Genomic DNA, 57,671 nt, shown 5'->3' on the forward strand with positions numbered 1-57,671 from the left:
TTGATTTCACATTCTGCACGGCATCGTAAATCGTAAAGTTGTACGTGCCCAAGTATTTCACCAGATAGTTACGGTCAAATGAGCGTGTCAAAAGCTCGGGACGGTCGGATTCCGCGACGGCGAGGTTGATCAGGAACATAAGCACGGCGGAAGCCAAAACGATTCTGAATGATTTCTTCGCCGGTTTTTCAGCCGGTTTTCTCATCTTAAGGGCCAAAATAATCAAAATGACGGTATCCAGGAAGTAGAAGGCGTCTGTCCATCTCATTAACGAGAACGCGCTGTCTCCGAGCTGGCCGCCGTTTGTCTTTGCCTGCATCATGACCGGGATGGTAATGAAATCATTAAAGAATCTATAATAGACGATGTTTGCAAAAAGCAAAAAAGACAATAAAAAATGAATCACAATAATGGCTGTCTGCTGTAATTTTTTCTTGAAAAGAAGCCCAAGTCCAAGAAAGAACAAGCTGGAGCTCAGCGGATTCACAAAAAGCAATATTTTCTGGATCGTGTTGTCTATGCCGAGGTTAAAGTTTAAAATATAAGCGACATATGTTTTCACCCACAATAACACGACCGCTATCAAGAAGAAGGCAAGTCCTCTTTCTTTTATAAATGTTTTCATTGTTACACTCCTTTTTTCCGATCACGGTTTAAACGGAACGATAGAAAAAACGAACGTAATCAATATACCATGAAACCAGCAAATAGAAAAGGTGGAAAAGGCTCATCGGAAAAAGGGCGAAAAACGCTGTCGCAACGGCGGTTAATCTGTTGAATGACAGCTTTAAAACATATAAATGGAACAAACTGGGATTTGTGTTTCCGTATGATCATACCCGGTTCTATTGAAAAAAGAGGTGAACAGTGATGGATATTGCCCATATCGTGGCTGAAGATAAAATCAAGCGCGCCATTAAGGACGGAGAGTTCGCCGGCATCAAAGGAATGGGAAAGCCCCTGCCGAAAGACGATGCCGCACATCTTCCGGAGTCGCTCAGAATGGGCTACCGCATATTAAAAAACGCCGGGATCGCCGAGGATGAGGGCGCGCTGAAGAAAGAGCTGATGACGCTCGATTATTTGATCGCCAAGTGCCGCAATGAACAGGAGCGGGATCACTTGCGGAACAAACGGACGGAAAAACAAGTCAGACTCGACAAACTGACGGAGGAGAAAGCCATGTTCTCAAAACCCGCATCTTCTCATTATAAGGAGAAAGTGTACAGACGGCTGGGCCGCCCGTAAGCCGGCTCTTTAGATTTTTTTCTGAAAAGGAATGTGCTCCATAAGGCGCGGGTAGGAAATGTGGAGCAGGCCGTTTACGCACTGCGCCTGTAACAGGTGGGGCTCAGCCGGTTCAGGAAGCTCAATCGTCTCATCGATTTCCCCGTAATACCGGTTTTGGCAGACGCCCATGTTCTTTGGAAAAAGGGGTGTGATGTTTCCTCTGATATGCAGCCGTGTTCTTGACAGCAGCCTCAATGTCAATTCTTCTTCGTAAACGCCGGGCATTTCCACAATGACGAATGTGTGCTGTTCATCCTGATAAATATCATAAGTCAGGGTGTTTTTTTGTAAGGAGAAAAAATCTTCGGGAGATTTCCGTTTCAGGACATTGGTCCAAAAGTCGCTGGGCTTGTGCTCGTTCGTAATCTCAAGCCACTTTCTCATTTTTTCGATATCCACTTCGGCAGAACCTCCCTATATTTGATTTGCGATCGGCATTGACGGGTTGGCGATCTGATCCTGATCGCTCACGTCAGGGTCAAGATGGCCCGAATTCAAACATCCGGCGGCCGGCGAAAAATCCCCTAAAGAAAAGTTCGCGCCGACAAATTTGCTGTTGGCGGTGTGGCTGTTTTGCACGGTCTGACCGATATCGACGTTTCCGTTTTGCGTTGCTCCGTTTACTTTTATATTGACGACGTTAATTTGGTAAGGCATTCATAAAAACCCCTTTAATCTATAATGGGCGGCACCGGCGTAATATTTGCGGTATCTGCGGTTCCGATGGCTGTCTGGTCGTTGACATCAGGATCATTTAACAAGTTCTCCATCATCGATTCTATAGGTGACGTATCGCCGAATGAAGAGTTCAGTCCTTGTGATTTGTTATTTGTGGTGGGACTGTTGTATGCCGCTTCCCCAATCGTAATAGATCCGTTGCCAGAAATACTGTTAATCTTCAAATAGTACAGGTTGATAACAGTGGATGGCATCTCTTCACACCTCTTTAACTTAGTTGTACAGTACTGTATGCTTTTTGTGCTCCTGTTGTGAATTCCGCCCGGACATGTTCCCGATAAACAAGAAGTCAAGGCCCGGTTCCGGCGGGGCCTTTTTTGTTTCAGGGTCTTTCGCAGTATATTTGTGATGAAAGCGCTATAAAAATAGATTGACGACATGTATATACATCATTACAATAGAGTCATAAACATGTATATACAAGTTTGTAAGACAAAATGAAAACGGTTACGGAGGGGATGGCATGGGTGAGTTTAACCGGGCTGCGCGGCAGATCGCTGAAGCTGTCGGCGGAATCGAAAATATTGAGGCGGCGACTCATTGTGTGACGCGTTTGCGGTTTGCATTAATAGATGAAACCAAAGTAAACCAAAAAATGCTTGATGCAATAGACATTGTCAAAGGATCTTTTGCGGTAAACGGGCAGTTTCAAGTCGTGATCGGGCAGGGGACGGTCAACAAAGTATATGCGGAATTAGTGAAGGAAACGGGGATGGGTGAAGCGTCCAAGGATGACGTGAAGAAGGCGGCGGCGCAAAAAATGAATCCTTTACAGCGTGCTGTGAAAACGCTTGCGGACATCTTTATTCCGCTCTTGCCGGCGATCGTCACGGCCGGGCTGTTAATGGGTCTGAACAACATCTTAACGGCGGAAGGCATTTTCTACAGCGCCAAATCGATTGTCCAAGTGTATCCGCAATGGGCGGATCTCGCCAATATGATTAATCTGATCGCGGGGACGGCCTTCGCTTTTCTGCCGGCTTTAATCGGCTGGTCGGCAGTGAAGCGGTTCGGAGGAAGCCCGCTCTTGGGCATCGTGCTCGGGCTGATGCTGGTGCATCCTGATCTGTTAAACGCATGGGGCTACGGGGCCGCCGAGCAGAGCGGCGATATTCCGGTGTGGAACCTGTTCGGCCTTGAGGTGCAGAAAGTCGGATATCAAGGTCAGGTGCTCCCGATTCTGCTGGCGTCTTATTTACTTGCCAGGCTTGAGCTCTTTTTGACGAAACGGACGCCGGAGGGCATTCAGCTGTTGGTCGTCGCGCCGGTGACGCTTTTGGTCATCGGTTTTCTATCCTTTGTCATCATCGGTCCGATTACCTTTGCGATCGGTAACGCGCTGACGGCGGGATTGATTGCCGTTTTCGGCCAATTCTCCGCCATCGGAGGCCTGCTGTACGGAGGGCTGTATTCGGCGCTTGTAATCACGGGGATGCATCATACGTTTCTGGCGGTCGATCTTCAATTAATCGGATCAAAGCTCGGCGGCACATTTTTATGGCCGATGCTCGCATTGTCAAATATCGCTCAAGGGTCGGCGGCTTTGGCCATGATGCTGATTACAAAAGATAAAAAACAGCGGGGGCTTTCACTGACGGCCGGCATTTCCGCATATTTGGGCATTACCGAGCCGGCGATTTTCGGAGTGAATCTGCGTTACAAATTTCCGTTTGTGATCGCCATGATCAGTTCGGGAATCGCGGGGATGTTCATCTCCGTCAAAGGCGTTCTCGCAAGCTCGGTCGGAGTCGGCGGCGTGCCGGGGATCTTCTCCATTATGAGTCGGTACTGGGGTCCGTTTGCGATCGGAATGCTGATCGTGCTGATTCTCCCGTTTGCGGGAACATACGGGTATGCGCGGCTGAAACGGCAAAAATAATAAACCTGCGGGGCGCCTTCTATCAGGCTGTCCCTTTTCCCTTTCAATTCAAAACATTACAGGCGGTGAAGAAAAATGAAAACAGACAGCACACCATGGTGGAAAAAGGCAGCGGTATATCAAATTTATCCGAAGAGCTTTAATGATACGACGGGAAACGGGATCGGTGATCTGAACGGTATTATCGAGAAGCTTGATTATTTGCAGAAGCTTTTGATTGATGTCATTTGGCTTACGCCGATTTACGATTCGCCGCAGAATGACAACGGTTATGACATTCGCGATTACTGCACCGTTTATGAAGAATACGGAACGATGGAGGATTTTGAACGCCTTCTCGATGAAGCGCACAAAAGAGGAATCAAGGTCGTTATGGATCTTGTCGTCAACCATACATCAGTCGAGCATCGGTGGTTCAAAGAAGCGGTCTCGTCACCCGACAGTCCGTATCGGGATTTTTACATTTGGAAAGATGGAAAGGAAGACGGCCGGGCGCCGAACAACTGGGAATCAAAATTCGGCGGTTCCGCTTGGGAGCTCGACCCGGCGTCAGGCCAGCACTATCTGCATTTATTTGATGTGTCGCAGGCCGATTTGAACTGGGAAAATGAAGAGATGAGAAAACAGGTTTACGACATGATGCATTTTTGGTTCCGAAAAGGAATCGACGGTTTCCGGCTGGATGTGATCAACCTCATTTCTAAAGACCAATCGTTTCCTGATGCCGAGGATGGGCGTGACGGGCGCCCTTATTATACGGACGGGCCGCGCGTGCACGAATTTCTCCATGAGATGAACCGGGAAGTGTTTTCGAAATATGACAGTATGACGGTCGGTGAAATGTCCTCGACAACGGCTGACCACTGCATCCGGTACACAAACCCTGAGAATAAAGAACTCGATATGACTTTTAACTTTCACCATTTAAAAGTGGATTATCCGAATGGTGAAAAATGGGCGCTCGCTCCGTTTGATTTTCTGAAGCTGAAACGGATTTTAGCGTTTTGGCAGACGGAGATGCAAAAAGGCGGAGGCTGGAACGCATTATTCTGGTGCAACCATGACCAGCCGCGGGCCGTATCCAGATACGGAGACGACGGCGTATACCGGACGAAATCAGCCAAAATGCTGGCGGCGGCCATTCATATGATGCAGGGCACGCCTTACATTTATCAAGGTGAAGAGATCGGCATGGGCAATCCGAAATTCGATGACATCGGCTCATACCGCGATGTCGAATCATTGAACATTTACAAAAAGATGAAGGAAGAAGGTGTGCCCGAAAAAGACATTATCGCCATTTTAAAAGAGAAATCAAGAGACAATGCAAGAACCCCCATTCAGTGGAACAGCGGGCCGCACGGCGGTTTCACGACAGGAACGCCTTGGATTCCGGCGGCGGATGATTATCGGGACGTTAACGCGGAAGCGGCTTTGCGGGACCCGGATTCAATTTTCTATCATTATCAGAAGCTCATCATGCTCAGAAAGGAATATGACATCGTGACGGAAGGAACGTTTGAGCTGCTAGCTGAAGACGATCCGGCGGTTCTGGCGTACGTCAGACACGGCAAGGATGAAAAACTGCTGTGCATCAACAACTTCTACGGGAAAGAAGCGGACTTTACGGTTCCGTTTAAAGACACGGACGGCTGGCGGTTTACGGTGCTGCTGACGAATGATGAACCGAGGGAAGGGCGGCCGGAACGATTGACGCTCCGTCCGTATGAATCGATCGTTTATCATCTGACAAAAGCGTGATACACTAATCTGGGTGGTCAAATGAAAGTGAATAAATACATCACAATCTATAAAGATATGGTGCGGCAGATCGAAAGCGGCCAGCGGCAGGCTGAAGACGTTCTTCCGTCTGAAAATGATTTGTGCGATCAATACGGCACATCACGAGAAACCGTCCGCAAAGCGCTCAATATGCTGGCGCAAAACGGCTACATCCAGAAAATCAAAGGCAAAGGCTCCGTCATATTAGACAGAGAAAAAATGCGTTTTCCCGTCTCAGGCCTGATCAGCTTCAAAGAGCTTTCGGAAACGCTCGGAAAAGAGACGAGAACGACGGTTCACCGTCTCGGGCTGATCCTGCCTCCCTCAGAAGCCGCAAAAGAGCTTGGTACAGAAGCGGATGAAAAGGTGTGGGAAGTCGTCAGATCAAGACGGATTGACGGAGAACAAATTATTTTGGACAAGGATTACTTTGTAAAAAAACATGTGCCTCTATTGACGAAGGCGATTTGTGAAGATTCGATCTATGAGTATCTCGAAGGAGAGCTCGGCCTGTCCATCAGCTACGCGCAAAAGGAAATTGTCGTGGAGCCGGCGGGGGCAGAGGACCGGAAGTATTTGGATCTCGGCGGATTCAGCCATATGGCGGTCGTGAAAAACCGCGTCTTTTTGGAGGATACCAGCCTCTTTCAGTACACGGAAAGCCGGCACAGGCTCGATAAATTCCGTTTCGTCGACTTTGCGAGAAGAGAAAAATAAAAACGGACTGCCGCGGCAGCCCGTTTTTTTTGTCAGTATCAAAATGAATACTATCCAACAAAAATGTGCGTACTGGTACTTTCAAAAATAATGGCTACAATAGTACATAACGATTGAAAAGGAGAGATCATGAATGTCAGATAAAAAACAGCAGATCATCGAAGCGTATCAATTCAGACACGCCACAAAGGAATTTGATCCTGAGAAAAAAATTTCAGAAAGCGATTTTGAATTCATTTTAGAAACGGGAAGATTATCCCCAAGCTCACTCGGTTTGGAGCCTTGGAAATTTGTCGTCGTTCAAAATCCGGAGCTTCGTGAAAAACTCCGCGAGTTCACTTGGGGCGCGCAAAAGCAGCTGCCGACCGCAAGCCATTTCGTACTTCTGCTTGCCCGGACGGCAAAGGATATCCGTTTTGACGCCGACTATGTCAAAAATCACTTGCGGGAAGTCAAAAAAATGCCGGAAGACATGTATGAAGGCTATATCAGCAAAACGGAAGACTTCCAGAAAAATGATTTCAATCTGCTTGAATCAGATCGCGCGCTGTTTGACTGGGCATCCAAACAGACATACATCGCCCTCGGCAATATGATGACAGCCGCTGCGCAGATCGGAATCGACTCCTGCCCTGTAGAAGGCTTCAACTACAAAGAAATTCACCGGATTCTTGAAGAAGAAGGGCTTCTGGAAAACGGAAGTTTCGACATCTCTGTCATGGCCGCATTCGGCTACCGTGTCAGAGAACCGCGCCCGAAAACAAGATCTGCCTCAAAAGACGTTGTAAAGTGGGTATAAGATAAAAAAAGCTGCCGGGCGTGTCCCGGCAGCTTTTAACGTTTATTTGGTTTTGCTAAAAAACAGGCGGTGATCCAGGACGTAACGGGAATGATGATGCCGATCCCGATTCCGGCACAAAGAATGGTGACGGCTTCCGCACTGAATACTTTTGAGTTCACTATTTTTTCAGCTGAGTATGATAAGTCTTTAAACCAGATAATTAAAGCCAAATAGCTGCCGAAAAAAGCAAAGAATAACGTATTCGTATTCGTTCCTAAAATATCTCTCCCGATGCTTAATCCGAATGTGTACAGATCTTTTCTGCTCATGGACGGATTATGACTGTAAATTTCCCGCATGGGTGAAGTAATGGAAATCGCGACATCGGTAATCGCCCCTATCGTGCCCATGATGATCATGGCTGCGGTAACCTTCACAAAATCCACCCCGACAAACAGTGTGAATATGCCGATATCACCCAATTCTTCTTCACCGAATCCCTGAATCGAAGTATGTTTTGTTACAGACATAATAAAAAACAGCAGCAGTACAATCGTCAGCATTGCAGAAATAAAGGCGGTTACGGTTTTGACGTTTCCTCCATTAATATAAAAAAGAGTAATGCTGCAAATCACGGCGGAAGAGAGCAATGTTAAAACAATCGGATTGATGTGCGGGTCTGTCATTAAAATGATGGTGAGAAAGAGAACGCCGAAATTTAAAAATAGCGCAATAAAAGACCTCGCTCCTTTTTTTCCGCCGATGATGACCATCAATAGAAATAAAATCGCCGCGAGAATTACGATGACATTCATGAGCTTGCCTTCTTTCGTTTAATAAAAAAGATAGAAGCATACAGACTGGCGGGTATGGCTAATACGATTCCGATCCCTCCGGCCAATGCTCTGGCTATTTCCAAGGAAATGTTCATAGAAAGAGTGAATCCTATCGGGGAATCATTTTTCAAATACAACAGCATCATCGGAATAGAGCCGCTTATATAAGCAAAAAACAGAATGTTGGTCATCGCCCCCATGATGTCTTTTCCGATCTCCATCCCGGAACGTCTGAGAGCTTGTAATGAGATACCCTTGTTTTCTTCATATAATCCGAAGACAGATGACGTCATGGTAATGGCTACATCCATGACCGCTCCCAGTGATCCGATAAATACCCCGGCCATGAACACCGTGTGATAAGGGCGGGTTAAATACTGCATTTCCTCATATCTGAGACCTTTCTCTCCGGTTGCCAGCATCACCAGATACGTAATCAGCAGGGAAACGAAAGTGCCTGCGAGCGTCGCGGCAATGGCAGCGTATGTTTTCGCGTGAAAACCGCTGACAAGCAGCAATGAGATGACAGTAAAGATGAGAATACAGATACCGCAGATGAAAATTAACCCTATATTAGGATGCTTCCTGTACAAATCTAATGCAAACGACAGTAAAACGGCGTTAAATATCAGGCTGACGATCGAAAAGAAGCCTTGTTTTTTGCCGACGATAAGCAAGGTGAAGATGAAAACCCAAGCGATCAGCAAAAGCTGCTTATCCCGTTTTTTATCTATAATGCTTCCCGATATATCCTTGTTTGATGGTTTCCCTTTATCAATAGAAACGAATACTTCATCGCCAATCGAATATTTCTGATCATTCGCTCCGGATGATGAATACTGATTGGACAAATGAATGAGCTGTCCTTTCTGACTGCCGTTTTCAAGTCTGGCTGTGATCGTCTGATTGAAAATCTTATCTTTGTTTTTATGCTTGTCCTGTACGTCAGACTGATGTTCCAATGTTGTTTTCGTCACTTTGGCAATCGGCCGCTCATAAAAAGAAGCATTGTGAGTGACGAAAATGAGCGAGCTGATAAAACAGAGCGCTGTTATCACGTAAAACAGCTTTTTCTTGTAAGACATGCGGTTTCGTTTGTGTCCTGTTATCTTCAAAAAAAGTCCTCCAAACAGGCGGCGCCGTATGAAAGAGAGGCCCTGCCGTGAAGTGTTAAACGATGCGGATGCAGTCTTTCGCGAATAACGGTCATATTTTATCACTCGGCCGTACGGCTGTCGACTCAGAGGGGGACCGAGAGAAAAAGCTCCCCTGAAATCAGATCAGGAGAGCTCTTGGGATGAACCGCCCGATAAAAGCGGTCTTTTTATGCTTCGTTCACTTTTTTTGCTTTTCTTCTTTGATACAGATACAGTGCGGTTCCGAGCGCGCTGATGAGAAACCCGGCAAGAAGGATGGAATACATCGTTGTGGCCGTATCAGGAAGCAGGCCGCCCGGCGATACTCCGTCCTGTGCAGGGCCGGATGACGGTTTTTGTCCGTTTGGCTGCTTTCCGGAGCCGTGGTCTCCGCTTGTCGGCGGCGCGCTCTTCGTGTTTGCGTTTAATATGGTGTATTCACTGAAATGATTTGTATAGCCCGTGACGAGATCGTGTGAAACCGAACCGTTGTCTGTTTTTGTATAGACGTTCTTTTTCCGGTCTACATGGTAAATGCCCGGCTGTTTCGCCTTTTTCGTATTCTCAATGCGCAGGGTGAGCTTTACCGGCGCTTTGAATGTTTTGATGTCTTTGTTTTTCTGCTTCATTGTAAAGTCGTATACATTTGAAAGCGCCCCGCTTACTTTTCCTTTCGGCGTCACGCCGAATCGTGTATCAGCTGAAGCAGCGTTTGCCATCGGCATTTTCATGCTGAACTTGTCATGCAGGATCGTAAGGGAAGAATCCGATGTTCTGTCCTTTAACAGGCCGATTTGTTTTTTGGTCACGCTGAGATCAATCGGCTTTTTGGCGCCGTCATTCTTATCGTAATACACGATCGGCGTGTTGGCGTTTTTGGCATAAACGGCAAATGCGCTGTCATCTTCAAGCGTCCACGAACCGTTTTTTTGTTTCGTCGGCAGATACACTTCCTGCGCGCGGCCGTCAACTTTCGGTTCCACCGCTTTTCCCGCTTTTTCAAGCTGCTCGGTGAAGACCTCATAGTCGACAAAGCCAAGGTCTTCTTTATGGGACGCTTCGTTAAAGACGGAATATCCGTCTCCGCCTTCACCGACAAAGTTACTGGTGGCGACTCTGTATGTCTTCTTATCAGAAATCGGCTTTACGCTGCCGTCATCCTGTACGGCCGCAGCTTGAAGAACGCGGTGTCCCGGCTTTTTATTCAGTGTAAACGTGTATGTTAAACCGGCAACTTGAGGGAAGGCGCCGCCTTGAGTCTCAATTCCGCTTAACCCTTGTTCCAAGGCTTGTTTGATCTGTTTTCCGGTTAAATCCGCGACGTAAAGCGTGTTGCCGAACGGCATCACATTCAGCACATCGCCGAGTGTGATGTCTCCTTTATCAATGCCCGCGCGGATGCCGCCCCCGTTTGTGATCGCGATTTGGGCGCCGGCCGCTTCCTTCGCTTTTTGCAGCATGCCGTCTGCGATGAAGTTTCCGAGATTGGTTTCTTTGGAGCGGACATGCTCGCGCTGGCCGTCAAGTGCGACCTTTGTTGAGCCGACTTTTTCATTTTTGACTGAGACGAGCTCTTTTTTAAACGGATCAAGCTCTTTTTTCAGATCCGGGTCTTCTTTCGTCTGCTCGTTCACCGGCAGCGCCTGAAGAGAGGATTGTTCCGGCAGGACGATGCCGTTTTTGTCAAATGCGACATCGACACGGCCTAAATATTCGCCATATTCTTTTGCCTGGGCGACGATGGTCGGCTCTTCGTTTTTGACAACTTCCATTTTATCTACAAGCGTATGCGTATGTCCGCCGACGATCAAGTCGATGCCTTTTACCTTTTTGGCAAGATCGAGATCACGCTGATGCCCGATATGGGTCAGGGCAATAATTTTATTGACATGTTCCTTGTTCTGTATTTCTTTTACCGTATCTTGTGCGGATTGGAAGGCATCATGAAAGACAATGCTTTTTCCCGGGCTTGATGTGACGGACGTATCTTCTGTCGTTAAGCCGAATACGGCGACTTTTTCTCCGTTTACATCAAGCAGAATGTATGGATAGATGCCTGCTTTTTTCTTTTTCCCTGCCGTAAATGTGTCTGCTTTTTTCATGAATGGTCTGAGTTTTGACTCTTTGGACACATCGACATTTGAGCTGACGAGCGGAAAGTCAGGCGCTTGAAAATTGTATTTTCCGGACGGGTCAGCCGCGCTTCCGTTCCCGCTCAGGAAGCTGGCGAGAGCACCCGGGCCTTTATCAAACTCATGATTTCCGAAAGTCATTGCGTCGTAACCCATGCTGTTCATCAATTTTAAATCAGCCAGCCCCTGCCACTTTGTGAAATAGAGATCGCCTGAGAAAACGTCTCCCGCATCCAGCAAAATGCTGCGGTCGGTTTCGCTTCTGATTTCTTTGATTTTCGTCATCCGCCTCGCCGCGTTATCAAGGTGGGCGTGCGTGTCGTTTGTATGCATAACGGTGAGTTTCCATGCGTCATCTTTCGGCGGATCTGTGCCCGGTTCATCATCTTTGAATTGGAGCTTGTACTGTCCGTAGCCCGCGTTTTGTGATTCACCGATATAGGCGACGTCATCTGCGCGGTCGGCAAACGGCTTTGCGGCCAAGGAAGATTCAAATGTCAGGTTTGTCCCTTTGACCGGAAGGATGGACCAGTTATGATCAGCCTGCGGATTAATCGTTTTCTGCTGGATGATGTAATCCATTAAGACCTGCCTGTTCTCATCGGCAGAAGAGTATACGATTTTATCATTGCTTAAGTGAGGGAATCCTCCGCCGCCTGAAGCGCGGTAATTATTTGTGACGATCAGAAATTCCTGCTTGGCGCTGACGGGCTTTCCTTGATAAGAAAGGTTGACGATCCGGCTTGCATCGGGATGAATGACTGTTCCGTTTTCGTTGTATTTCGCCGGTTTTGTGACATCGACCTGATAGGTGACACCGTCAATGACATCAAAATTGTATGAGCGGTAGGCGTCATTTAAAAGCGCTTGGCTGCCGCCTTTTGCCTGATCGATCTGATTAAATTGCCCCGCGGACATTTCGAGCCAGTCCTTCACTTCGCTTCCGTTCAGCTTGACGATCTGAACCGTGTTGTCATACAGGTACAAATCGCCGATATTTTTGATGGCGAGGTCGCCAGCGGAAATGTTTGTATAGTAGTTTGAGCCGTTCCGCCCGCCGGCTTTAAACGGGGCGCCCGCCGAGAGGATAGGCAGATCTTTGTATTCCGTATCCTTCATCTTATTTTCGGCGTACCATTTTTGCGCATCCGTTACGATTTGAATGGACGGATCATCTTTGACTTGGGCGAAGAAACTGTTGATATCGGCTTTTGTCTGGCCGACGGGTTCTCTGATGTATTTCAATGTGCCTTCGTGCGCTTTTTTGACGGTATTGACGACGGTTTCGTTTTCCGACGTCACATTGCCGGCAATCGGCTCGATGCTGCCTTTTGCATCTTCCACATGCCACGCGCTGTCTGTTTTTTCAAGCCGGAGGTCGATGACGCCCGCATATTTGCCCCAGCTGCTTGACATGACAACGGGGATGCCGTTAATCGTGCCTTTATCGACGTCAAATTGATCAGCGCCTTTGTATTCGGCATCAGGGAAAAGCCCGTGCTGATGGCCGGATACGATCGCATCAATTCCGCTGACTTTCGTTGCCAGGTCAAAAACGGCGTTTTCCGCTCCGGAAGACTGCGCTTTTTTTTCGATGCCGCTGTGGGCGAGGGCGATGACGATATCGGCTCCTTCAGCTTTCATTTTCGGAACGGTTTTCTTTGCGGATTCCACAATGTCTTCGACCTGAAGGCGGCCTTCGAGATTTTTCTTATCCCACGTCATGATCTGGGGAGGAACAAATCCGATGTAGCCGACTTTTATCTGATGCTTGCCGCCGTTTTCATCCGTGACGGTTTTGTCTTTTATGACATAAGGCGTATAACGGTTTTCGCCGCTTAATGTTTTCACATTGGCGTTAACGATCGGATAATCAGCGCCTTTGATTGTCCCGTCCAGAAATTCAAGCCCGTAATTAAATTCATGATTGCCGAGTGTTCCTGCGTCATAATGCAGACTGTTCATCACTTCAATGATCGGATGGGTCTTTGCGCCTGAAATAATATCATTTTTCTCATATTTTACGGCGTATTCTCCGAGGGGATTCCCCTGAATCAGGTCTCCGTTATCGACAAGCAGCGTATTCGGGTTTTCGCGCCTGTGCTTCTCAATAAGCTGAGCCGTTCGGGCCAGCCCGAATTCCGTTGTCGGTTTGTCGCTGTAGTAATCGTAGTCCATCATGTTAGCGTGAACGTCAGTTGTGGCTAAAATGCTGAGATTCACACTGGAGGATTTGTTTTCTTCTGCTTTAATGGGTGATGTTGGGAGGATTAGACTAAGTATCATAACTAGGGGCAGCAGAATACGGAGTGTCATATTGACGCTGCATCGTCTTTTCTGTATTCTCACCTGTTCTCCACCTTTCAACAAATTTTGTCATGCAGTACCATTGTAAGAATATTTTGTGAAAGTTCATATAGATTTCATGATGATTCTTGTAAAAAGATGAAAAATGAGGATAATGACCTATGTGAAACGGATGAGCGGCAAACGCGTTACCTATGTTTGATGTTAGTGTGGCTGGGGTACATGGATTTATGTAGACTTCATCAAGCAGGAGGTAGTAACTATGGGTAAAAAAATTGCAGTTGTATTAACCGATTATTTTGAGGATGTCGAGTATACTGAACCTGCGAAAGCTTTTAAAGATGCGGGTCATGAATTAACCGTAATTGAACAGGAAAAAGGAAAAACAGTCAAAGGCAAACAAGGGGAAGCGGAAGTGAAAGTAGACGCGTCCATCGATGATGTAAATCCGAAAGACTTTGACGCATTGCTGATCCCGGGCGGATTCTCTCCTGACATGCTGCGTGCGGATGACCGTTTCGTCCAATTTGCCAAAGCGTTTATGGATGATAAAAAACCGGTGTTCGCCATCTGCCACGGACCTCAGCTTCTCATCAACGCGAAAGCATTGGACGGGCGCAAAGCGACAGGGTTTACATCAATCCGAATCGACATGGAAAACGCGGGCGCGAATGTTGTGGATGAAGAAGTCGTCGTCTGCCAGAACCAGCTGGTCACAAGCCGCACACCGGATGACATACCGGCATTCAACCGCGAATCATTAAAACTGCTTGCGTAATATAAAAGCGGAGCGCCGTATCAGGCGTTCCGCTTTTTTTGTGAAGATTCCCGGATAACCAGCTCAGGCGCCAGAATAATGCGTTGTTTTTTGTGCTGGGAACTGGTGATTTTATGATGCAGCAATTGAGCCGCTTCTTTTCCCGACTGCCGCGGAAAGGAAGAAACGGTTGTAAGCGGGGGATAAGAAATTTCAGCTTCCGGCACGTTATCAAAGCCGACAATGTCAATATCTTCGCCCGGAATGAGCCCGGCTTTTCTGATCCCTTGCATGACGCCGAACGCGACCAAATCACTGAAGCAGAAAATCGCGGTCGGGCGCTCAGACCGGCGGAGGAGCTCCGTCACGGCTTCACAGCCTGCTTCGCGGGTCGGCGCGCTGTCAATGACATATTCATTTTTCACTTCCAGATCCGCTTCACGGAGCGCTTTTTTAAACCCTTTCATGCGCTTCGTCCATGTTGACGAGTGCTTCACGCCGCCCAGAAACGCAATCTCCTGATGGCCTTTCTCAATGAAATGACGCACTGCCTTATAGGTGCCTTCCTCATAATCGGCTCCGACAAAATCACAGTCGGCATCGGCAATCTCCCTGACGGCGAGCACGACCGGAATGTCAAGCTGCTCAAGGCGGGAAAGGGTTTCCTCAGCCGTACCTGAAACCGGACATAAAATCAATCCGCCGACCCTGTGCTCCAGCATGGTCGAGATCAGCTGCTCCTGCTTCGCGACGGAATCAAATGTCGTGCCTAACAGCACCGTTAATCCGACTTCCTCAAGCGTATTCTGAACGCCGATCAGAAACTCTGAGAAAAACGTATTGGAAATGTCAGTAATAATCAATCCTACCGTTGTGGACGTCTGTGATCGCAAATTCGCGGCGACCCGATCATATACGTACCCCAGCTCCCGCATGGATTGCAGCACTTTCTCACGGGTCGCTTCGGAAATTCGCGGGTTATTGCGGACGATTAATGAAGCGGTGGATGTTGAGACGCCGGCATGTTCAGCGACCTGCTGCAATGTCACCCGGCGTTTTTTTTGCTGTTTCATACGTCGCATTCCTCACTTGGTTTTATTCGTTACATCCATTATAAGCGTTTTGGCGGCTGAGAAGAAAGAGAGAGGGGAGAAAATGATAAAGCGCCGGAAGACGGATTGTCCTTCGGCGCTTCTGTCACAATAGGTTATTCAAACATTTGCTCTTTAATATACTGAACCGGCATTTCACGGCCTGTCCAATATTCAAACGCCATGGCGCCCTGCCAAAGCATCATGCCGAGGCCGTTAATGGTGTTGCAGCCGGCCGCTTGAGCTTGTTCAAGCAATTTCGACGTAACGGGGTTGTAAACGACGTCTGTCACAATCAAATCAGGACGGAGCATGGATGTATCTTCAATGACGCTCAAGCCTTCAAGCGGTTTCATGCCGACACCCGTTCCGTTTGTGAAAATATCGCTTGAAGCGATTTCAGCACGCAGCGCATCTTGATCTTCGAGCGGGAAGACTTTCGCTTTGCACGAAGATCCCTTCATTTCTTCATTGATGATGCGGACGTTTTCTTCCGCTTTTTCGAAAAACGCGTCATTGCGGGCGAAAATAGAGATTTCTCCGAGGCCTTCCAATGCGGATTGAATCGCTATCGGAGTGGCAGCCCCGCCGGAACCGATCAGCGTCATTTTTTTGCCCGTGATATCGATGCCGTGTTCTTTTAAGTTGCGGACGTATCCCATACCGTCAGTGGAGTGTCCGATCAGTCTGCCGTTTTCATTAACGACTGTATTCACCGCGCCGGTGAATTTCGCTGAATCCGCGAGTTCATCGAGGTAAGGGAGAATGTTCATCTTGTTCGGCATCGAGACATTGAAGCCTCTGACGTTTAAGGCGCGCATTCCCGTTACCACATCTTCCAGCTGTTCATTGCCGACTTCAAACGCGAGGTACGCGTAGTTCAATCCTAATTTTTTAAACGCCAGGTTGTGCATCGCCGGAGATAAAGAGTGTCCGATCGGTGTTGCGAATAATCCGATAAGCTGAGTTTTTCCGTTAATCCGTCCTAAATCTTTCTTCATGATGTATTCCTCCGTTAGTCCATTCATTTGTTTTTCAACCCGCTTTGAGGGCAGAAAAACGCTGATTACATATGTTTATTTAAAATGCTGAGTACGCTGCGCAATTCTTCAACGGGAATCTGTCCGGGCGCTGATGCTTCTTTGCCCGCTCCGAACGTGCACGCTGAACCGAAGACTTCGCCGGCCAGGCGGCTGATCAGACCTGTTCCCGCCATTGACATCGTGATGATCGGCCGGTCTGCGTATTGTGTTTTCATCGTGTGAGTGGCATCCAATAATACGAAAACATCTTCAGTGCTTTGCGGCATCACCGCGATTTTCGGAATGTGCGCGCCGTACGCCTGCATGTTCCGCAGCCGAGAAATGATTTCTTCTTTTTTCGGTGTCTGATGAAAATCATGATTGGACATGACGACATATACGCCGTTGTCTTCAGCGGTTTTCACAATTGATTTGACTTCCGCTTCTCCCGTAAACAACTCAACGTCTGCAAGGTCAATGTGTTTTGTTTCGATGGCGGTTTTAAGCAATTCAATGTAAAAGCGGTCATCAATAACTTTATTTCCGCCTTCTTTATGAGTTCTGAATGTGAAAAGCAGCGGTGTTGCGCCTGCGGCTTTCCGCAGCTTTTCAAGCATGCCTTTTACGGCGTCCAGGCTGTCAACGTGCTCGTACACATCCGCCCGCCACTCAATGATATCCGGGCGAAGCCTGTTGACGGCTTCAATTTCTTCGAGCAGTTCTTTCTCTCCGGCCGCCATCAGCGGCACAATGATCTTCGGAAGCCCTTCGCCGATGACCGTGTTTCTGATCGTGATAGATTGCATGATAAATCCTCTCCCTTAAAAAATAGTCAGGCTTTCATCACTTGCTTAAAGCGGATTCCGATAAACAATGCGAGAAGGGCGCTGACGGCCGCAATTCCGATATCAAGCAGAAAAACAGGCGTCAGGCCGGCCGCTTTGGAGATCGCTCCCGTTACAAGCGGAATGACAATAAAAGATAAGCTTGATGCTATATTAACAAAAGATGTGATCGTACCTTTATTTTTAGGGAATAAAACAGCCATAACCGTCATCGCCAATTGCAGAATGCCCGCAGTTGAAAGTCCGATGACAAAGGAGCTGATGACTGATACGGCCGGCTGATGAATGAAAATCAGAGCAAGCAGCGCGATTGCCGCGATCACAGGGTACAGCACCATTACCGTAATCGGCTGAATCACTCTGTTTAACAGCACGGCCAGCAATAATACGGACACAAGCGCACCGATGCTGTAATAGCTCAGCAATTTGACAGCCTGCACCTCAGGCATGCCCAAAACGGTTTGCCCGAACTTAGGAAGCCATACTTGAACGAGCATAAACAGCGCCGTAGATGAAAAGCCTAACAGAATGATCGCAAGACCTTCGCGCCATATCGACGGCTGTGATGTGAACGCGTCATCAGACGGAGAGGCTTCCGTCCGGCCGCCGTCTTCTTTTTGCTTATGATTCGGAAACGGAACTTTTAACAGGAAAAAGCCGTTCAGGAAGAAAATAATGCCCGGTACGAAAAACGTCCAGCCGTAAAACAAATGCCTGTCCGCAATAAACGCGATGAAAAACGGAAGCACCGTCGCGCCGATGGATACAAACGCTTTGATTAACACGGTTGCAGAGCTTGCGTTTTTCGGAAATCCTTCAATAAGCGCCGGATATGTCCCGGAATCCAAGAAGGAATTGGCGATCCCTGCGAAAATGGCGAAGATAAACGCGGCCGTATAGTTTGTCGAAAGCGGAATTCCGATTAGGAAAATCAGATACAGAAAGGCGCCCGACACGATAAACGGCCGTCTCCCGAATGTATCCGAAAGCTTCCCGGCAAACAGAAGCGAAATCAGCTTCCCGATCCCGATGGCGGAGACCAAATAGCTGACCCCGGCTGCGGATGTATGAAGCTGTTTTGATAATGCCTCCATATTGGATGCGATAATAATATTGATCATGCCCAGCAGGAAATAATTAATATAAAGACCCGCTGCCATTTTGGTGTATATGTTTTTCATGATGACATCCCCTAATGCGGTTAATAAAGAATTAAATTAATTTTTAAATTAACAAAAGCACAGAACCATTCCCCTTTATTGAACCACTGCCTTTCTTTGAAAACTGGTTTGATAAAACGGTTGCAGATACAAAACTTGAATAACGCTGATATCACAACGAGTATATCGTTCTACTAAATAAAAAAAGATAAGCGGCCCGCTCATTTAGTATATCGTTCTACCAAGTTCACAGTTACTATACTCCTTCTTTTTATATGTGTCAAACCGATGAACTTTTATTTTTTACTTTTTTAAATCAAAAAAAGACCCGCCGTTTTTCGGCAGGTCTGACACGGGTTTATTTTCTGAGAGAGGCGAGCTCCTCGGCAATGGCCTGCATTTCACTCGGGCTGAATGATGCTTTTTTCATGACCATTTGATGAAGGTATGTAAGATCTTCTATTTTTTCATCACTGAAATCTTCCGCTCTGATGACGCCGACATTGAGCATGTTGAGCTTTTGCGAAATGTCTTCAATCATTTTGTTTAACGTTTCTGTTTGTTGGCTCGGCAAATTCATGCATCCTTTCATGACCGTTTTCGTACCCTTTATTCTAACAGAATTCATTTAGAATAAAAGCTTATTTCCACAGCAGCAGAAAAGTTGCTAAGATGATGATAAGGTTTTTGATCCTCAAAATGCGGGGAAAGAATAGGGAGGTTATCGATATGATACATGTGCTGTTTGTCTGTCTGGGAAATATTTGCCGGTCGCCTATGGCAGAGGCGGTATTTTCTGATATGGTGAAGAAAAACGGGCTGAACGGGCAGATTAACATTGATTCAGCGGGAATCGGCGCCTGGCATGCGGGAAATCCGCCGCATGAAGGGACAAAGGAGATCCTAAAGAAGAAAGGGATCAGCTCAAGCGGCATCACGGCGAGGCAGGTGCGTGAGTCTGATCTGACCGATTTTGATTACGTCATTGCGATGGATGCAGAAAATATCGGACATCTGCGCAGCATGGCCGGTTATAAAAAAGCGGCGCCGCGTATTGCAAGGCTGCTTGATTATGTACCGGAGTCGGACCTTGCGGACGTGCCCGATCCGTATTATACCGGGAATTTCAGCGAGGTGTACGCTTTGGTCGAGTCCGGGTGCCGTCATTTGCTGGAGACAATAAAGAAAGACCATCATTTATAAGGGGGATTGACCGATGAAGCAGACACGCATCATGGCAAAAGCGATTCTGATCGGCGCTGCCGCCGGCGGAGCACTGTCCTTATTACATAAGCCGACAAGAGAGGCATGTTTCCGGAACATGGACGCGTGCAGGCAGCGTGCGGCATTCTACCGAAAACATCCTGAAGTGCTGAAACAGCAGGCATCTGCAAAACTTGATCAAGTGAAGACCATCGCCAATACCGTATCGGATGATCTGAGTTTTTTAAACGGCCAGATCACTAAGCTGAAGCAGACGACACCGCAGGTCATTGACCTGTTAAAAGAAACGAAGGAGCATTTTTCGAAAAACGATCATTGAGGTGGGATGTCATGAGTTTTATAAAGGAGCTGTTTGCAAGGTTTTCTCTCCATGAAGGACAAAGTAAATCGGCGGAGCTGGCGTATTTTTTCCTGCTGTCATTGTTTCCGTTAATGATTTTCATGCTGACGCTCACCGCCTATCTTCCCATATCGGCAGAAGACGTGCTCGGGGCGGTCGATCAATACGCGCCCGACAGCGCCATGTCTATGGTGAAATCCATAACGGAGCAAACGCTGAACAAGCGCAGCGGCGGGCTTTTGTCATTCGGGATTATCGCCGTCATCTGGTCGGCTTCGAATGGTATGAACGCGATTGTCAGAGCATTTAACCATGCCTACGAAGTCGAGGAAAACCGCTCATTTATCATCATTCGCCTGACCTCAATTTTTTTAACCATCGCGATGGTGGTTACGATTTTAATCGCATTGCTTCTGCCGGTGTTCGGCAGAGAAATCGGAATGCTGGCCGCAGATTTCATCGGCGCCTCCGGCCTGTTTTTGCAGGTGTGGTCGGTTGTCCGCTGGGGTATCAGTCCGCTTATCCTTTTAATCGTGTTTACCGCGCTTTACATTTTCGCGCCGAATAAAAGGCTTTCCCTCCGTTTTGTACTGCCGGGAGCCGTATTTGCGGCAGCCGGCTGGATTATCGTCAGTATGCTGTTCTCATTTTACGTTGGCACCTTTGCCAACTACAGCGCCACATACGGGAGCATCGGGGGAATTATCGTCCTTATGATCTGGTTTTACCTTACGGGAACACTGCTGATTTTAGGAGGAGAAATCAACGCGCTTTTACATAAACGTAAAAAGCTTCCTGATGAAAATCCGTACCGCGGGAGCAAGCTATAGAGGAACGGATGACGTTCAAGCTGAATAACGGAGGGAAATCGATTATGACCAAGCATACGAAAAAAGGCGGAAGCCATAATAAACAAAACTCCAAAAACGGCCCGAAGAATAAAACAAGCGGAAGCGCTAACGGGCAGAACGGATACCACTAGAAAGAAGCCGCCTGACTTAGATCAGGCGGCTTTTTTATGAGGCCGGAAAAGAATGGGATTCGGATGCGGGATTGTGCTTTGTTTTCCCGAAGACGAGCGCAAGCCAAATACAGACCAGAATCACCGTAATAAAGTAAAACAGATTGGCGTTTTCAAACCGCTGCATATACCATCCGCCCGCCACCGGGCCGATCATGCTGCCGAGGCTGAAGGAAATGCCGCAGAGCAGATTGCCCGCCGGCAGCAGATGGGACGGCAGCAGGTCGCTCATATAGCTGATGCCGAGGGAAAACATACTGCCGACCGCCATTCCCGCCGTAAAAAAGCAGCAGCCGATGACAGAAGGCGACGGAAACAGTCCGGCCGTCAAAAAGCAAAGGGCACCCGTTAATAAGATGACGAGCAGGACACGTTTTCTCCCGAATCGATCGCTTAATAAACCGAGAGGGAACTGGAATACAATACTTCCGATGGCAAAAGCGGGCAATATCAGCGCGACGGCATCAACGGATATGCCTAAGCGCAGGGCGTACACGGGAAAGCTTCCGTTCAGCGCTGTTTCTAAAAAACCGTACCCGAAAGCCGGGAGAAAAGCGACCCAGCCGAAAAGAAGGGCGCGGTAAAACCGTTTTGCGCTGTTATCCCCGGATGTTTCATCCGGACCTTGCGCCGGGTACTCGTTACGTAAGACAAATACAAACAGCCAGGCGGCAAGACTGATACAGCCGGATACGATAAACGGAAGGGACGGACTTGTTTTCACAAGAGGGACCATGAACGGGCCGACAGCGAATCCGAGCCCGAAGGACAGTCCGTACAGCGAAATGTTTCTTCCTCTGTTTCGGGGCGTTGACTTTGACGTCACCCACGTTTGGGTTGAAAAATGCAGCATATGATCCCCGATTCCGATAAGCAGCCGAAGAAAAAACCATAACCATATGGATTGAAGCCAAATAAAACTGAATAAGCTGATGATAACAAGAAATCCGCCCATGACCATCAGAGGTTTGAATCCGAGCTTGCGCAGCGGGGCCTCCATAAACGGCGACGCCAGAAGCACGCCGATATAAAGGCCGGTTGCGTGAAGTCCGTTTATAGCGGCTGATTCCCCGTTCGTTTCAAAAATGACGGAGATCACCGGCAGAAGCATGCCTTGGGAAAATCCGGAGATGGAAACAAGCAGAACCAAAATAAAGAAGTACAGTCGTGACATCGCGTATTTTCTCCTTCGTCAGTATCTTTCTTGATCGTACACGGATTTGTCGCGTCCGGCAACCTGAAAATGCCAATTCGGGCTGCCGCGGAAGTGTAATTGAGGGAGTTTTTGAGAAGGATATAAAAAGACTCATTCGAAAAAAGGAGCCAGGCAGATATGAATCGGATTTTTTTCTTTACGGCTGCGGCGGGAGTGCCGCTTTCAGTCATCGGCGGCCTGATGCACTGGCCGTCAGCGGTTTTGTTTATTATTTATTGCTTGACGATTATTGCGCTTGCAAGTTATATGGGGAGAGCGACTGAATCTCTTGCCATTATCGCGGGACCGCGGATCGGCGGTCTGCTGAATGCCACGTTCGGCAATGCGGTAGAGCTGATTATATCGCTTTTCGCCTTAAAAGAAGGGCTGACGGGCATCGTGCTTGCTTCACTGACCGGTTCGGTGCTCGGCAATCTTTTGCTCGTCGCGGGACTGTCGTTTTTTATCGGCGGTTTGAAATACAAGCGGCAGGAATTCAATATTCATGATGCACGGCATAATTCAGGCCTGCTGATTTTTGCCATTATCGTTGCTTTTGTCATTCCCGAAGTGTTTTCCATGGATATGGGGGAAAAAAACAAGCTTGATTTGAGTGTCGGCATCAGCATCATCATGATCCTTTTGTACGTGGCAGCTCTTTATTTCAAGCTCGTCACCCACCGCGGTGTTTATCAGCCGAATCAGCCGGAGGCAAAGGAAGAAGAGGAGCAGCCTGAGTGGTCGGGGAAAAGAGCGACAGCCGTCTTATTTATTTCAACCATTATCGTCGCCTACATATCTGAAAACCTTGTCCATACGTTTCATGCGGTGGCTGAACAGTTCGGCTGGAGCGAGCTGTTTATCGGAGTGATTATCGTCGCAATCGTCGGAAATGCCGCAGAGCATGCGTCGGCGATTATTATGGCGTACAAAGACAAGATGGATGTCGCCGTTGAAATCGCGGTAGGCTCGACTTTGCAGATCGCCATGTTTGTGGCTCCGGTTCTTGTGATCTGTTCCATCTTTTTTCCGGTCAATATGCCGCTTGTATTCACATTGCCCGAGCTTGTCGCGATGATCTCATCCGTCCTTTTGATGACGATGATTTCAAATGACGGTGATTCGAACTGGTTTGAAGGGGCTACGCTCCTTGCCGCTTATGTCATTATGGCGATCGGTTTTTTCCTGCTTTAACCTGTAAAAAATGCGGATAACAACGATTGCAGAGGAAAAGACTAAAGGAAAATGCTATAGAAAGAGTGATATGATGAGAAAGCTGTTTCATGCCACACTGATTCTGCTGTTATCCTTTAGTTTTTTCGCAACGCCGTCTGCCGGTGCAAAAAAACCGTTTAAAGTTCCCAACTCTGTCGTAAGCATTTCAAAGGAAAATACGTATCCGAATGCTTCACAGGACCAGCCGATGCTTCAGCCGAGCAAACTGGCGAAGGAATTGTTAGACACATCAGAGATCAACATCGAAAATCCGCATCTGATAAAGATGCTGAATGAATCCTCGGTGTCCGGTTCACCGCTTGCCATCGGATACCGGGCGACAATATTTCTCGGGAAATGGGCGCTCGGCTATCAGTCAAACGAAACGGTCGCCAACTGGGAATATAAAAAAATCAACACAAACAGAGCGGATAACCGGGGCGGACAGCAAACCGCGGTTATCTCATACGCCCAAGAACAGCAATACAAAATCAAAGGCGGGCTCACAGCGAAGGTGCCGAACGCAGAAGACGTAAAAAGCATGATGATGCAAAAAGCGATGAAGAAAACAAAACTGCCGCTCGCGTTTGAAACGGTTATCGGCGCAGGCACAAAACGCGATCAAACCTACAAAATTTCTCCGCAGCGGCTCGGCTACCTGCATGCCTACGCTCCGGCCGTTAATGAAAAAGGAAAAGTAACATACGGTGAAGTGTATTTGGTGCTGAAAGGCAGCAAGCGGAAACTTGTCGTCAAAAATGTGACTTCGCAAGGAATCGGGGCTTGGATTCCGGTGCAGGATCACGTCACATTCGGTTTTCAAATGACAGCGCAGCCGAGATAAATAAAAAAAGCTGATTCCGGTTCGGGAATCAGCTTTTTTGTGTGTGATACATTTCCTCGAGCAATTGCACATTGTTGTTGTACAGCTCCCGGGCAAGAACGCGTCTCACCGCAAGGCTCGCCGAGAAGTATTCTGTGTCTTGAACCATGCCTTTCACTGTAAATTCAATGCCTCTGGTTAATTTGTTCAGACTCATAATTCCATGCACTTGAAACGGCTCCGTCGCATTGAGAAATTCATCCCGCTTCAGTGAATCGCGAAGCTCATCATTGAGCATGTCGCAGGCTTTTTCTAACACGGCATAGACCCGCTCGGGATCTTCCTTGTAACTGATCACGACGGACTCGGTAATCCGCATAAAATCAATGTTATAGTTTTGAAGCTGTCTGACCTCACCGTTAGATATGGTAAGCAGCTTGCCGGTCCACTCACGGATCTGGAGGGAACGGAGTCCGATTTCTTCGACTGTGCCGTTGAACAGATTGTTAATCGTCACGTAATCACCTTTATGAAGCTGGCGTTCGTATATTAAAAAGACACCGGCCAATATGTCCTTGATTAACGACTGGGCGCCGAAACCGATGACGATACCGGCAACACCCGCCCCGGCTAAAATTCGGCCGAAATCATGAACGAATAAAGAAATGACGTAAAAGATAAAACCGATCGTCGCCGTATACTGGGTGATGGACCGGACGAGGCTTTCAATCGTTTTCCCTTTCCGTTCCTCCAAGAAATCCGTGCGTTTAAATAACACCTGGACAAAGCGGTTGATCAGAAAAACACCGGCGTAAAGCACGAGAGCGACGATGATGATCTCAACCACTTTGCTTTTCAAAATGTCTGTAATTGTCGTTTCCATCTTTTGTTAACCTCTGGCTTTTCGTAATGAAAAATCTGTGTCCTGATAATAACTGTTTTTGACAAGGACGTTCGGGCCGAGGCACCGGACGTTTGTGCAGCGGCAGTTCAGCTCTTTGCTCAGCTTCGTCTGTCTCCACTTGTCATATGCTTCGGGAAGGCTGTCTGTTTTAATATTGCCGAGCGGCGGTGTATCGCCGAAATCCGTGACAATGATATTTCCGTCAAAAATGTTGACATTCAGGCGGGAGCGGCCGTCAGGGTCGTTTCGCACCGTAACGTTTTTTGCTTCCCGCAGGCGGCGGAGGAGCTTCTGGTCTTCTTCATCAGGGCTGCATGCGTAAAACGGGAGCGTACCGAACAGCATCCATGTCTCTTCATCGCGAATGTCGAGCAGATGATGAATGGCCTGTCTCATGTCCTTCAGGCTGAGTGATTCAAGCGCGCTGGCGAAATCACTCGGATACATCGGATGGACTTCGTGCCGCTGGCATTTCATTTCTTCGGTAATTTGCCGGTGAATATGTTCAATATGCGGCAGCGTCCGTTTGTTCAGCATCGTTTCCGCTGAAACCATTACGCCTGCTTCGACAAGCGTGCGGCTGTTTTCAATCATTTTGTCAAAATAGCGCGCCCGCTGTTCAAATGTCGGTTTCTTCTCCATCATCGCAAATCCGATGTCGGCAAAGTCCTCGACCGTTCCCCAGTTGTGAGAAATGTGAAGAACGTCCAAATAAGGAATAATCCGTTCGTAGCGCCCGATATCAAGCGTCAGGTTTGAATTGATCTGTGTGCGCACCCCGCGTTCATGCGCATATTTTAAAAGCGGGACGACGTATTCCTTTACCGATTTCAGCGAAAGCATCGGTTCGCCGCCCGTAATGCTGATAGAGCGTAACAGAGGAATTTCATCAAGCCGCTTTAATAAAAGGTCGATCGGCAGCGCATCCGGGTCTTTCGGCTGGAGCGTGTACCCGACGGCGCAGTGCTCGCATCTCATATTGCACAAAGTCGTTGTTGTGAATTCAACGTTCGTCAGTTTCATATCTCCATACTGGTCGACATCCATGTACGCTTCCCAAGGATCGTACTCCGGTGTGATCGGACGCAGTGTTGTGTTTTGTGTCATGACTATCTAACTCCTTTATAAATGGGGCATACTAACGTCTGCCAACTGTTAATTTTAGACCTGATCTGCCAAGATCGCAAGTAGCGGAACCATTGAAAAACGGCAAAAAATACGCTACCATTATAAAAAATGAATGGAGTGGAAGTATGGGGAATGCAGTAAACAGCAAAGATCAGCAGCTCGATTACCTGAAGAACAGACTCGATATGTTTATGAATGTCATTGATTCATTAGACCCTGAATCAACGGACGTTGAAGATATAGACCGGCTCATCGGCATGCTTGATGATCTGGAAGCAAAATACGAACGCTTTAAAAAGGATTGGGAATAAACCCCGGCGGATGCCGGGGTTTTTCTTTTTCCATAATGCGGCTGTATAAAAGGGCAGAGCCTACTGCAAAATAAGGAAAAATGCAGAAGGAGTGCTGGTCATGAAATGGTTTTGTTCAATTTGCTGCATGGCCGTTTTACTTGCGGGAGGCATCAACAGCGCAGAAGCCGTGCCGAATGAACGGATAAACTGGGGATTTAAACGCAGCGTCAATCATCAGCCGCCGGATGCCGGCAGACAGCTAAACAATCTGGTCAAAAAATATGATGCCTTTTATTTGGGCAATACGAAAGAAAAGACCATCTATTTAACGTTTGATAATGGATATGAAAATGGGTACACCCCGAAAGTGCTTGATGTGTTAAAAAAACATCACGTCACGGGCACTTTTTTTGTCACGGGTCATTTTGTGAAAGAGCAGCCTGATTTGATTAAACGGATGTCAAAGGAAGGCCATATCATCGGCAATCATTCTTTTCATCATCCTGATCTGACGACAAAAACGGGCGATCAGATTCAAGACGAACTCGATTCCGTCACGGAAGCTGTGTACAACATTACCGGAAAACGGGACAACCTGTATCTCCGTCCGCCGCGCGGCGTATTCAGCGAATATGTCCTCAAAGAAACGAAGCGCCTCGGCTACCAAACCGTTTTCTGGTCCGTCGCATTTGTCGACTGGAAGGTTAACGAGCAAAAAGGGAAACAATACGCCTATGATCACATGATAAAGCAGGCTCATCCCGGCGCGATCTACCTTCTCCACACCGTTTCAAAGGACAATTCAGAAGCTCTGGACGATGCCATTACCGATTTGAAAAAAGAAGGCTACACGTTTAAAAGCATAGATGACCTGATGTTTGAGAAAGAAATGAAGCTGCCGCGCCTGTAGAAAACACCTCTCCTGGTAATGGAGAGGTGTTTTGTTATTTCAGGCATTTAATCAAAGCGGCCCAATCCAGATCCCCGAAGCCTTGTGCGATCCCGCTTTCAAAATGGCTCTTGGCCAGTTCGGCAAGAGGGAGTTTTGCGGAAACCTGTTCTGCGGCGGCGAGCGCCAGATTGGTATCCTTCAGCCCTAAAGACATTTTGAAACCGGCCGGCTCAAATTTCTCCTCAGCCATGATCGTGCCGTAATTTTGATAGACGGGAGAGCCAAAGAGCGCGCCGGCGATTTCTAAAAATTGTTTTTGTTCTAACCCGTACTTCTCCATCATTAAGAACGATTCAGATAACGCCTCAAGCATGGACACGAGCAAGAAATTGATGCTGATTTTCGCGGCATTGGCCGTTTTTGTTTCTTCACCAGTATCAAATACTTGCTGACTCAGGATGTTAAGCAGCGGTTCGGCCTTTTTCTTCGCTTCCGCCGGTCCGGCTGTGATGATGCGAAGCTCGGCCTTCTCGGCGGCATCGGGGCGGCCGAGGACGGGAGCGGCAATAAAGGACTGTCCTCTGCCCGAATGTGCGGCGGAAAGCTGTTCTGACAGCACCGTACTGATCGTGCTCATTGAAATATGAATGCCGTTTTCAGATAACCCGGCAATAATGCCGCAAGCTCCGAACGTTACATCTATTACGGCGTCATCGTCTGACAGCATGGACAGCACGATGTCCGCATGTTCAGCTGCCTGTCGGGGCGTTTCGGCATATTCTGCCCCTTTATCCAGCAGGTCAGCCGCTTTTTCTTTCGTCCGGTTATATACAGTCAGACTGTATCCGGCTTTCATGATATTTTCGGCGATGGGGCGGCCCATATTGCCGAGTCCGACGATGGCGATCTTCATTTCACAGTCCCTCCAATGAAAAGTTTTCCACCATTATACATGCAAAATGGTTAATCTGCTGTGTACAGGATTGCCACTTTCAGTTCAGGTTCTGAAGACCATCCGGAGTCTGAGGCGGCTTTCCCCTTATAAAATCCGGTAAATCGAGTTTTGATGATTGTTTTTGAACGGGGTTTTACAGTGAATGTTTTTGATTTGAATGTGACGTCCTTTATGTTTTCTGATAAATCCGGGGTGACAGAAATGGTTTGTTCCCCTTTTCCGTAATGATTGATATAAAGTGTGCAGCTCATGCCTGCTCTTTTTCGCTCAACCAGATGACTGCATTCGCTGCGGTGCTTCACATATTCGACAGCCTCTTTTTCGGGCGCGAACTGTTTTAAGGAAAAAACGGCATATTCGGTGGCAGGACTGATACCGGAAGCGGCCCCCATACTGAGAAAGATCAGAAACAGCCCCGCCGCGGGAAGCGTCCGCCTGAACGCGGCGGCACACCAGATTAACGCCGCAAAGTAAAGCACGACCCCGGGAATGACGGAGATATGGGCTCCATCTTCCAGCCAAGAGGAAAAGCCGAGCGACTCAAAGATGTAATCAGACACCGTACGGCCGTTATACAGCGGGGCAATGGACATGACACTGAAAGCCAGGAGGACAGAAGAAATGATTTTGTGAGAAAGGATGGTAACGGCGCACACCTCTTTACGTTTTTTTCCAGACTATCATGTTTTCTCAAAAAAAAGAACAGCCGGCAGCCGTTCTTACTTGAAAATATTAAACCAGCCTTTGCGGGCGAACCAAAACAGCATGGCGGCCACAAGAACGGCCATTACGCCCAAAACGATAAAATACCCGTATTTCCAATGAAGCTCAGGCATGTTATCGAAATTCATGCCGTAAACCCCCGCGATGAACGTCAGCGGGATAAAAATGGTCGAGACGATGGTTAATGTCATCATAATGGCGTTCATCCGGTTTGAATTCAGCGTCACATAGCTGTCCCGCAAATCTGACGTCATATCACGGTTTGACTCGATCAGCTCAGCCAGTTTTAACAGGTGGTCATAAATATCGCTGAAATACGCTTTCGTTTCACGGCTTTCTTTTACATGGTCAAGGCTCAAAATCCGGTACATTAAATCGCGCATCGGAATGATCGTCCGCCTCAGGTTCAAAAGATCAGTCCGCAATTCAAACACTTCATTCATTAAAGTGCCGTAAGATTTATGGGTTCTGCTGTCTTCAATTTCATTCAGCCGGTCTTCAATTTTGTACAGCACGGGGAAATATTCATCGACAAGCTGATCCATAATCATATAAGTGATGTGCCCGGGCCCTTTTTTGGCTAATCCCGGAGAAGCGAAAAACCGTTCTCTCACCTTTGAGACGCCGGGCGATTCGTGCAAATGGAAGCTGACGATGAAACGGTCGGACTGAAAAATGTCCACCTCTTCCATTTCCAGTGTGTCTGGGTTCAAGGCGTGGAGCACATAAAAACGGTAGCCGTCATAATGGTCGATTTTCGGCCGCTGCATATGCTGAAAGCAATCCTCGATCGCAAGCGGATGAAAGTGAAAATAATCACGCAGCAGCTCGGTTTCATGCATCTCAGCGCCGAAAAAATCAATCCAGTACCATGCGATGTCCGGTTGTTCTGTACGTGATAGGGGGATATTATCTAATATCTCATTATGTGTTGTGATTGCGGTTATATGTATCATAAACAACCCTCCGCCTGCCATTATATCATGCGGCGTTATGAAGAAAAGTATACGAATTGCCGCCCGGCCGCTTCATGATATACTTGGACAAAAAGGGGTGGAGCATATGTGGAAGGAAACGGTTTCGGTCACACCGCCGTATCATTTTGATAAAGTCCTTGAAAGGCTGTCGCTCGATCCGCTGAATGCGGTCGATCTTCATGCAAGATCAATCAAAGTGCCGCTCAGAACACGGGACGGCAAACTGTCCGTCATCACGGTTCAAGCGGAAGGCACCGCCGCAGACCCGGTCTTTCTCGTCAGCGGAGAAACGGACCGCGAGGAGATGATTGAACGGATCAAACACATTTTTCAGTGGGAGCAGCCGCTTCAGCCTGTGCTTGATCATTTCTCAAAAACAAATCTGTCGGCGCTTTTTGAGGAGCATGCGGGAACCCCGCTCGTCTTGGAATATGACGTCTACAACTGTCTCATGAAATGCATCATCCACCAGCAGCTCAACCTGTCCTTCGCTTTTACTTTAACAGAACGGTTCGTCCATGCCTTCGGTGAACAAAAAGACGGCGTCTGGTGCTATCCCGAGCCGAAAACGATCGCGGGGCTTGAGTATCAGGACTTGCGGGAGCTCCAGTTCAGCATGAGAAAAGCGGAATATGCGATTGACATTTCACGGATGATTGCAGAAGGAGCGCTCAATCTGGCGGAACTTACCCATTTGTCGGATGAAGACATTATGAAAAAGCTGATCACCATCAGAGGCATCGGCCCGTGGACCGTCCAAAACGTCCTCATGTTCGGCCTCGGCCGCCCGAATCTGTTTCCTTTGGCGGACATCGGCCTGCAAAACGCCGTCAAACGCCGCTTCGCCCTTGAGGATAAACCGTCAAAAGACGTGATGCTCCAGGTAAGCAGCGAATGGGCGCCGTATTTAAGCTATGCGTCCTTGTACTTGTGGAGAAGTATTGAATGATGAGGATTTTTGGAAACTTCCAGTGAAAAACATGAAGGAACCGCCGGCTGCATGTTATACTGAAAAGATGTGATATTTCAAATCAGCCGTTTTCCCAGGAGGAAGGCTTTATATAGAAACGGAGAGAAAAAAACGTGAATCAACATCAAAAAAAGGCGCCTGCCGAATTGAAAATCGGACAGACATTTCCGCTGACCATCAAACGTCTCGGCATTAACGGAGAGGGCGTCGGCTATTTTAAGAAAAAAGTTGTCTTCGTTCCCGGCGCTCTGCCCGGTGAAGAAGTCGTTGCCGAAGCGACAAATGTGCAGCCGAAATTTTCAGAAGCACGTGTCAAAAAAATCCGCAAGCCGTCTGAACACCGCGTCACGCCGCCATGCCCGGTCTACGACCAGTGCGGCGGCTGTCAGCTTCAGCATCTGGCATACACTCAGCAGCTTCGCGAAAAACGCGACATCGTCATTCAGTCTCTGGAACGTCATACGAGATTCAATGTCGAAGAAATGAACATTAAAGATACGATCGGAATGGACAACCCTTGGAATTACCGGAACAAAAGCCAGTTCCAAGTCGGACGCTCGCAAAGCGGCAGCATCATTGCCGGCTTATACGGACTTGATTCCCATAAAATCGTTCCGATTAAGGAATGCATTGTCCAGCATCCGGCGACAAACAAAACAACGGGTATCGTCCGCCGTATTTTGGAAAAACACAACGTATCCGTTTATAACGAACGGACCAAAAAAGGCGATGTCCGCACCATCGTGACGAGAGTCGGTTTTGAAACAGGCGAAGTGCAGGTCGTGCTTGTCACCGCGAAAGAGACACTGCCGAATAAAGACGAGATCGTCAAAGCCATTCAAAACCGTCTGCCGGAAGTGAAATCGATTATTCAAAACGTCAACGGCGCGCGCACATCCGTCATTTTCGGTGACAAAACAAAAGCGCTGGCCGGAAGCCATGCCATTCAAGAAGTGCTCGGTGACGTGTCATTTGAACTGAGCGCCCGCGCCTTCTTCCAGCTCAACCCTGAGCAGACGGTCAAGCTGTATGATGAAGTGAAACAAGCGGCTCAGCTGACAGGAAAAGAAAAAGTCGTAGACGCGTATTGCGGCGTCGGTACGATCGGCATGTGGGTTTCAAACGGCGCAAAAGAGATCCGCGGCATGGACGTCATTAAAGAATCAATTGATGATGCGAAGAAAAACGCCAAAAAACACGGCATCAAAAACGCGGCATATGTCACAGGAACAGCCGAACACTGGCTCCCGAAATGGACGAAAGAAGGCTTCCGCCCTGACGTGGTCATCGTCGACCCGCCGAGAACCGGCTGTGACAGAACATTTTTAGATACCATCAAAAAAGTAAAACCGAAACGCTTCGTCTACGTATCCTGCAATCCTTCCACACTGGCGAAAGACTTGCAGACGCTGTCGAAGGACTATCGCGTCGAATATATTCAGCCTGTTGATATGTTTCCGCAGACGGCTCATGTGGAAGCCGTGGCGAAGCTTGTATTAAAATCGTCTAACTAAAATAAACAATTCGTAATCAGACCTGGATTTAGGTAAATTAAACATTTCCGATTTCCGGGTTTTTTTATGTTTTGTGCCCTTGTCCTATCTGTCTTTTGTCTTTATTTAACTGATAAAAAGAGTTGAAAAAAACGTATGGAAAAGCAAGTGAAAAACAGCCAAGTAGGCTGCTTCACTTTCTTTTTTTCGTTTGGAAACGGCATTACAGACAAAATATGAAGATCTTGTTGTGAACCAGAAGCAATAACAAGTCGTTCATGTTCCGTGAATACTTGTAATCTCAGTTAATATTTTGTAAACTTCTTTCTTAAAGAATAAAGTCCCCGACACTCATCGGCACTTCTACTATTGGCGATAGTTGTAATAAATGATAAAAAGGAGGTGAAACCGAATGAGAGATATTGGAACCTCAACCACTGAACGAAGGTTCTGAAGCAGAAGGTGTAAAAGGCAAGGTTGCTTACTTACACTAATCACAACGGCAGTTGGAACATCTACTATTAGCAACAACTGTGGATAAAAGATCAAACACACTAAAAAAGCATGTTTGGTCGTTATACATGATATGAAAGCCTAAACAGGAAAAAAGGACCCCGATTATTTTCCTTATTCCCAAAGAAGAAATAAATCCGAGGCGGAAACGCAAGTGATAACAACTATTACAGTAATACCTGCAATGGTTATATCCTTAATAAGCAATTATTGCGACAATCATGCTTCATAATATAAAGATTATAGATTGACACTTGGCTAAAAAGTATTGCAGAAAAGGAAACGGATAATGAAATGGATAAAGTAAACAAAAAACGACCGTTATTTAAAAGAAGTTGGTTTCAAACGTTGTTGGCATTTTTAGTTTCACAGCTTTATTTTAATTTTGCAGAATTAACGGGATGGGGTCCTAATTATAGAGAAATGAATGGATTCCCAGCAAACATAGTTGAGCTGGATTTCTTTCAAACATATCTTTCATTCTATGATAATCCATGGTTTAATATTGTCACTGTTTTCTTGGGGGTTTTCACTGTTATACAAATCATCACAGGTATAACAAAGGATATTCGAAATGAAAGCAATAACTTCTGATGCCTTATTTAATGATGAAAGAAAATGAACACTTTTTTATTAATCTTATGAATGAGACTGCGGCACTTAGTCAGCAGTCTATTTTATTGGTTTTGGATCAGGATTACCGAATCGTAACCTTATACAAACATTTATAGATGATTACTGTGGCACCTTATAAATGTAATTATTTATTTTTTTTATGCAGATATTTTGTTTATAAGTAATAACTTTAAAACTAAAACGTTATAAAGATATTGACATATGGACAATTATTTTGCATTGGTAATAGGGAGAACTCATATGATATTCTATTTAGGTTGGAATCCTTTTATCCAAAAAGAGCAAAAGTAAGGCCGCTAAGAAAGACGAAGGTCAGCGCTACTATTAATAAACCACAATATAAATAAAAAAATAGGTGTAGATAATCATCACACTTTTTTCTCTCTCAAACCCTTTTAAAGGTTAAGGAGTTGGCTGAGTTGATCAGAAATGAACGATATGGGGTTAACTATAGCGATAGTCTATTACGTTAACTCAATTAAGGCGTTCTGCTTCAGTTTGCTTTTTCACTTTTTTACGTGTAAAAAGTGAAATGTTCAAAATTTACTATCGTTTGATAAGAAGTGCTGACACATGCTATAAGTGTAAAAGAAGCATGGTCAGTTTTTAATTTTGGGATAAAGGTTTGGCTGTATCCCATCATGAAAGGATTTGGATTTGTTATGACAGATAATTTCTGGCGTGAATTACCACGGCCATTTTTTGTACTGGCACCAATGGAAGATGTGACGGATGTCGTTTTTCGCCATGTTGTGAGTGAAGCAGGCAGACCTGATGTGTTTTTCACAGAGTTTACAAACTCAGAAAGCTATTGTCACCCGGATGGGAAGGATAGTGTGCGCGGCCGTTTGACTTTCACGGAGGATGAACAGCCGATGGTTGCCCACATATGGGGAGATAAGCCTGAAAACTTTCGCCAAATGAGTATTGGGATGGCGGAATTAGGGTTTAAGGGCCTGGATATCAATATGGGCTGTCCTGTACCTAATGTGGCGGGGAATGGAAAGGGGAGCGGCCTGATTTGCCGTCCTGAAGTTGCAGCCGAATTAATACAGGCGGCGAAAGCAGGAGGTCTGCCGGTAAGTGTGAAGACCAGACTTGGCTACACGGATATAGACGAATGGCGCGGCTGGCTGACACACATACTGAAACAAGACATTGCGAATCTTTCCATTCATCTGCGTACAAGAGCGGAAATGAGTAAAGTAGATGCGCATTGGGAGCTCATCCCGGAAATCAAGAAACTTCGTGATGAGATAGCGCCGGATACCCTATTGACGATCAATGGGGATATTCCTGACCGTGAAACCGGCTTGAAACTCGCTGAACAATACGGTGTTGACGGGATTATGATTGGACGAGGCATTTTTACTAATCCATTCGCCTTTGAAAAGGAGCCGAGAGAGCATAGCAGTAAGGAATTGCTTGATCTTTTGAGATTGCACCTGGATCTTCATGATGAATATTCAAAAGCAGAAGCTCGAGCATATAAACCGCTCCCCCGCTTTTTCAAGATATATCTCCGCGGATTCCGTGGAGCAAGTGAATTAAGAAATCAATGCATGAATACAAAGTCAACAGATGAAGTGCGTGCATTGCTCGATGACTTTGAGAGAAAGTATCTTGATGGGATGGAGCAAGAGTGACATAAATAACTCTTCATCCGGCCCGGATTTCGGTTTGAATTCCGGGTCTTTTTGTGTGCAGTTTTTACCCAGACAGATCCATGGCCAGTTTCGTCATGCAGAAATAAACGAATCATGGTACATTGATAGGACATACATCATAAAGGGGAGAGAAAAATGAAACGACTGTGCATCATCCCCTGCGGCAAGAAAAAAATTTGGGATGTCCATTCAGATACAGGTCCGGTAAGGGCGGAAGACGCTTATCTCAGCCCGTTTCATCAGGCGTGCGAGCGATATGCGAAAGTATTTTTCGATGAGTGGGTGATTTTGTCGGCGAAGCACGGATTCCTTCGTCCGGATGATATGGTTCCCGGAAATTACGATGTCACTTTTGGAACCGGTCATCCGGAGATCATGGCAGCGGACGAGCTGCGCCGTCAATTTCATGAAAAAGGCTTTTCCGACATCGAAGAGCTTGTCATGCTTGGCGGGAAAAAATACCGAAGCGTCCTAAACGCCGTCATCGGAGAGCATCAGCATATCACCTGGCCTTTGTCATCGTATAAAGGCATTGGCTACATGCTTCAAGCGCTGAATCGGGCTGTTGAAGAAAAGCATGAACTGCAGCACGTGGATATGAAAAAAAAGAGTGTAACCACTCAAACGCCACGATAGACTGTATGCAGAAGAATGAAGCAGTTAAAAGATTTCCGAGGAAATAAATACGTCGATCATTGTCAAAGACAGGGTCATGCCCGGTCTTTTTTGTATGCCATAAAACGAGACAAAGGGAACAGATCGAGACAAAATGAGACACCTGTCTCAAACTGTCTCCATTGTAAAAATAAAAACATTCATTTTACGGGCTTTAAAGGCTGGCATGCTTCTTGCATTTATAAGTGTGAACCCTAAATAGAAGGAGGCGCACAAAATGGAATTGTTAAAACGAGAAGGCTTGTCATTAACTGAGGAGAAAGCGCTGTGGATGTACCAAAAGATGCTGGAAATCAGGGGCTTTGAAGACAAAGTGCATGAATTGTTCGCGCAAGGAGTGCTTCCCGGATTCGTCCATTTGTATGCCGGTGAAGAAGCGGTAGCTGCGGGGGTGTGCGCTCATTTAGATGATGGCGACAGCATTACAAGCACGCACAGGGGACATGGCCATTGTATCGCCAAAGGCTGTGATCTGGACGGCATGATGGCGGAAATATTCGGAAAAGCGACCGGACTGTGTAAAGGCAAAGGCGGTTCTATGCACATTGCGGATCTTGATAAAGGCATGTTAGGCGCAAATGGAATCGTCGGGGGCGGATTCACGCTCGCATGCGGATCAGCGCTCACGGCTAAATATAAACAAACTAAAAATGTAAGCGTTTGCTTTTTTGGGGACGGAGCCAATAACCAAGGGACTTTCCATGAAGGGCTGAACTTAGCGGCAGTATGGAACCTTCCTGTCGTGTTCATCGCCGAAAACAACGGCTACGGCGAAGCCACGACATTTGAGTACGCGTCAGCCTGTGATTCAATCGCCGATCGGGCGGCTGCCTACAATATGCCGGGGGTCACGGTGGACGGAAAAGATATTTTAGCAGTTTATCAGGCAGCCGGGGAAGCGATAGAAAGAGCAAGAAACGGCGGAGGCCCGTCTTTGATTGAATGTATGACTTACAGAAACTACGGCCATTTCGAAGGGGATGCCCAAACTTATAAAACAAAGGATGAAAAGACTGAGCATCTTGAAGAAAAGGATGCCATCCAAGGCTTTAAAAACTATCTTCTAAAAGAAACAGATGCAAATAAACTGTCAGACATCGAACAGCGTGTCAGCGAATCGATTGAAAAAGCCGTCTCGTTCAGCGAAAAGAGTCCATATCCGAAAGAGTCAGAGCTGTTGACAGACGTCTACGTGTCATATGAAAAAGGGGGAATGTGAGATGGCGAGAGTCATAAGCATGTCGGACGCGATCAATGAAGCAATGAAGCTTGCGATGAGAAAAGACGACAATGTGCTTGTAATCGGTGAAGATGTCGCCGGGGGAGCGGCGGTCGATCACTTGCAAGATGATGAAGCATGGGGCGGTGTACTGGGGGTCACAAAGGGGCTCGTACAGGAATTCGGCAGAAGCAGGGTGCTGGACACACCAATTTCTGAGGCGGGCTACATGGGTGCGGCCATGGCTGCGGCATCCACGGGGCTGAGACCGATTGCGGAACTGATGTTTAACGATTTTATCGGAACGTGCTTTGACCAAGTGATCAACCAAGGGGCGAAATTCCGCTATATGTTCGGCGGTAAAGCGCAAGTGCCGATCACCGTCCGCACCACATACGGAGCCGGGTTCCGGGCAGCCGCTCAGCATTCGCAGGCGCTGTATGGCCTGTTCACCAGCATCCCGGGTCTGAAGACGGTTGTGCCGTCCAATCCGTATGACGCCAAAGGTTTGCTGCTTTCGGCAATAGAAGACAATGATCCGGTATTCTTTTTTGAAGATAAAACGTCCTACAACATGAAGGGCGAGGTGCCGGAAGATTATTATACAATTCCGCTCGGAAAGGCGGATATCAAACGCGAAGGCAGCGACATCACGCTCTTTGCGGTCGGCAAGCAGGTCAATACTGCGCTTGAAGCGGCTGCGCAGCTTTCTGAGAAAGGCATCGACGCCGAGGTGCTTGATCCCCGGAGTCTGTCTCCTTTAGATGAGGAAGCGATTTTCACATCGTTAGAAAAAACAAACCGGCTGATCATCATTGACGAAGCCAATCCGCGCTGCAGCATCGCCACGGATATTGCTGCGATTGTCGCCGATAAGGGCTTTGATTTGCTTGATGCGCCGATTAAGCGGATTACAGCGCCGCATACACCAGTGCCGTTTTCGCCGGTGCTTGAAGATCAATATTTGCCGACACCAGACCAAATTGTCAGCGTCACGCTTGAATTGCTTGGCGAGCCGGCAATGAATTAAAGGGGGGATATAGAATGGCTGTAAAAGTAGTAATGCCGAAGCTGGGAATGGCGATGAAGAAAGGTGAAGTATCCGTCTGGAATAAAAAAGTCGGCGACCCGGTTGAAAAGGGAGAAAGCATCGCCAGCATCAACTCGGAAAAAATAGAAATGGAAATAGAAGCGCCTGAAAGCGGCACGCTTCTCCATATTAAAGTCAAAGAGGGAGAAGGAGTCCCGCCGGGAACGCCCATCTGTTATATCGGGGAAAACGGCGAAGAAGTGCGGGAGAAGGAGGCGCCGGCTCCTGAAAATGCAGGGAAACCGCAATCTGAACCTGAACATATTCCCGCTCCCAAAGCCGTGCAAAAGCGTAAACACCGCGTGAAAATATCTCCCGTTGCCCGAAAAATGGCGGAGAAAGCCGGGTTGAAAGTTGAAACGCTGAACGGGACGGGGCCCGGAGGCAGAATCGTAAAAGCTGACGTCATCAAGGCCATGAAGACGGAAGCTGAACCGCAGTCTTCGGTTCAGACGGCACAGCCGGAGGGAAAACCGGCTTCAGCGATGAGAAAAGTGATTGCAGACCGAATGCACAAAAGCCTGCAAAACAGCGCCCAGCTGACGCTGACTATGAAAGCGGACATTACGGAGCTTGTAAAATGGCAGCAGCAGCTCGCCGACAGCGCGAAAAAGCGGAGCGGTGTTAAACTGACGGTCACACATTTCGTATCCCGGGCCGCGGTGCTTGCGCTGAAACAGCATCCTGAGCTGAACAGCTCTTATCAAGAGGAGCGGATCATCACCTATCCATATGTCCACCTCGGGATGGCGGTTTCTCTTGAAAACGGTCTCGTCGTGCCGGTGATCCGGGATGCGGAAAAGCTTTCATTCCTTGAGCTTGCGGATCACATCAGCACATCGGCACGCCGGGCGCGGGAAGGCAATGCTTCCGGAGATGACCTGCACGGATCGACATTTTCTATTACAAATCTCGGGGGTTACGGAATTGAGCATTTCACCCCGATTCTTAATCCGCCTGAAGCCGGTATTCTAGGAGTGGGCGCAAGCTATGAAACGCCGGCGTTTAAAGGAGATGAGCTTGTCAAAAGCACCATGCTGCCGCTGAGCCTTACCTTTGATCACAGAGTATGTGACGGCGCCCCGGCTGCGGACTTCCTGAAAACGGTCAAAGCGCTGCTTGAAGAGCCGGCCGGATTGATTTTATAGAGAGAGGTGAAAAAATGAAACTAGCCATTATCGGCGGCGGGCCGGCCGGATATGCAGCTGCCGTGACTGCCGCGCGGAGGGGAGCAGAAGTCGTTCTGATCGACAAAGGGCCGCTCGGAGGCACTTGTCTCAATGAGGGGTGCATCCCGACAAAGTCGCTTTTGGAAAGCGCGAATGTGCTCGATAAAATCAGGCATGCAAATACATTCGGCATCGAACTGCCGCAAAACATTACACTCAATTGGGCACGCATGCAGGGGCGCAAACGGCAGATCGTCAGCCAGCTCGTGCAGGGAATTCAATACTTAATGAAAACAAATCAGATTAAAGTCATCAGCGGGACAGCTTCATTTCTCACAGAGCAGACATTGCTTGTTGAAGAAGAAGGAGGCGCAAAAGACATTCTGGAAGCGGACCGGATATTGATTGCATCCGGATCTGAACCGGCGGAGCTGCCGTTTGCCCCGTTTGACAGCGATTGGGTGATCGACAGCAAAGATGCGCTTTCTTTACAGCAAATTCCTTCTTCTCTGCTCATTGTCGGGGGAGGTGTGATCGGCTGCGAATTTGCCTCTTTATTCAGCCGGTTTAAAACGAAAGTAACGGTGATTGAATCGGCTGACCGGCTGCTCCCGGCAGAAGACGGGGAAATCGCCGCCGTTTTCGAAGACTCTTTAAGAGACAGCGGGGCTGATATTCAGACAAAAGCCGCCCTTCAGCGGATTTACAAAGAAAGGAAAACCGCCGTGTGGACAAAAGACGGAAAAGAAATTGAGGCTCAGGCTGATCACGTTTTGGTTGCAATCGGCAGAAAGCCGCGTTTGCAAGAGCTGAATCTGGAGCAGGCCGGCATCCGGTATTCTCCGCGCGGCATTGAAGTCAATGACCATATGCAGACCAATGTGCCTCATATATACGCATGCGGCGATGCGGCCGGAGGAATGCAGCTCGCGCATGCCGCCATTCATGAAGGAATCACAGCCGCCGCGCATGCCTCGGGAAAGGACAGCAAAGTCAATATGCGGGCGGTGCCCCGCTGTATTTATACATCGCCTGAAATGGCCGCTGTCGGGCTGACGGAAACACAGGCGAGAGAGACATACGGAGATGTGAAAATCGGAGAATGCTCATTTTCTGCTAACGGAAAAGCGTTAATTAAACATCAGCATGGCGGCAAAATGAAAATCATTGCCGAACCTGAATTCGGAGAAATCGTCGGCGTGTCAATGATCGGGCCGGACGTGACGGAATTGATCGGTCAGGCGGTCATGATGATGAACGGTGAAATGACGGCTGATATGTCGGAGCACTTTATCGCGGCGCATCCGACTCTGTCAGAAACGCTTCAGGAAGCCCTGCTGAATGTCACCGGACTTGCGGTGCATTCCGTATAACCGGAATACCCTTTCTCAGATGAGAAGGGGTATTTTTCGTTGAAAGCGCTTTATTTTTCCCCTACAATATATGAAAAGATGGTCCGAACAGGGGGGAGCGAATACAATGAATGTCATTCGGAATGATTTTAAAACCTGGAAGCGCTTTGTGAAAGAAGGCGTGCTTGATGAATCCCGTATTCAGAAGCGGGTGGCCGCCTCATGGCACCGCTGCAAAAAAGCCGACGTCAACCCTTATCTCGAAAAGGGGCCGAATGTAATGCCGGCAGATCATTTAGAAAGGCAGGCCGAAAAGCATGCGTTATTTTTAGCGGCCTCAACGCCGTATGCAGAAAGAATGAAAACGGCGATGCGGGAAATGGAAATGATGGTTCTTCTGATTGATTCTGACGGCGTTGTCCATTCAGTTGACGGCCACCCGCGCACCATTCATGAAGCGAACCGCATCAATTTCTTAAAAGGCGCCCGCTGGACGGAAACGGCCGTCGGCACGAATGCGATCGGGACGGCTCTTTATACAAAAGAGCCGGTCATGATACACGGCTCTGAACATTATTCGCTCGTTTCTCATCAATGGAGCTGTTCCGCCGCGCCGATCCGTTATGAAGACGGGCGGCTGGCGGGTGTCATTGATATTTCCTGCCCCGCCGCCCGCGCTCAGCCGTTTATGCTCGGAATTGCCTCCTCCATCGCTTTTACGGCGGAACGGGAGCTTGCCCTAAAGATCAAAATGACAGAACTTGACATGATCAGCAAATTCGCCGGGCTTACCCGGTCTCACGATCCGATCGTGCTTTGCAATGACATGAGCCGGGTTATCGCCGCAAGCCGTCCCGTTCAGCATTTTACCGGACATACGCTGCGCGAGCTTGAGGAACAGGGCTATCACATCAAGCAGGCGAAGCGGGAGGAGAACGGCTACACATGCGTTTATTTATCCAAACGAGAAGAAAAGCCGTCTTTTATATTCCATGGTGCGGCAGGCAAAAGCCCGTCATCCCGACATATGCTTCAGCAGCTGGAGCTTGTCACCCGAACGGACGCAACCGTTTGTCTTACGGGAGAAACCGGGACGGGAAAGGAGGTTGCCGCCCGGGCGATTCATAACAACAGCTCCAGGAAAAACGGCCCGTTTATCGCCGTCAATTGCGGAGCGGTCCCCGAAAAGCTGATTGAAAGCGAACTGTTCGGCTACTCGGAAGGCGCCTTCACCGGGGCCAAACGGAAAGGACATAACGGCGCTTTGCAAAAAGCCGATAAAGGCACTCTTTTCCTCGATGAAATCGGAGAAATATCACACTCCATGCAGGTCGCTCTGTTACGGGTGCTGCAGGAACGGAAAGTCACCCCGGTCGGCGGGACAAAAGAGATTCCCGTTGACATCAGAATCATCACTGCCACCCACACTGATCTGAGACAGCTTGTCCAATGCAAAAAGCTGAGAGAAGATTTATTTTACCGGCTTCACGTCTGTCCGATCCACCTCCCTCCATTAAGAGAACGCACCGAAGACATTCCCGGCCTCTTCCTTGAATTTCAGCGAAATCGCGGCTGGCGGGGAGAGCTTCCTGATGACTTTTTAGACCTATTAAAGAGCCGGAAATGGCCGGGGAATATCAGGGAATTGTTTAATGTATTTGAACGTCTTTCCGTCATGTTCCCGGACGGACGGCTGTCAGAACGCCCCATCGCAGCCCTGCTTGAAGCGTCAGGTCTTAATGAGGCGGCCGAGTCTTATGAACAGGAAGAAGCGTCCCCCGTCTCCATCCGGGAGCACATTCAGAAAAACATCATCGTAAACGCGCTTGAATCAGCGAAGGGGAATGTCACGCTGGCCGCCAAAATGGCCGGAATCCCGCGGAGCACGTTTTACAAACGCCTCAAAAAATTCAAACTCACCACCGGACAATTGTAAGAAACAAGCATACTTCTCTTGGCTGCCGGACACGTTATGTGTGAGGCCTAAAGGAGGTTTGAGACGTGAATACACAGCGTGCGAAAGACATTTCAGAATCCGCCGCCATGGCGTATGTGACGTACGAAGGAGTTCCGATTTATATTCAGCATGTCAACGAAGACAAGGAAACAGCCAGAATTTTTCCGATCGGAAATCCGCAATTTGAGCAGGAAGTGCTGCTTTCTGATTTACAAGAGCATTTTTGAGAATGGGTCTGCTGATGACAGCAGGCCTTTTTCGTACCTGTGGGAACTTTCCCGCTTTTTGAGAAAAATAACTAAAATTGATTAAATGATCTAACTCCTCCAAACCCGGTACAGATCGGACCTTCTCATGATATAAATAAAATGTAAACGTTATCAGAGGAGGGCTTCACATGACAGACAAATCATTCTCAATCGTTATTGCAGGCGGCGGCAGCACATTTACCCCCGGAATTGTATTAATGCTTTTGAATCACCTGGAAGAGTTTCCGATCAGAAAGCTGAAACTTTATGACAATGATAAAGAAAGGCAGGAGCGGATTGCGGGTGCGTGTGAGGTATTTATAAAAGAAAAAGCGCCGGACATTGAATTTCTGGCGACTGATGACCCAGAGACGGCTTTTACGGATGTTGACTTCGTCATGGCGCATATCCGCGTCGGAAAATATGCGATGCGCGCGCTCGATGAACAAATCCCGCTGAAGTACGGCGTGGTCGGCCAGGAAACATGCGGGCCGGGCGGAATCGCATACGGCATGCGCTCTATCGGCGGTGTTCTGGAGATTCTTGATTATATGGAAACGTACTCGCCCGACGCATGGATGCTGAATTACTCCAATCCGGCGGCGATTGTGGCCGAAGCTACACGGCGCCTCAGACCGAATTCAAAAATATTGAACATCTGCGACATGCCGGTCGGAATTGAGGATCGCATGGCGAACATCCTCGGATTATCTTCACGAAAAGAAATGAACGTCCGTTACTACGGCTTGAACCACTTTGGCTGGTGGACGTCCATCACAGACCGGCATGGCAATGATTTAATGCCGAAGCTGAAAGAGCATGTCCGTGAATACGGCTACGTTCCGAAGACGGAGGCCGAACAGACTGAAGCAAGCTGGAATGACACATTCAAAAAAGCGCGCGACGTTCAGGCGGCTGATCCGGATACGCTTCCGAACACATATCTGCAATATTACTTATTCCCGGATGATATGGTAAAAAAATCAAATCCGAACCATACGAGAGCCAACGAAGTCATGGAAGGGCGGGAAGCTTTCATTTTCAACCAATGCGATATGATTACGCGCGAACAATCATCGGAGAACAGTGAAATTAAAATTGATGATCATGCTTCCTATATCGTCGACCTTGCCCGGGCCATCGCTTACAACACAGGGGAGAGAATGCTGTTAATCGTTGAAAATAACGGCGCGATCGCAAACTTTGATCCGTCAGCCATGGTTGAGATTCCTTGTCTCGTAGGTTCAAACGGACCGGAACCGCTCTCAGTCGGGAACATACCGCAATTTCAAAAAGGCCTGATGGAACAGCAGGTGTCTGTCGAAAAACTGACGGCTGAAGCGTGGGAAGAGCGGTCATTTCAAAAGCTGTGGCAGGCGCTGATCCTGTCAAAAACAGTGCCGAATGCCCGTGTGGCAAGACTGATTCTTGAAGATCTGATGGAGGCTAACAAGGACTACTGGCCTGAGCTTGATGTGAGTCCGTCTCCTATTTCCTGATGACAATCTTCCCCGTTTTCTTTATCTGTTATTCTATATAATAGAAAGAAAACGGGGGGATTTTTGGGATGAGTCTTGAAGAACTGGTTAACCAGCATTACGCGAAATTAAATGACAACGATTTTTATATTTTAAAATATATATTGAATCATAAACATACGTGCTACCATCTCGGTATCAATGACATGGCGAAAGCCTGCAATGTCTCTCGGTCTTCCATCCTGCGGCTCGCCCAAAAACTGGGCTTCAGCGGCTACAGTGAATTCCGGGTTTTTCTGAAATGGGAGGATCAGCCTGAAGAGGGCGAGAATATGACGTTTGAAAAGCTGCTGGATGATATTGAAGCCAATGTAAAATACGTGAAGTCAAAAGATATGACGGAGATGTGCCGGCTGATAGATGAAGCAAAACGGATTTTCGTTTACGGATCGGGGACGGCTCAGAGGGTGTGCGCCCGTGAGCTGCAGCGGATGTTTGTATCCCGGCGGAAGTATCTGATTTTAATTCAGGACATCACAGAGTTTGATATCATGTGTGATGATTTTAAGGTTGATGACGTATTCATCATTATTTCTTTATCAGGCGAAACACCCGAATTAATTCCGCAGGTAAGGACCCTGTCCGCAAAGGGAGTTCCGTTTATTTCAATCACCAATCTGAAAAACAACGTACTGGCGCAAACGACGCCGTATAATCTTTATGCGACCAGCAAGCCGGTGACGTTAAGCGATAAAACGGAAATCGTCGCATTTGCCCCGTTTTTTCTGGTGGGCGAAGCGTTATTCCGCGCATATGTTGATTATAAAGAGCTCGAAAATTTTGATAAATAGCGGGAGGTCACGTGAAATGATGCAAAAAGTCCAGCGCTTCGGCAGCGCGATGTTTGTGCCTGTTTTATTATTTGCATTTTCCGGTATTATTGTCGGTCTGAGTACGCTGTTTAAAAATAAAACGCTGATGGGGCCGCTGGCTGATCCTGACGGGCTTTGGTATCAATGCTGGTACGTCATTGAACAGGGCGGCTGGACCGTCTTTAATCAAATGCCGCTCCTGTTTGCGATCGGCATACCTGTCGCCTTAGCGAAAAAAGCGCAGGCGCGGGCCTGTTTGGAAGCGCTTACAGTTTATCTGACATTCAATTACTTTATCAATGCGATTCTGACGGTTTGGGGCGGGGCTTTTCACGTCGATATGAATCAGGAAGCCGGCGGAACGAGCGGGCTGACGATGATCGCCGGCATCAAAACGCTTGATACGAATATTATCGGCGCCATCTTTATTTCATCTATTGTCGTGTATTTGCACAATCGTTATTTTGATAAAAAACTGCCGGATTTCCTGGGGATTTTTCAAGGATCTTCCTACATCGTTATCATTTCTTTCTTCATTATGATACCGATTTCACTTGCGGTGGCATACGTGTGGCCGATGGTTCAGTCCGGAATCGGCTCGCTGCAAAGTTTTCTCGTTTCTTCCGGGGCGATCGGCGTGTGGATTTACACGTTCCTGGAGCGGATTTTAATTCCGACCGGCCTGCATCATTTTATTTACTCGCCGTTTATTTACGGTCCGGCTGTGGCTGAAGGCGGTATCGTCACCTATTGGGCGCAGCATCTCGGGGAATACTCTCAAAGCGTCAAACCGCTGAAAGAATTGTTCCCGCAGGGGGGCTTCGCGCTTCACGGCAACTCGAAAATCTTCGGCATTCCGGGAATCGCGCTCGCTTTTTACGCCACGGCTTCAAAGGAAAAGAAAAAAATCGTCGCCGGTCTATTGATCCCGGTCACCTTGACGTCCATTGTCGCGGGAATTACAGAGCCGATTGAATTTACATTCCTTTTTATCTCTCCGTTTTTATTTGCGGTTCATGCTTTGCTTGCCGCTTCCATGGCAACCGTCATGTATATGGCCGGCGTCGTCGGAAATATGGGGGGCGGTTTGATCGAAGCTGCGACCTTGAACTGGATCCCGCTGGCGTCAAGCCACGGCTTGACGTATGTATACCAGATCATCATCGGGTTGTGTTTTACCGCTGTTTACTTTTTCGTCTTCCGTTTCCTCATTCTCAAATTCAACATCGTCACACCGGGCAGAGAAAAAGAGGAAGGGCAGGAAACAAAGCTCTATTCGAAAAAGGAGTACAGAGAACGGAAGCAGGCTTCAAAAGAAACAGCGGCGGCAGACGAAACACAGCGGGATACAGCCGCTTTGTATATTGAAGCGCTGGGCGGAAAGGACAATATTACGGAGGTCACCAACTGCGCCACCCGTCTCCGCGTCACTGTCGCTGATGAATCAAAGGTCAAAAGTGACGCCGATTTCAGAGAGCTGGGAGCCCACGGGGTCGTCAGAAAAGGCAGGGCGCTTCAGGTCATTGTCGGATTAGGCGTTCCGCAAATGCGGGAGCGTGTCGAGAAAATATTGAACGGTTAAAATACTGCAGCAGCAGACTATGTGCAGAGCGCTTGTTAATCCGGCGCTCTTTTTATGTTTTGAAAAAATGTATGAATTTGTCATACCTTTGCCACCTGTACATGCAGGAGTGAAAATGAGAGGGTGCAAAAAACGAAATGACTTCTGCGGTATTTTAAATAGCAATTAACAAATAGGAGGCAAGGCAATGACAAACTATACGACTTTCTTAGGACTTTACAAACCCGATAAAACGGAGGGGATTGAGGTTGAAAGCATTGCTCAAAACTTTGAAGCGATTGACAGCAAAATCGGTGCTGCGCTTAGCAATGGCACGTCAACTTATGAAAATTTAAACGAAAGACTTAAAATGTATGAAAACAGATTTGAACATGTGACAGAGCGGAACGTTATGGATTTTGGAGCTAAAGGTGACGGCGTAACGGATGATACGCAGGCATTTCATGATGCCATGGCCGACGGAGGTTATGTCGTAACAGTTCCCGCGGGTGTATTCAGAACATCGGGATTGTTTGTTCCTTCAAATACAATGCTTGTCGGAGCAGGCAAGAAAAGAACGGTCATTAAATTATTAGACGAAACACCGGTCGGCCATTCTGTTCTGACCAACAGTGATTATACGAACGGTAATGAAAATATTTATGTCGGCCATCTCACTTTGGATTGGAACAAGGATACGCGTCCTTCCGGCTGGAAGATTCCGAAAGGTCCCACTTCAAGCTGTTTGCTTTTTGCGAATGTTGACTATTCTTTTGTCGAGCATGTGTTTGCGAAGAACGCCGGCCTGCACGGCTTTGATTCTACAAGCCCGAACTATAACAGACATGGAGAAAAAGATGATCCAACTTATTATCAGCCCAACGGCTGTAACTTTGTAACGTTTTCACATTGTGAAGCAACAGGGTCCGGGGATGATAACTTTACTTGTCATTTTGGATTCCACACTACTTTCAGCCACTGTGTTTCCTATCACCCGATGGGCAATGGGAATGGCACGTCAAATTCAAATTGCTTTGAGATCGATGACGGTTCTCAAGATGTATTTGTAGATAGCTGTGTTGCAATTGGCGGTGCACGCGGTTTTGAAATTAAGGCGCATGACTATGCACCGGCGGCTAAACGAGTTCAACTGGCTAATTGCCGTGCTTACGAAAATGCGATCGGTTTTTGCATTAGACATATTGGCCATCATTTATCGGCTGAGCCGACATCAAAAACTGCCCATGATGTCCAATTAGTAAATTGTCAGGCAACAAATCCTAAACAAAATTCTATATATAAAGGCGTCGGAGCGAGTGCGTTGGTTGTTTCGGGCTATGATTCAGTTAATATAGTGAATTTCCAAGCTATTTGTGAAGATCGTTCATACGATTACAGCAATGACACGATCATTATGATTTATTACAAAGGGCGGTATGTCAATCTGAAGAATATTACGATCCGCGGGTTCCGCTCCGCTGCTCATGATCTGTATGTTCTTGGCGGAGAAAATGCGGTAGGTAAGTGCATGATTGACGGCGTTTTTCTAGTTGACGGCGGCACGACGGGGCTTGCTTTTGGCGGAGGCGTTGATAATTGTACAGTGAGCAATGTATACGGGCATAGATTGGGAGCCGGCAGCGGAACGGTCGGACTCTATTCTTCGGGTCCGGATCTGAATATATCAAATATTGATTTTCAAGGATATGAAACAACATTTCATGTAGGCGGTAAAAAAACACCGTATGAGTTGTTTAAACATAAAGGATCTTCTGTTATGGCATCTAAAGATTCCCATGTTACAGGAACTAATGGCTTTGTCGTCGGTTCTGTCCGGGGACAGGCTGCAGGAGGTTCTCAATCTGGAGTAATCGGTTCATATAATACGATTAACCCAAATGCGAACTCAACTGTATGGGGCTGGGGTGCCGGCAGCACTCCGTCATCAGCCAACAGAAAGATTGAGCTTCACGCAAAAGAAGGAACAATTAAGGCTACGGGAGGCGTAACAGGTTCCTCGACATTCTCTGACTACGCCGAGTATTTTGAAAGCCTGAGAGGGGAAAAGATTCCGACGGGAACACTTGTCACACTTGAAGGTGATAAGATCAGACCGGCTGAAAAAGGTGACCTCATGCTTGGGGTCATTTCCGAGACCGCCGGAGTGATTCTTGGCGAGTCGAGTTTTCACTGGTCGGGACGATACGTAAAGAATGAATTTGGCGGCTATGTTTATGAAGAACAGAAAGATGCGAACGGCCATACGGTCATGGCGCCAAAGGAAAATCCGGACTTTCGGCCTGAAGAAGACTACGCTTCAAGAGAAGAGAGAGACGAGTGGAACATTGTCGGACTCATCGGCCAGGTATATGTCAGATGCGATGAGACTGTGAAACCGGGAGATTTTATTCACGCTCATAACGGGATTGCAACAAAATCTGATGCTCCAAACCAGCGCTGGCAGGTCATGAAAGTGATCAATGAGTTTGATGCTGATAAAGGATTCGGGGTCGCTCTCGTTTTTATTCGTTAGATGAAATGACACGGTATGAATGATCATCTGACTAGCGGACGTCTGTTAAAGGCTCCGCTAGTCATTTTAAAATAAAAGGCTCCGGTTCAGGAGCTGGTAAAAAGAAAAGATAAGACAGCCTCCATATATCTGCACGCTTCATTCCCTCAATTTTTATCCTCAATGATTTCCGCTTTTTTTACACAAAATACATAATAAAAGTGGGAGTTCAAGGGTTAATCCTTTATTCATTTAAGACAAACAAATAAAATAAATATACATACATATTGAACAAAGGATTTGGAGGCTTACACATGTCAAAGGCTTTATCATATGTAAAACCGTATTCTCTTTTAGCGGGAATCGCTCTGTTTTTCATGCTCATCGAGCTTGCGGTAGAGCTGATACAGCCCCTGCTGATCGGGAAAATCATTGACGAAGGAATTTTAAAGCAGGATCTCGGTACGGTTTGGCTGTGGGGCGGCGTGATGATCGGACTGACCGCTGTTTCATTCGCATCGGGCATTTTAAATTCATTCTACTCCGCCCACATCAGCCAGAGCTATGCGTATGATACGCGAAAAGGGCTTTTTCAAAAAATTCAATCCTTCTCTTATTCGACGTTTGCGCAATTCTCATCCACATCGTTTATCACCCGGCTGACAAACGATGTGACACAGGTCCAAAATATGCTTTTCATGAGTCTCCGGTTTATGCTTCGTGCGCCGTTAATGATCGCGGGCGGCATTATTCTCTCGCTGACCGTCAATGCGAAACTCGGGTTTTTTCTGCTGATCACGGTGCCGATTTTGCTTTTGTTTTTGCTGTGGGTGCTGAAAAGAGGCGGCGCGCTGTTTCGGTCTGTGCAAAAGCGGCTTGATCAGGTCAACACGATCATGCAGGAAAACCTGAAGGCGATCAAACTGATTAAAGCGCTCCTCCGTGCAAACCACGAAGTGAAACGTTTTTTGAAATCGAATACGAAGCTGATGGAAAAAACGGTCTCCGCTTTTCGTCTCGTGGAAGCGGCGATGCCGATTTTAATGCTGCTGATGAACATTTGTATTTTGTTTATCTTATGGTTCGGCGCCAAAAGCATTGCTCAGGGCGGAGCGCAGGTCGGCGATGTCGTTTCCGTCATTAACTATGCGACGCGGATTACAGGCGCGCTGTCCGTCCTTCCTTTTCTTATCATGGTATTTTCCCGGGCGAAGGCTTCCGGAGAAAGAATCGGCGAGGTGCTGGAAACAGAAGGCGGCGAGGGAACGGGGCAGGACCCGGCACGGGCGCTTGCAGGCGGGATTGAGTTTCGCGAAGTGTCCTTCCGCTATCCGGGCATGGAAAAAGACGCGCTGCATCACGTGTCCTTTTCTGCCAGCCCGAAAGAAACGGTTGCCATTATGGGCGCGACAGGTTCAGGAAAATCAACGCTTTTTCAGCTGATTCCGCGCCTGTACACGGCTGATTCGGGCAGTATTTTCATAGACGGCAAACCGATCGGTGAATTCTCCGCTTGCGGGCTGCGCAGGGAAATCGGCTATGTTCCGCAGGAAGTGCTTCTGTTTTCGGGCACCATCCGTGAAAATATCGCCTGGGGGCGGGAGGATGCTTCACTAGATGAAGTAATGGAGGCGGCCAAAGACGCGCAAATCCATGACACGATTATGAAGCTGTCAAACGGATACGACACGGTGCTGGGACAGCGGGGCGTCAATTTGTCAGGCGGGCAGAAGCAGCGGATTTCCATCGCGCGCGCTTTTATCAGAAAGCCGTCCCTCCTGCTGTTAGATGACAGTACGAGCGCGCTTGATCTTCAAACGGAAGCGAAGCTTTTACAAGCGATCAGATCCTATGAATGCACGACACTGATTATTACGCAGAAAATAACGACTGCGATGAAGGCTGACACCATCTTATTGCTTGAAGACGGCGAACTGCTGGCCAAAGGCACGCACAAAGAGCTGATGGCACAGTCTCATCTGTACCGGCAGATTTATGAATCACAATTCGGAAAGGAGGGAGCTGACAATGCAAAAAGACATTCGTAAACCTTTCCGATATCCGAAAATACCGCTCAAATCAAATGAAGGCGGCAGAAAACGCGCGAAAGCAAAAGATACAAAAGGCACGCTGCGCAGAATCTGGTCTTATGTAGCCGAGAAAAAAGGGCTTTTAACCCTTGTGATCATCATGGTAGTCATAAGCGCCATATTCGGCCTGCTCGGACCGTTCGTCATCGGGAAAGCGATTGATCATTTTATCGTCGGACAGACGACAGACGGATTGGCGGGGGTGCTGTTCATCCTGTTTGGGATTTACCTCGTGCAATCATTGTCCTTATGGTTTCAAAACTATTGGATGATCAATATCTCGCAAAGCACCGTGTTTAAAATGCGGAGCGAGCTGTTTACCCATCTGCATGAGCTGCCGATTCCGTTTTTTGATAAACAGCGGCTCGGGGACTTAATGAGCCGGGTCACCAATGATATCGAAAATGTCAGCTCCACTTTAAATACATCCGTCATTCAAGTGCTGTCGAGCGTCATTACATTCGTCGGCACAATCGCCGTCATGCTGTACATGAGTCCGCTTTTAACATTGATCACGCTTTTGATTATTCCGATCATGCTTTTGAGCATTAAATGGATCACCAACCGGACGGGATTGCTTTTTAAGCAGCAGCAGAAAAACCTCGGCGAGCTGAACGGTTTTATTGAAGAGTCGATATCAGGGGCGAAGGTCATTAAAGCCTATTCGAGGGAAGACCGCGTCATGGAACAATTTTTAGAAAAAAACGCGGCGTTACAATCATCGGGGTTTTGGGCGCAGACAATTTCGGGATTCATTCCGAAAGTCATGAACTCTTTAAACAATTTAAGCTTTACGATTATAGCGGCGGTCGGCGGGCTGTTTGCGCTGAAGGGATGGATTTCAATCGGTTCCATCGTCGTATTCGCCGAATATTCGCGGCAGTTCACGCGCCCTTTAAATGATTTAGCCAATCAGTTCAATACGATGTTATCGGCCATCGCCGGGGCTGAACGGGTGTTTGACGTGCTTGATGAAAAAGAGGAGCGGGAAGATGAAGAGCATGCGCTGTACCAGCCGATCAAAACGGGAGAGATTGAATTCCGAGATGTCTCCTTCGGCTATCATGAAGACAGCCCGATCTTAAAACACCTGTCCTTCAGCGTTCCGAAAGGACAGTCCATCGCCTTCGTCGGACCGACCGGAGCGGGTAAAACAACCATTACGAGCCTGATCGCCCGTTTTTACGAGCCGAATAATGGAAAAATCCTCATTGACGGAACGGACATCAAAAAACTGACGAGATCCAGTCTGAGAAAAAACATGGGGTTTGTCCTGCAGGATTCCTTTCTCTTTCAGGGCACCATCAGGGAAAATATTCGCTACGGCCGTCTGGATGCTTCTGACAAAGAGGTGGAGGAAGCCGCAAAAGCCGCCAATGCCCACGGGTTCATCGAACGGCTCCCGAAAGGCTATGATACTGTTCTTACCCAAAACGGCGCGGGCATCAGCCAAGGACAAAAACAGCTCATTTCCATCGCGAGAGCTGTGCTGGCAGACCCGGTGCTGCTCATTTTGGATGAAGCGACGAGCAACATTGACACAGTGACCGAAGTGAAAATACAAGAAGCGCTCGGCCGTTTAATGGCGGGCAGAACAAGCGTCATCATCGCTCACAGGCTGAACACGATTCAAAAAGCTGATCAGATTCTTGTGCTGAAAGACGGCGAAATGGCTGAAAAAGGAACCCATGCCGAACTTCTAAGCCAGAACGGGTTTTACCGGGAATTATATGAAAGCCAGTTCCGGGAATCATAGATAGGGAAAAAGACCTCCGACAGAGTGCGGAGGTCTTTTTTTAGCGAAGGCAAATAGTACTTTTAAGTTATTTTCGTTAAATGTAACAAAATTACTTGACGTAAATAAGTTATGTATATATACTAGCTTACATAAAGTAAGTGATAATAATTTTCAAGGAGGATTTTATGAATAAATCATTCGAAACAGGAACACTGCTTTTAAGGGTTGTAACAGGTATTATCTTTTTTGTTCACGGTTTATCCAAGTTTCAAGGGTTGGAAGGAACTGCGCAATTTTTCCAGAGCATCGGGCTTCCGGCCTTTATGGTCTATGTCATCGCGACGATTGAGCTTGTCGGCGGGGTTCTGATCTTTTTCGGTTTGGCAACGCGCATTATCGGCGTTCTGTTTGCCGTCACATTAGTCGGCGCCATCTTCACGGCGAAGCTTTCCTCACCATTTATGGGCGGATCGGAATTTGATTTCATCTTACTGGTTGCGTCAATTCATTTAGCGCTTTCAGGAAGCCGTCTGCTTTCATTGGATCAGCTCCTTTTCAAATCAAAAAAGGGAGAAACTTTTTCAGCATAAGAAAGAAGGCGTTCAAATGACCGGCATTCATCAAGATACGGCAATCGGTTATGTCAAATTGACCATTAAAAATATGGAACGCTCGCTCGGCTTTTACCGGAATGTAATCGGCCTTCAAGTCATCTCGCAGACAGATCGTTCAGCAAGACTGTCAGCAGACGGAAAACGCGTCCTGCTGGTGCTTGAAGAAAATCCAAGCGCCGTCGTTCTGCCGGAGCGGTCTGTCACCGGCCTTTACCATTTCGCGATACTTCTGCCTGACCGGAAAGAACTCGGCATCGCATTGGCCAGGCTGATTGAAAACGGCATCGCGCTCGGTCAGGGGGATCACGCGGTCAGTGAGGCTCTTTACCTGTCTGATCCGGACGGCAACGGTATTGAAATATACGCCGATCGTCCCCGCAGCACGTGGCGCCGGGATGCAGAGGGCAATTATGTCATGCAAACGGCGCCCGTCGATGTGGACGGGCTTTTGGAAGAAGCCGGAGCTGAACGGAAAAGCCGTCTCCCAGAAGGAACTGTTATCGGCCACATCCATCTTCATGTGACGGACTTACAGGAAGCCAAAGCGTTTTACACCGATATTCTCGGTTTTGATATTGTCGGCAATTACGCGGGCATGTCCGCTCTGTTTGTTTCAGCGGGAGGGTATCACCATCACATCGGTCTGAATATATGGGCCGGAAAACATGCGCCGCCGAAACCGGGAAATGCAAGCGGGCTGGATTATTACACCATCGCGCTGCCGCATCAAAAAGAGCTGTCACGTGTGACAAAAGCGCTGACCGATGCCGGCTTTGAGATCGAAGAAAAAGAAGAGGGCGTATTCGTCAAAGACCCTGTATCAGGGGCGGATATCGCATTTACACTGTAAGAAACAAACCTTGCCGTCTAACCGGCAAGGTTTTTTATTTTTCTGAAGTTTTCTTGAAAAGGCTCGGGAAAGAAGAACGTCGATTTGCAATATACACACGGCTTTTGAGTGACTGAAGAGAGCGAACATCTCAGTGATGCGCAAAAATGACGCGTGGAGCCGCCATCGCCGGCCCGAGCTCAGGGCATCCGCCGGATTGAAAAAGCTGTATGGGCAGAATTTGAATAGAAAAAGGCAAAAGCCGCATCCGGTCACAAGATGCGGCTTTTCATATACAATTTACAATTGTGTGAAAAATGTCCAAAATAAATTGCGCTTCCTGATTCTTCCTGATATGATAAGCCGAAAAAGGAGAACCTGAACAAATGAACTCAAATGCAGCACAGACGGAACAGCCGATGAAGCATAACGGAAACCGGATGACGGTCAAGGACTTTATCATTCTTGCCAAACCGGGGATTATCATCTCAAATTCACTCGCCGCATTGGGCGGATTTTGGATCGCATGGATTCAGTCAGAAAGGACGGGCGGAGGGCCCGGTATATTTGCCGCCATGGCGGTTGCCATGATCGGAACGGCGTTGGTCATGGCATCAAGCACTGTTTTTAATAACTTCTTTGACCGCGGCATGGACGCAAAGATGGCACGAACCCGCACCCGCGCAAGCGTCACGGGAAAAATACCGCCGCCGGCCATGATCCTGTACGGCACATGTCTCGGCGCCTGCGGATTCATCATGCTTGCTTCACTTAATGTACTGACCGCCGTTCTTGGCCTGCTTGCCTTTTTGCTGTATGCCGTCGTTTATACGCTTTGGTTTAAAAGACAATCCGTCTGGAGCACATTTGTCGGCAGCTTTCCCGGGGCGGCTCCGCCTTTAATCGGTTATTGCGCGCTCACCGGGTACATTGATATGCCCGCGATTTTGTTATACGCGATTATGTTTTTGTGGCAGCCGCCGCATTTCTGGGCGATCGGAATCAGGCGAAAGGAAGAGTATCGTGCCGCCGGCATTCCGCTTTTGCCGATCATAAAAGGCAACCGCGCCACAAAAATAAAAATGCTGCGCTATATTGCCGTTCTGACTGCGGTTTCGCTGCTCGTTCCTCTTTATATAGACGTCAGCCCGTTTTATACCGCGTCCGCTCTCCTGCTCGGAGCCATCTGGCTGTACCGGAGCGTCAAAGGCTTTCGGGCGGCGGATGACACGCAATGGTCGAAGGGGATGTTTTTTTATTCGATTGTGTATTTCAGTCTGCTTTTTCTTATTTTAATGGCTGATTCATTTATCAATGCGGTTCTCAGAACGTAAACAGGCGGCTTGCAGATACAGAGCCGCCCCGTTTTGTTTATGCTTTTTTGATGAGAGCCAAAATATCTTCAAGCCAGGAAATATAATTCCGTTCCCGCTCAAGCGCTTTTGTCAGTACGAGATAATGGCCGAAATCAGGAGAAGAAAATGAATCCGCCTCCGCGGACGATGTCATCAGTTCTTGATAACTGTTTTCCAGATCGGACAATTTCTCCTTCCGCTTTACGAGCTGGTCGGTGAATAGCTCATCCGCTTCTTCCTGTGTCAACGCTGAGATGAAATAAGCCTTCAGCATAAATTCATCCTTCACCGTTTCCGGAATCGGGTCTTTTTTCGTCAGCCAGGCAGCAAGCTCCAGCTCTCCTTTGTCAGTCAGCGTGTACATTTTTTTCTCAAGCTTTGTTCCTTGAATCGCAGTGCGAAACGTAATAAATCCCTCAGCCGTCAGTTTTTTTAATTCCGGATAAATCTGGCTGTGCTTTGCGCTCCAAAACTGGCCGAGCTCTTCCTTAAAATAGCTCGATATATCATATCCGCTCAATTCGCCTTTTCGCAAAAGCCCTAAAATCGCGTACTTTAAAATTCTCATGTTGTCCTCCAAGCCATTCATTTGACAGCTAGTATACCATACGGCCGCTCAAAAACGCAGAAGTGCCGGATGCTTGTCATTGAATCCGCGGCGGCAAAATCAGCAAAAATATGCAGAAAGAGGTTATCGAAACGGCAGCAGAACGGAAAAAGCCTTTCTCGTGTCTTTGCCTCATTCATATGACATCATGATATAATCATTGTAAAAATTAAGAAATAATAGGAGGGACATATGAAGACGGTGATTGTGTATGCAAACCCGGATGAGAACAGTTTCAATGCGGCTCTCGTAAAATACGTCGTCATGGCTTTAAAGGACAGCGGCCAAAGCTATACGGTCATTGACTTATACGCCGACCAATTTGATCCCGTGCTGAAGTACGGCGGCGAAAAAAAGCGCTCTGACATGAACCGGGACGCTGAAACGAAGAAATACCGGAAACTGATGAGAGAAGCGGATCATCTCATTTTCATCTACCCGCTGTGGTGGGGAGGCGTTCCGGCGATTATGAAAGGCTTTTTTGACAGAGTGCTTGTCTCCGGAGAAGCCTACACATATGAAAACGGCCGCGTAAAAGGACTGCTCCGGGCAGAGACGGCACAGGTCTTTTATACGGCGGATTCCCCGGGCTGGTACTTAAAGTGGTTCCGGAAAAACTCGGACTGGATTACGCTGAAAAAAGGCATTCTGCAATTTTGCGGCATTCAAAAAGCCGAGCGGAACCTTTTTTCTGTCGTCAAAACGAGCACACCCAAGCTGCGGGAAAAATGGCTGCGCCAAGCATACGCTAAAGTCCGGCGCGCTTGTGAAAAAGGAGCGGCCGCATGCAGATAAAAGAAATTTTCGTAATTCGCTGCCTGTCCTGTTTAAGTGTCGTTCTGCTTCACGTTGTTTCAATGGTG

General features: G+C 47.7%; 54 protein-coding genes (2 of these 54 cut by a window edge). 35 read left to right on the forward strand and 19 right to left on the reverse strand.

All coding sequences use genetic code 11. From position 1 onward, the window contains the following. Positions 1-625: the beginning of an LTA synthase family protein gene (locus NYE42_RS03895; RefSeq protein WP_062623279.1), read on the reverse strand. Its footprint begins 1,313 nt before the window's first position; 625 of the gene's 1,938 nt are visible here — the first part of the coding sequence; it begins with the start codon at positions 623-625; its stop codon lies beyond the left edge, outside the window. Positions 626-870: 245 nt separating this feature from the next. Between NYE42_RS03895 and NYE42_RS03900 the strand changes: the two genes are divergently transcribed. After that, positions 871-1,248 carry a DUF1992 domain-containing protein gene (locus tag NYE42_RS03900; protein WP_007610033.1) on the forward strand — a complete coding sequence of 126 codons (378 nt, stop codon included), beginning with the start codon at positions 871-873 and terminating at the stop codon, positions 1,246-1,248. 9 nt (positions 1,249-1,257) lie between these two features. Here NYE42_RS03900 and NYE42_RS03905 read toward each other — a convergent pair whose 3' ends face one another. Genes NYE42_RS03905 through NYE42_RS03915 form a run of 3 tightly spaced genes read right to left on the reverse strand, consistent with a single transcriptional unit; the run spans position 1,258 to position 2,222 of the window. Beyond that, positions 1,258-1,689 carry an Hsp20/alpha crystallin family protein gene (locus tag NYE42_RS03905; protein WP_003155596.1) on the reverse strand — a complete coding sequence of 144 codons (432 nt, stop codon included), beginning with the start codon at positions 1,687-1,689 and terminating at the stop codon, positions 1,258-1,260. Between the two features lie 15 nt (positions 1,690-1,704). Further along, positions 1,705-1,947, reverse strand: coding sequence for a spore germination protein (locus NYE42_RS03910; RefSeq protein ID WP_003155595.1), 243 nt, complete (start codon positions 1,945-1,947; stop codon positions 1,705-1,707). 14 nt (positions 1,948-1,961) lie between these two features. Beyond that, the gene (locus tag NYE42_RS03915; RefSeq protein WP_007408496.1) at positions 1,962-2,222 is read right to left on the reverse strand and encodes a spore germination protein; all 261 of its coding nucleotides are present in this window, start codon (positions 2,220-2,222) and stop codon (positions 1,962-1,964) included. 269 nt (positions 2,223-2,491) lie between these two features. On the opposite strand from NYE42_RS03915, the gene treP reads away from it, so the two are divergent. The 4 genes from treP (at position 2,492) to NYE42_RS03935 (ending at position 7,205) form a co-directional block, all read left to right on the forward strand. Next, the gene (treP, locus tag NYE42_RS03920; RefSeq protein ID WP_335536712.1) at positions 2,492-3,907 is read left to right on the forward strand and encodes a PTS system trehalose-specific EIIBC component; all 1,416 of its coding nucleotides are present in this window, start codon (positions 2,492-2,494) and stop codon (positions 3,905-3,907) included. A gap of 75 nt (positions 3,908-3,982) precedes the next feature. Continuing rightward, positions 3,983-5,668 (forward strand): alpha,alpha-phosphotrehalase, encoded by a 1,686-nt coding sequence (gene treC / locus NYE42_RS03925; protein ID WP_251257671.1) that lies wholly within the window; start codon positions 3,983-3,985, stop codon positions 5,666-5,668. Between the two features lie 21 nt (positions 5,669-5,689). Continuing rightward, entirely contained in the window at positions 5,690-6,406 is a 717-nt protein-coding gene (gene treR, locus NYE42_RS03930) for a trehalose operon repressor (protein WP_352426774.1), read from the forward strand. Between the two features lie 133 nt (positions 6,407-6,539). Further along, a complete protein-coding gene (locus tag NYE42_RS03935; RefSeq protein ID WP_003155588.1) occupies positions 6,540-7,205 on the forward strand; it encodes an NAD(P)H-dependent oxidoreductase in 666 nt (221 codons plus the stop codon). Positions 7,206-7,240: 35 nt separating this feature from the next. Here the strand turns inward: NYE42_RS03935 and NYE42_RS03940 are convergent, their stop codons facing one another. The 3 genes from NYE42_RS03940 to NYE42_RS03950 all read right to left on the reverse strand — a co-directional run bounded on the left by NYE42_RS03940 (position 7,241) and on the right by NYE42_RS03950 (position 13,640). Beyond that, complete coding sequence (locus NYE42_RS03940) at positions 7,241-8,002, reverse strand: YibE/F family protein (protein ID WP_047935447.1); 762 nt, start codon at positions 8,000-8,002, stop codon at positions 7,241-7,243. Next, positions 7,999-9,138 (reverse strand): YibE/F family protein, encoded by a 1,140-nt coding sequence (locus NYE42_RS03945; protein ID WP_352426775.1) that lies wholly within the window; start codon positions 9,136-9,138, stop codon positions 7,999-8,001. The genes NYE42_RS03940 and NYE42_RS03945 overlap by 4 nt, the downstream gene beginning before the upstream one ends. 209 nt (positions 9,139-9,347) lie before the next feature. Then, positions 9,348-13,640 (reverse strand): multifunctional 2',3'-cyclic-nucleotide 2'-phosphodiesterase/3'-nucleotidase/5'-nucleotidase, encoded by a 4,293-nt coding sequence (locus NYE42_RS03950; RefSeq protein ID WP_352426776.1) that lies wholly within the window; start codon positions 13,638-13,640, stop codon positions 9,348-9,350. A 220-nt stretch (positions 13,641-13,860) separates the two neighbouring features. On the opposite strand from NYE42_RS03950, the gene NYE42_RS03955 reads away from it, so the two are divergent. Then, positions 13,861-14,376: a type 1 glutamine amidotransferase domain-containing protein gene (locus tag NYE42_RS03955; protein WP_003155578.1), complete on the forward strand. Its 516-nt coding sequence runs from the start codon at positions 13,861-13,863 to the stop codon at positions 14,374-14,376. Between the two features lie 20 nt (positions 14,377-14,396). Here the strand turns inward: NYE42_RS03955 and NYE42_RS03960 are convergent, their stop codons facing one another. The 5 genes from NYE42_RS03960 to NYE42_RS03980 form a co-directional block, all read right to left on the reverse strand. Continuing rightward, entirely contained in the window at positions 14,397-15,428 is a 1,032-nt protein-coding gene (locus NYE42_RS03960) for a LacI family DNA-binding transcriptional regulator (RefSeq protein ID WP_063637089.1), read from the reverse strand. 134 nt (positions 15,429-15,562) lie between these two features. After that, positions 15,563-16,447, reverse strand: a complete 885-nt coding sequence (locus NYE42_RS03965) for a shikimate dehydrogenase (RefSeq protein ID WP_108725097.1) — start codon at positions 16,445-16,447, stop codon at positions 15,563-15,565. Positions 16,448-16,512: 65 nt separating this feature from the next. Then, a complete protein-coding gene (gene aroD / locus NYE42_RS03970; RefSeq protein WP_024085013.1) occupies positions 16,513-17,274 on the reverse strand; it encodes a type I 3-dehydroquinate dehydratase in 762 nt (253 codons plus the stop codon). A gap of 26 nt (positions 17,275-17,300) precedes the next feature. Beyond that, entirely contained in the window at positions 17,301-18,494 is a 1,194-nt protein-coding gene (locus NYE42_RS03975) for an MFS transporter (protein ID WP_007408506.1), read from the reverse strand. 337 nt (positions 18,495-18,831) lie between these two features. Next, positions 18,832-19,047 carry a DUF1128 domain-containing protein gene (locus tag NYE42_RS03980; protein WP_003155571.1) on the reverse strand — a complete coding sequence of 72 codons (216 nt, stop codon included), beginning with the start codon at positions 19,045-19,047 and terminating at the stop codon, positions 18,832-18,834. Between the two features lie 155 nt (positions 19,048-19,202). Here NYE42_RS03980 and NYE42_RS03985 point away from each other — a divergent pair, with 155 nt between their 5' ends. From NYE42_RS03985 to NYE42_RS03995, 3 genes are read left to right on the forward strand one after another with little or no spacing between them, the layout of a single operon-like run. Further along, entirely contained in the window at positions 19,203-19,676 is a 474-nt protein-coding gene (locus NYE42_RS03985; RefSeq protein ID WP_044802008.1) for a low molecular weight protein-tyrosine-phosphatase, read from the forward strand. 13 nt (positions 19,677-19,689) lie between these two features. Further along, positions 19,690-20,016, forward strand: coding sequence for a hypothetical protein (locus NYE42_RS03990; RefSeq protein WP_015239397.1), 327 nt, complete (start codon positions 19,690-19,692; stop codon positions 20,014-20,016). A gap of 11 nt (positions 20,017-20,027) precedes the next feature. Further along, positions 20,028-20,867 carry a YihY family inner membrane protein gene (locus NYE42_RS03995; RefSeq protein WP_007408509.1) on the forward strand — a complete coding sequence of 280 codons (840 nt, stop codon included), beginning with the start codon at positions 20,028-20,030 and terminating at the stop codon, positions 20,865-20,867. A 186-nt stretch (positions 20,868-21,053) separates the two neighbouring features. Here NYE42_RS03995 and NYE42_RS04000 read toward each other — a convergent pair whose 3' ends face one another. Next, complete coding sequence (locus tag NYE42_RS04000; RefSeq protein ID WP_015239398.1) at positions 21,054-22,232, reverse strand: MFS transporter; 1,179 nt, start codon at positions 22,230-22,232, stop codon at positions 21,054-21,056. Positions 22,233-22,391: 159 nt separating this feature from the next. Between NYE42_RS04000 and cax the strand changes: the two genes are divergently transcribed. Both cax and NYE42_RS04010 read left to right on the forward strand, forming a co-directional pair. Beyond that, on the forward strand, positions 22,392-23,447 hold the full coding sequence (gene cax / locus NYE42_RS04005; RefSeq protein WP_007408511.1) for a calcium/proton exchanger: 1,056 nt from the start codon (positions 22,392-22,394) through the stop codon (positions 23,445-23,447). A gap of 70 nt (positions 23,448-23,517) precedes the next feature. Further along, complete coding sequence (locus tag NYE42_RS04010) at positions 23,518-24,312, forward strand: YfkD famly protein (RefSeq protein ID WP_094031586.1); 795 nt, start codon at positions 23,518-23,520, stop codon at positions 24,310-24,312. Positions 24,313-24,340: 28 nt separating this feature from the next. Here NYE42_RS04010 and NYE42_RS04015 read toward each other — a convergent pair whose 3' ends face one another. Then, a complete protein-coding gene (locus tag NYE42_RS04015) occupies positions 24,341-25,174 on the reverse strand; it encodes a mechanosensitive ion channel family protein (RefSeq protein WP_007408513.1) in 834 nt (277 codons plus the stop codon). A gap of 6 nt (positions 25,175-25,180) precedes the next feature. Then, positions 25,181-26,302, reverse strand: coding sequence for a radical SAM/CxCxxxxC motif protein YfkAB (gene yfkAB / locus NYE42_RS04020; RefSeq protein WP_007408514.1), 1,122 nt, complete (start codon positions 26,300-26,302; stop codon positions 25,181-25,183). Positions 26,303-26,448: 146 nt separating this feature from the next. Between yfkAB and NYE42_RS04025 the strand changes: the two genes are divergently transcribed. Together NYE42_RS04025 and pdaA are read left to right on the forward strand one after the other, a co-directional pair. Further along, entirely contained in the window at positions 26,449-26,634 is a 186-nt protein-coding gene (locus tag NYE42_RS04025) for an SE1561 family protein (RefSeq protein ID WP_003155558.1), read from the forward strand. A 100-nt stretch (positions 26,635-26,734) separates the two neighbouring features. Beyond that, a complete protein-coding gene (gene pdaA, locus NYE42_RS04030; protein WP_020955506.1) occupies positions 26,735-27,526 on the forward strand; it encodes a delta-lactam-biosynthetic de-N-acetylase in 792 nt (263 codons plus the stop codon). A gap of 34 nt (positions 27,527-27,560) precedes the next feature. Here the strand turns inward: pdaA and NYE42_RS04035 are convergent, their stop codons facing one another. The 3 genes from NYE42_RS04035 to corA all read right to left on the reverse strand — a co-directional run bounded on the left by NYE42_RS04035 (position 27,561) and on the right by corA (position 30,142). Further along, on the reverse strand, positions 27,561-28,421 hold the full coding sequence (locus NYE42_RS04035; protein ID WP_047935452.1) for an NAD(P)-dependent oxidoreductase: 861 nt from the start codon (positions 28,419-28,421) through the stop codon (positions 27,561-27,563). A gap of 50 nt (positions 28,422-28,471) precedes the next feature. Continuing rightward, positions 28,472-29,119, reverse strand: a complete 648-nt coding sequence (locus NYE42_RS04040; RefSeq protein ID WP_020955508.1) for a hypothetical protein — start codon at positions 29,117-29,119, stop codon at positions 28,472-28,474. Positions 29,120-29,182: 63 nt separating this feature from the next. Then, positions 29,183-30,142 (reverse strand): magnesium/cobalt transporter CorA, encoded by a 960-nt coding sequence (corA, locus tag NYE42_RS04045; RefSeq protein ID WP_007408518.1) that lies wholly within the window; start codon positions 30,140-30,142, stop codon positions 29,183-29,185. 106 nt (positions 30,143-30,248) lie between these two features. On the opposite strand from corA, the gene NYE42_RS04050 reads away from it, so the two are divergent. The 20 genes from NYE42_RS04050 (at position 30,249) to cyoE (ending at position 56,180) form a co-directional block, all read left to right on the forward strand. After that, the gene (locus tag NYE42_RS04050; RefSeq protein ID WP_015239403.1) at positions 30,249-31,112 is read left to right on the forward strand and encodes a DNA-3-methyladenine glycosylase; all 864 of its coding nucleotides are present in this window, start codon (positions 30,249-30,251) and stop codon (positions 31,110-31,112) included. Positions 31,113-31,246: 134 nt separating this feature from the next. Continuing rightward, positions 31,247-32,647, forward strand: a complete 1,401-nt coding sequence (gene rlmD, locus NYE42_RS04055; protein WP_021493862.1) for a 23S rRNA (uracil(1939)-C(5))-methyltransferase RlmD — start codon at positions 31,247-31,249, stop codon at positions 32,645-32,647. 786 nt (positions 32,648-33,433) lie between these two features. Then, positions 33,434-33,733, forward strand: coding sequence for a YfzA family protein (locus NYE42_RS04060; protein ID WP_039252317.1), 300 nt, complete (start codon positions 33,434-33,436; stop codon positions 33,731-33,733). Between the two features lie 704 nt (positions 33,734-34,437). Next, complete coding sequence (locus tag NYE42_RS04065; RefSeq protein WP_007408522.1) at positions 34,438-35,421, forward strand: tRNA-dihydrouridine synthase; 984 nt, start codon at positions 34,438-34,440, stop codon at positions 35,419-35,421. Between the two features lie 156 nt (positions 35,422-35,577). After that, the gene (locus NYE42_RS04070; RefSeq protein ID WP_352426777.1) at positions 35,578-36,078 is read left to right on the forward strand and encodes a DUF6884 domain-containing protein; all 501 of its coding nucleotides are present in this window, start codon (positions 35,578-35,580) and stop codon (positions 36,076-36,078) included. A 256-nt stretch (positions 36,079-36,334) separates the two neighbouring features. Next, complete coding sequence (gene acoA / locus NYE42_RS04075) at positions 36,335-37,336, forward strand: acetoin:2,6-dichlorophenolindophenol oxidoreductase subunit alpha (protein WP_003155540.1); 1,002 nt, start codon at positions 36,335-36,337, stop codon at positions 37,334-37,336. 1 nt (position 37,337) lies between these two features. Further along, entirely contained in the window at positions 37,338-38,366 is a 1,029-nt protein-coding gene (gene acoB / locus NYE42_RS04080) for an acetoin:2,6-dichlorophenolindophenol oxidoreductase subunit beta (RefSeq protein WP_007408525.1), read from the forward strand. 14 nt (positions 38,367-38,380) lie between these two features. Beyond that, the gene (locus NYE42_RS04085) at positions 38,381-39,574 is read left to right on the forward strand and encodes a dihydrolipoamide acetyltransferase family protein (protein ID WP_015239407.1); all 1,194 of its coding nucleotides are present in this window, start codon (positions 38,381-38,383) and stop codon (positions 39,572-39,574) included. Positions 39,575-39,588: 14 nt separating this feature from the next. Further along, a complete protein-coding gene (gene lpdA / locus NYE42_RS04090) occupies positions 39,589-40,968 on the forward strand; it encodes a dihydrolipoyl dehydrogenase (RefSeq protein WP_047935454.1) in 1,380 nt (459 codons plus the stop codon). Positions 40,969-41,074: 106 nt separating this feature from the next. After that, on the forward strand, positions 41,075-42,883 hold the full coding sequence (locus NYE42_RS04095) for a sigma-54-dependent Fis family transcriptional regulator (RefSeq protein ID WP_047935457.1): 1,809 nt from the start codon (positions 41,075-41,077) through the stop codon (positions 42,881-42,883). A 65-nt stretch (positions 42,884-42,948) separates the two neighbouring features. Then, positions 42,949-43,131 carry an H-type small acid-soluble spore protein gene (locus tag NYE42_RS04100; protein ID WP_003155535.1) on the forward strand — a complete coding sequence of 61 codons (183 nt, stop codon included), beginning with the start codon at positions 42,949-42,951 and terminating at the stop codon, positions 43,129-43,131. Between the two features lie 170 nt (positions 43,132-43,301). Next, a complete protein-coding gene (gene glvA / locus NYE42_RS04105) occupies positions 43,302-44,651 on the forward strand; it encodes a maltose-6'-phosphate glucosidase (RefSeq protein WP_007408529.1) in 1,350 nt (449 codons plus the stop codon). Positions 44,652-44,719: 68 nt separating this feature from the next. Further along, a complete protein-coding gene (locus NYE42_RS04110; protein WP_007408530.1) occupies positions 44,720-45,481 on the forward strand; it encodes a MurR/RpiR family transcriptional regulator in 762 nt (253 codons plus the stop codon). Positions 45,482-45,497: 16 nt separating this feature from the next. After that, positions 45,498-47,084 carry an alpha-glucoside-specific PTS transporter subunit IIBC gene (locus tag NYE42_RS04115; RefSeq protein WP_352426778.1) on the forward strand — a complete coding sequence of 529 codons (1,587 nt, stop codon included), beginning with the start codon at positions 45,498-45,500 and terminating at the stop codon, positions 47,082-47,084. 187 nt (positions 47,085-47,271) lie between these two features. Then, on the forward strand, positions 47,272-49,596 hold the full coding sequence (locus NYE42_RS04120) for a peptidase G2 autoproteolytic cleavage domain-containing protein (RefSeq protein WP_352426779.1): 2,325 nt from the start codon (positions 47,272-47,274) through the stop codon (positions 49,594-49,596). A 293-nt stretch (positions 49,597-49,889) separates the two neighbouring features. Then, positions 49,890-51,623, forward strand: coding sequence for an ABC transporter ATP-binding protein (locus NYE42_RS04125; RefSeq protein ID WP_352426780.1), 1,734 nt, complete (start codon positions 49,890-49,892; stop codon positions 51,621-51,623). Then, positions 51,604-53,421, forward strand: coding sequence for an ABC transporter ATP-binding protein (locus NYE42_RS04130; protein WP_265451336.1), 1,818 nt, complete (start codon positions 51,604-51,606; stop codon positions 53,419-53,421). The genes NYE42_RS04125 and NYE42_RS04130 overlap by 20 nt, the downstream gene beginning before the upstream one ends. Positions 53,422-53,588: 167 nt before the next feature. Next, a complete protein-coding gene (locus NYE42_RS04135) occupies positions 53,589-53,993 on the forward strand; it encodes a DoxX family protein (RefSeq protein WP_032870707.1) in 405 nt (134 codons plus the stop codon). 16 nt (positions 53,994-54,009) lie between these two features. Then, positions 54,010-54,867, forward strand: coding sequence for a VOC family protein (locus NYE42_RS04140; RefSeq protein ID WP_032870709.1), 858 nt, complete (start codon positions 54,010-54,012; stop codon positions 54,865-54,867). Between the two features lie 365 nt (positions 54,868-55,232). After that, a complete protein-coding gene (gene cyoE / locus NYE42_RS04145; protein ID WP_342497260.1) occupies positions 55,233-56,180 on the forward strand; it encodes a heme o synthase in 948 nt (315 codons plus the stop codon). Positions 56,181-56,217: 37 nt separating this feature from the next. Here cyoE and NYE42_RS04150 read toward each other — a convergent pair whose 3' ends face one another. Continuing rightward, entirely contained in the window at positions 56,218-56,769 is a 552-nt protein-coding gene (locus tag NYE42_RS04150) for a PadR family transcriptional regulator (RefSeq protein ID WP_012117104.1), read from the reverse strand. 231 nt (positions 56,770-57,000) lie between these two features. Between NYE42_RS04150 and NYE42_RS04155 the strand changes: the two genes are divergently transcribed. Both NYE42_RS04155 and NYE42_RS04160 read left to right on the forward strand, forming a co-directional pair. Then, a complete protein-coding gene (locus tag NYE42_RS04155; protein WP_144464547.1) occupies positions 57,001-57,603 on the forward strand; it encodes an NAD(P)H-dependent oxidoreductase in 603 nt (200 codons plus the stop codon). Further along, positions 57,594-57,671: the 5' end (the start) of an acyltransferase family protein gene (locus NYE42_RS04160; RefSeq protein WP_144464545.1), read on the forward strand. It continues 1,011 nt past the right edge of the window; the window shows 78 of its 1,089 coding nt (coding positions 1-78); its start codon is at positions 57,594-57,596; its stop codon lies beyond the right edge, outside the window. Before NYE42_RS04155 ends, NYE42_RS04160 begins: the two co-directional genes overlap by 10 nt.

The organism is Bacillus sp. FSL K6-2865 (assembly GCF_040311405.1).
GTDB classification, from domain to species: Bacteria; Bacillota; Bacilli; order Bacillales; family Bacillaceae; genus Bacillus; species Bacillus velezensis.

Coding starts and splice junctions, on each gene's coding strand:
- NYE42_RS04155 (WP_144464547.1), top strand. CDS start 57,001: ATGAAGACGGTGATTGTGTATGCAAACCCGGATGAGAACAGTTTCAAT.
- NYE42_RS03990 (WP_015239397.1), top strand. CDS start 19,690: ATGAAGCAGACACGCATCATGGCAAAAGCGATTCTGATCGGCGCTGCC.
- NYE42_RS04120 (WP_352426779.1), top strand. CDS start 47,272: ATGACAAACTATACGACTTTCTTAGGACTTTACAAACCCGATAAAACG.
- NYE42_RS03935 (WP_003155588.1), top strand. CDS start 6,540: ATGTCAGATAAAAAACAGCAGATCATCGAAGCGTATCAATTCAGACAC.
- NYE42_RS03960 (WP_063637089.1), bottom strand. CDS start 15,428: ATGAAACAGCAAAAAAAACGCCGGGTGACATTGCAGCAGGTCGCTGAA.
- pdaA (WP_020955506.1), top strand. CDS start 26,735: ATGAAATGGTTTTGTTCAATTTGCTGCATGGCCGTTTTACTTGCGGGA.
- NYE42_RS04125 (WP_352426780.1), top strand. CDS start 49,890: ATGTCAAAGGCTTTATCATATGTAAAACCGTATTCTCTTTTAGCGGGA.
- cax (WP_007408511.1), top strand. CDS start 22,392: ATGAATCGGATTTTTTTCTTTACGGCTGCGGCGGGAGTGCCGCTTTCA.
- NYE42_RS04115 (WP_352426778.1), top strand. CDS start 45,498: ATGATGCAAAAAGTCCAGCGCTTCGGCAGCGCGATGTTTGTGCCTGTT.
- NYE42_RS04060 (WP_039252317.1), top strand. CDS start 33,434: ATGGATAAAGTAAACAAAAAACGACCGTTATTTAAAAGAAGTTGGTTT.
- treP (WP_335536712.1), top strand. CDS start 2,492: ATGGGTGAGTTTAACCGGGCTGCGCGGCAGATCGCTGAAGCTGTCGGC.
- NYE42_RS04050 (WP_015239403.1), top strand. CDS start 30,249: ATGTGGAAGGAAACGGTTTCGGTCACACCGCCGTATCATTTTGATAAA.
- NYE42_RS03955 (WP_003155578.1), top strand. CDS start 13,861: ATGGGTAAAAAAATTGCAGTTGTATTAACCGATTATTTTGAGGATGTC.
- treR (WP_352426774.1), top strand. CDS start 5,690: ATGAAAGTGAATAAATACATCACAATCTATAAAGATATGGTGCGGCAG.
- NYE42_RS04035 (WP_047935452.1), bottom strand. CDS start 28,421: ATGAAGATCGCCATCGTCGGACTCGGCAATATGGGCCGCCCCATCGCC.
- acoB (WP_007408525.1), top strand. CDS start 37,338: ATGGCGAGAGTCATAAGCATGTCGGACGCGATCAATGAAGCAATGAAG.
- aroD (WP_024085013.1), bottom strand. CDS start 17,274: ATGCAATCTATCACGATCAGAAACACGGTCATCGGCGAAGGGCTTCCG.
- NYE42_RS04025 (WP_003155558.1), top strand. CDS start 26,449: ATGGGGAATGCAGTAAACAGCAAAGATCAGCAGCTCGATTACCTGAAG.
- NYE42_RS04000 (WP_015239398.1), bottom strand. CDS start 22,232: ATGTCACGACTGTACTTCTTTATTTTGGTTCTGCTTGTTTCCATCTCC.
- NYE42_RS03910 (WP_003155595.1), bottom strand. CDS start 1,947: ATGCCTTACCAAATTAACGTCGTCAATATAAAAGTAAACGGAGCAACG.
- NYE42_RS04140 (WP_032870709.1), top strand. CDS start 54,010: ATGACCGGCATTCATCAAGATACGGCAATCGGTTATGTCAAATTGACC.
- NYE42_RS03995 (WP_007408509.1), top strand. CDS start 20,028: ATGAGTTTTATAAAGGAGCTGTTTGCAAGGTTTTCTCTCCATGAAGGA.
- NYE42_RS04110 (WP_007408530.1), top strand. CDS start 44,720: ATGAGTCTTGAAGAACTGGTTAACCAGCATTACGCGAAATTAAATGAC.
- NYE42_RS04135 (WP_032870707.1), top strand. CDS start 53,589: ATGAATAAATCATTCGAAACAGGAACACTGCTTTTAAGGGTTGTAACA.
- NYE42_RS04095 (WP_047935457.1), top strand. CDS start 41,075: ATGAATGTCATTCGGAATGATTTTAAAACCTGGAAGCGCTTTGTGAAA.
- corA (WP_007408518.1), bottom strand. CDS start 30,142: ATGATACATATAACCGCAATCACAACACATAATGAGATATTAGATAAT.
- NYE42_RS04070 (WP_352426777.1), top strand. CDS start 35,578: ATGAAACGACTGTGCATCATCCCCTGCGGCAAGAAAAAAATTTGGGAT.
- NYE42_RS04015 (WP_007408513.1), bottom strand. CDS start 25,174: ATGGAAACGACAATTACAGACATTTTGAAAAGCAAAGTGGTTGAGATC.
- lpdA (WP_047935454.1), top strand. CDS start 39,589: ATGAAACTAGCCATTATCGGCGGCGGGCCGGCCGGATATGCAGCTGCC.
- NYE42_RS04010 (WP_094031586.1), top strand. CDS start 23,518: ATGATGAGAAAGCTGTTTCATGCCACACTGATTCTGCTGTTATCCTTT.
- treC (WP_251257671.1), top strand. CDS start 3,983: ATGAAAACAGACAGCACACCATGGTGGAAAAAGGCAGCGGTATATCAA.
- NYE42_RS03900 (WP_007610033.1), top strand. CDS start 871: ATGGATATTGCCCATATCGTGGCTGAAGATAAAATCAAGCGCGCCATT.
- NYE42_RS03940 (WP_047935447.1), bottom strand. CDS start 8,002: ATGAATGTCATCGTAATTCTCGCGGCGATTTTATTTCTATTGATGGTC.
- NYE42_RS04065 (WP_007408522.1), top strand. CDS start 34,438: ATGACAGATAATTTCTGGCGTGAATTACCACGGCCATTTTTTGTACTG.
- NYE42_RS03965 (WP_108725097.1), bottom strand. CDS start 16,447: ATGAAGAAAGATTTAGGACGGATTAACGGAAAAACTCAGCTTATCGGA.
- NYE42_RS04150 (WP_012117104.1), bottom strand. CDS start 56,769: ATGAGAATTTTAAAGTACGCGATTTTAGGGCTTTTGCGAAAAGGCGAA.
- cyoE (WP_342497260.1), top strand. CDS start 55,233: ATGAACTCAAATGCAGCACAGACGGAACAGCCGATGAAGCATAACGGA.
- glvA (WP_007408529.1), top strand. CDS start 43,302: ATGACAGACAAATCATTCTCAATCGTTATTGCAGGCGGCGGCAGCACA.
- NYE42_RS04085 (WP_015239407.1), top strand. CDS start 38,381: ATGGCTGTAAAAGTAGTAATGCCGAAGCTGGGAATGGCGATGAAGAAA.
- NYE42_RS03915 (WP_007408496.1), bottom strand. CDS start 2,222: ATGCCATCCACTGTTATCAACCTGTACTATTTGAAGATTAACAGTATT.
- NYE42_RS03975 (WP_007408506.1), bottom strand. CDS start 18,494: ATGAAAAACATATACACCAAAATGGCAGCGGGTCTTTATATTAATTAT.
- NYE42_RS04130 (WP_265451336.1), top strand. CDS start 51,604: ATGCAAAAAGACATTCGTAAACCTTTCCGATATCCGAAAATACCGCTC.
- acoA (WP_003155540.1), top strand. CDS start 36,335: ATGGAATTGTTAAAACGAGAAGGCTTGTCATTAACTGAGGAGAAAGCG.
- yfkAB (WP_007408514.1), bottom strand. CDS start 26,302: ATGACACAAAACACAACACTGCGTCCGATCACACCGGAGTACGATCCT.
- NYE42_RS03985 (WP_044802008.1), top strand. CDS start 19,203: ATGATACATGTGCTGTTTGTCTGTCTGGGAAATATTTGCCGGTCGCCT.